The organism is Halalkalibacter sp. APA_J-10(15), from assembly GCF_023017105.1.
Classification (GTDB): Bacteria; Bacillota; Bacilli; order Bacillales; family Bacillaceae_D; genus Halalkalibacter.
The window spans coordinates 1-57,671 of the sequence record NZ_JALKEV010000017.1; the positions used below are offsets into that span (position 1 = coordinate 1).

The 57,671-nt window shown below is 36.3% G+C and carries 57 protein-coding genes (1 of these 57 running past the window's edge); 8 read left to right on the forward strand and 49 right to left on the reverse strand.

What is annotated here, in order from left to right; all coding sequences use genetic code 11:
- Positions 1-112: 112 nt before the first annotated feature.
- The 20 genes from MW695_RS17650 to MW695_RS17745 all read right to left on the reverse strand — a co-directional run bounded on the left by MW695_RS17650 (position 113) and on the right by MW695_RS17745 (position 15,617).
- Positions 113-688, reverse strand: coding sequence for a GNAT family N-acetyltransferase (locus MW695_RS17650; RefSeq protein WP_247106777.1), 576 nt, complete (start codon positions 686-688; stop codon positions 113-115).
- Between the two features lie 77 nt (positions 689-765).
- Entirely contained in the window at positions 766-1,743 is a 978-nt protein-coding gene (locus MW695_RS17655; RefSeq protein ID WP_247106779.1) for an HD domain-containing protein, read from the reverse strand.
- Between the two features lie 160 nt (positions 1,744-1,903).
- Complete coding sequence (locus MW695_RS17660) at positions 1,904-3,379, reverse strand: BCCT family transporter (RefSeq protein ID WP_247106780.1); 1,476 nt, start codon at positions 3,377-3,379, stop codon at positions 1,904-1,906.
- A gap of 224 nt (positions 3,380-3,603) precedes the next feature.
- A complete protein-coding gene (locus tag MW695_RS17665; RefSeq protein WP_247106781.1) occupies positions 3,604-4,035 on the reverse strand; it encodes a GNAT family N-acetyltransferase in 432 nt (143 codons plus the stop codon).
- A gap of 388 nt (positions 4,036-4,423) precedes the next feature.
- On the reverse strand, positions 4,424-4,975 hold the full coding sequence (locus MW695_RS17670; RefSeq protein ID WP_247106782.1) for a hypothetical protein: 552 nt from the start codon (positions 4,973-4,975) through the stop codon (positions 4,424-4,426).
- Positions 4,976-5,220: 245 nt separating this feature from the next.
- Positions 5,221-5,760 (reverse strand): histidine phosphatase family protein, encoded by a 540-nt coding sequence (locus tag MW695_RS17675; protein ID WP_247106783.1) that lies wholly within the window; start codon positions 5,758-5,760, stop codon positions 5,221-5,223.
- Between the two features lie 229 nt (positions 5,761-5,989).
- Entirely contained in the window at positions 5,990-6,550 is a 561-nt protein-coding gene (locus MW695_RS17680) for a histidine phosphatase family protein (protein ID WP_247106784.1), read from the reverse strand.
- Between the two features lie 57 nt (positions 6,551-6,607).
- Positions 6,608-7,060: a GNAT family N-acetyltransferase gene (locus MW695_RS17685; RefSeq protein WP_247106785.1), complete on the reverse strand. Its 453-nt coding sequence runs from the start codon at positions 7,058-7,060 to the stop codon at positions 6,608-6,610.
- 155 nt (positions 7,061-7,215) lie between these two features.
- Entirely contained in the window at positions 7,216-7,410 is a 195-nt protein-coding gene (locus MW695_RS17690) for a hypothetical protein (RefSeq protein ID WP_247106786.1), read from the reverse strand.
- A 56-nt stretch (positions 7,411-7,466) separates the two neighbouring features.
- Positions 7,467-7,928 (reverse strand): GNAT family N-acetyltransferase, encoded by a 462-nt coding sequence (locus tag MW695_RS17695; RefSeq protein ID WP_247106788.1) that lies wholly within the window; start codon positions 7,926-7,928, stop codon positions 7,467-7,469.
- A gap of 139 nt (positions 7,929-8,067) precedes the next feature.
- Positions 8,068-8,349, reverse strand: a complete 282-nt coding sequence (locus MW695_RS17700) for a hypothetical protein (RefSeq protein ID WP_247106789.1) — start codon at positions 8,347-8,349, stop codon at positions 8,068-8,070.
- Entirely contained in the window at positions 8,303-8,503 is a 201-nt protein-coding gene (locus tag MW695_RS17705; protein WP_306421225.1) for a GrpB family protein, read from the reverse strand. The genes MW695_RS17700 and MW695_RS17705 overlap by 47 nt, the downstream gene beginning before the upstream one ends.
- 119 nt (positions 8,504-8,622) lie before the next feature.
- Entirely contained in the window at positions 8,623-9,234 is a 612-nt protein-coding gene (locus MW695_RS17710; RefSeq protein ID WP_247106791.1) for a YdcF family protein, read from the reverse strand.
- A 20-nt stretch (positions 9,235-9,254) separates the two neighbouring features.
- Positions 9,255-9,443, reverse strand: a complete 189-nt coding sequence (locus tag MW695_RS17715; RefSeq protein WP_247106792.1) for a hypothetical protein — start codon at positions 9,441-9,443, stop codon at positions 9,255-9,257.
- A 633-nt stretch (positions 9,444-10,076) separates the two neighbouring features.
- Positions 10,077-10,367 carry a DUF6407 family protein gene (locus MW695_RS17720; protein WP_247106794.1) on the reverse strand — a complete coding sequence of 97 codons (291 nt, stop codon included), beginning with the start codon at positions 10,365-10,367 and terminating at the stop codon, positions 10,077-10,079.
- 183 nt (positions 10,368-10,550) lie between these two features.
- Entirely contained in the window at positions 10,551-12,221 is a 1,671-nt protein-coding gene (gene ilvD / locus MW695_RS17725) for a dihydroxy-acid dehydratase (RefSeq protein WP_247106795.1), read from the reverse strand.
- A gap of 403 nt (positions 12,222-12,624) precedes the next feature.
- The gene (locus MW695_RS17730; protein WP_247106796.1) at positions 12,625-12,975 is read right to left on the reverse strand and encodes a Na-translocating system protein MpsC family protein; all 351 of its coding nucleotides are present in this window, start codon (positions 12,973-12,975) and stop codon (positions 12,625-12,627) included.
- 29 nt (positions 12,976-13,004) lie between these two features.
- Positions 13,005-13,190, reverse strand: coding sequence for a hypothetical protein (locus MW695_RS17735; protein WP_247106797.1), 186 nt, complete (start codon positions 13,188-13,190; stop codon positions 13,005-13,007).
- 446 nt (positions 13,191-13,636) lie between these two features.
- Positions 13,637-14,512, reverse strand: a complete 876-nt coding sequence (locus MW695_RS17740; protein WP_247106798.1) for a formylglycine-generating enzyme family protein — start codon at positions 14,510-14,512, stop codon at positions 13,637-13,639.
- 472 nt (positions 14,513-14,984) lie between these two features.
- Complete coding sequence (locus MW695_RS17745) at positions 14,985-15,617, reverse strand: glycoside hydrolase family 11 protein (RefSeq protein WP_308446102.1); 633 nt, start codon at positions 15,615-15,617, stop codon at positions 14,985-14,987.
- A 423-nt stretch (positions 15,618-16,040) separates the two neighbouring features.
- Between MW695_RS17745 and MW695_RS17750 the strand changes: the two genes are divergently transcribed.
- Both MW695_RS17750 and MW695_RS17755 read left to right on the forward strand, forming a co-directional pair.
- Positions 16,041-16,520, forward strand: coding sequence for a DinB family protein (locus MW695_RS17750; protein ID WP_247106800.1), 480 nt, complete (start codon positions 16,041-16,043; stop codon positions 16,518-16,520).
- A 210-nt stretch (positions 16,521-16,730) separates the two neighbouring features.
- Complete coding sequence (locus MW695_RS17755) at positions 16,731-17,126, forward strand: (deoxy)nucleoside triphosphate pyrophosphohydrolase (protein WP_247106801.1); 396 nt, start codon at positions 16,731-16,733, stop codon at positions 17,124-17,126.
- Here MW695_RS17755 and MW695_RS17760 read toward each other — a convergent pair.
- From MW695_RS17760 to MW695_RS17830, 15 genes are all read right to left on the reverse strand, one after another.
- The gene (locus tag MW695_RS17760) at positions 17,123-17,878 is read right to left on the reverse strand and encodes an alpha/beta fold hydrolase (protein ID WP_247106802.1); all 756 of its coding nucleotides are present in this window, start codon (positions 17,876-17,878) and stop codon (positions 17,123-17,125) included. The two genes, MW695_RS17755 and MW695_RS17760, sit on opposite strands and share 4 nt — an antisense overlap.
- Positions 17,879-17,914: 36 nt before the next feature.
- A complete protein-coding gene (locus tag MW695_RS17765) occupies positions 17,915-18,379 on the reverse strand; it encodes a UPF0158 family protein (protein ID WP_247106803.1) in 465 nt (154 codons plus the stop codon).
- Between the two features lie 82 nt (positions 18,380-18,461).
- Positions 18,462-19,451: an HNH endonuclease domain-containing protein gene (locus MW695_RS17770; protein WP_247106804.1), complete on the reverse strand. Its 990-nt coding sequence runs from the start codon at positions 19,449-19,451 to the stop codon at positions 18,462-18,464.
- Between the two features lie 25 nt (positions 19,452-19,476).
- Positions 19,477-19,800 carry a nucleoside triphosphate pyrophosphohydrolase gene (locus MW695_RS17775; protein WP_247106805.1) on the reverse strand — a complete coding sequence of 108 codons (324 nt, stop codon included), beginning with the start codon at positions 19,798-19,800 and terminating at the stop codon, positions 19,477-19,479.
- 452 nt (positions 19,801-20,252) lie between these two features.
- A complete protein-coding gene (locus MW695_RS17780; protein ID WP_247106806.1) occupies positions 20,253-20,882 on the reverse strand; it encodes a YesL family protein in 630 nt (209 codons plus the stop codon).
- Positions 20,883-20,893: 11 nt separating this feature from the next.
- Positions 20,894-21,784 (reverse strand): carbohydrate ABC transporter permease, encoded by an 891-nt coding sequence (locus tag MW695_RS17785; RefSeq protein WP_247106807.1) that lies wholly within the window; start codon positions 21,782-21,784, stop codon positions 20,894-20,896.
- Positions 21,785-21,797: 13 nt separating this feature from the next.
- On the reverse strand, positions 21,798-22,688 hold the full coding sequence (locus MW695_RS17790) for an ABC transporter permease (RefSeq protein WP_247106809.1): 891 nt from the start codon (positions 22,686-22,688) through the stop codon (positions 21,798-21,800).
- A gap of 73 nt (positions 22,689-22,761) precedes the next feature.
- Positions 22,762-24,468, reverse strand: a complete 1,707-nt coding sequence (locus MW695_RS17795) for an extracellular solute-binding protein (protein ID WP_247106810.1) — start codon at positions 24,466-24,468, stop codon at positions 22,762-22,764.
- Between the two features lie 396 nt (positions 24,469-24,864).
- On the reverse strand, positions 24,865-26,235 hold the full coding sequence (locus tag MW695_RS17800) for a response regulator transcription factor (protein ID WP_247106811.1): 1,371 nt from the start codon (positions 26,233-26,235) through the stop codon (positions 24,865-24,867).
- Complete coding sequence (locus MW695_RS17805; protein ID WP_247106812.1) at positions 26,232-28,013, reverse strand: sensor histidine kinase; 1,782 nt, start codon at positions 28,011-28,013, stop codon at positions 26,232-26,234. The genes MW695_RS17800 and MW695_RS17805 overlap by 4 nt, the downstream gene beginning before the upstream one ends.
- A 361-nt stretch (positions 28,014-28,374) precedes the next feature.
- Complete coding sequence (locus MW695_RS17810) at positions 28,375-30,003, reverse strand: response regulator (RefSeq protein ID WP_247106813.1); 1,629 nt, start codon at positions 30,001-30,003, stop codon at positions 28,375-28,377.
- A 5-nt stretch (positions 30,004-30,008) separates the two neighbouring features.
- Positions 30,009-31,853, reverse strand: coding sequence for a sensor histidine kinase (locus MW695_RS17815; protein ID WP_247106814.1), 1,845 nt, complete (start codon positions 31,851-31,853; stop codon positions 30,009-30,011).
- Between the two features lie 261 nt (positions 31,854-32,114).
- Positions 32,115-33,461, reverse strand: coding sequence for an ABC transporter substrate-binding protein (locus MW695_RS17820; protein ID WP_247106815.1), 1,347 nt, complete (start codon positions 33,459-33,461; stop codon positions 32,115-32,117).
- A 59-nt stretch (positions 33,462-33,520) separates the two neighbouring features.
- Positions 33,521-34,321, reverse strand: a complete 801-nt coding sequence (locus MW695_RS17825; protein WP_252120811.1) for a carbohydrate ABC transporter permease — start codon at positions 34,319-34,321, stop codon at positions 33,521-33,523.
- 49 nt (positions 34,322-34,370) lie between these two features.
- On the reverse strand, positions 34,371-35,339 hold the full coding sequence (locus MW695_RS17830) for a carbohydrate ABC transporter permease (protein ID WP_247106817.1): 969 nt from the start codon (positions 35,337-35,339) through the stop codon (positions 34,371-34,373).
- Between the two features lie 393 nt (positions 35,340-35,732).
- Between MW695_RS17830 and MW695_RS17835 the strand changes: the two genes are divergently transcribed.
- On the forward strand, positions 35,733-36,362 hold the full coding sequence (locus MW695_RS17835) for a YesL family protein (RefSeq protein ID WP_247106819.1): 630 nt from the start codon (positions 35,733-35,735) through the stop codon (positions 36,360-36,362).
- Between the two features lie 330 nt (positions 36,363-36,692).
- On the opposite strand, the gene MW695_RS17840 is transcribed toward MW695_RS17835, so the two are convergent.
- Positions 36,693-37,529 (reverse strand): helix-turn-helix transcriptional regulator, encoded by an 837-nt coding sequence (locus tag MW695_RS17840; protein WP_247106820.1) that lies wholly within the window; start codon positions 37,527-37,529, stop codon positions 36,693-36,695.
- A gap of 163 nt (positions 37,530-37,692) precedes the next feature.
- Here MW695_RS17840 and MW695_RS17845 point away from each other — a divergent pair, with 163 nt between their 5' ends.
- Positions 37,693-39,084: a family 4 glycosyl hydrolase gene (locus tag MW695_RS17845; RefSeq protein WP_247106821.1), complete on the forward strand. Its 1,392-nt coding sequence runs from the start codon at positions 37,693-37,695 to the stop codon at positions 39,082-39,084.
- A 364-nt stretch (positions 39,085-39,448) separates the two neighbouring features.
- On the opposite strand, the gene MW695_RS17850 is transcribed toward MW695_RS17845, so the two are convergent.
- From MW695_RS17850 to MW695_RS22920, 9 genes are all read right to left on the reverse strand, one after another.
- Positions 39,449-39,979 carry a carbonic anhydrase gene (locus tag MW695_RS17850; protein ID WP_247106823.1) on the reverse strand — a complete coding sequence of 177 codons (531 nt, stop codon included), beginning with the start codon at positions 39,977-39,979 and terminating at the stop codon, positions 39,449-39,451.
- A 32-nt stretch (positions 39,980-40,011) separates the two neighbouring features.
- A complete protein-coding gene (locus tag MW695_RS17855) occupies positions 40,012-40,362 on the reverse strand; it encodes a Na-translocating system protein MpsC family protein (protein WP_247106825.1) in 351 nt (116 codons plus the stop codon).
- 55 nt (positions 40,363-40,417) lie between these two features.
- Positions 40,418-43,036 carry a DUF2309 domain-containing protein gene (locus tag MW695_RS17860; RefSeq protein ID WP_247106827.1) on the reverse strand — a complete coding sequence of 873 codons (2,619 nt, stop codon included), beginning with the start codon at positions 43,034-43,036 and terminating at the stop codon, positions 40,418-40,420.
- Positions 43,036-44,568: an NADH dehydrogenase subunit 5 gene (locus MW695_RS17865; protein WP_247106828.1), complete on the reverse strand. Its 1,533-nt coding sequence runs from the start codon at positions 44,566-44,568 to the stop codon at positions 43,036-43,038. Before MW695_RS17865 ends, MW695_RS17860 begins: the two co-directional genes overlap by 1 nt.
- A gap of 620 nt (positions 44,569-45,188) precedes the next feature.
- On the reverse strand, positions 45,189-46,142 hold the full coding sequence (gene uvsE / locus MW695_RS17870; RefSeq protein WP_247106829.1) for a UV DNA damage repair endonuclease UvsE: 954 nt from the start codon (positions 46,140-46,142) through the stop codon (positions 45,189-45,191).
- A gap of 245 nt (positions 46,143-46,387) precedes the next feature.
- The gene (locus MW695_RS17875) at positions 46,388-47,083 is read right to left on the reverse strand and encodes a hypothetical protein (protein ID WP_247106830.1); all 696 of its coding nucleotides are present in this window, start codon (positions 47,081-47,083) and stop codon (positions 46,388-46,390) included.
- A 536-nt stretch (positions 47,084-47,619) separates the two neighbouring features.
- Positions 47,620-48,126 (reverse strand): DUF3231 family protein, encoded by a 507-nt coding sequence (locus MW695_RS17880; RefSeq protein ID WP_247106832.1) that lies wholly within the window; start codon positions 48,124-48,126, stop codon positions 47,620-47,622.
- Between the two features lie 182 nt (positions 48,127-48,308).
- Entirely contained in the window at positions 48,309-49,319 is a 1,011-nt protein-coding gene (locus MW695_RS17885) for a DUF3231 family protein (RefSeq protein WP_252120809.1), read from the reverse strand.
- Between the two features lie 298 nt (positions 49,320-49,617).
- Complete coding sequence (locus tag MW695_RS22920) at positions 49,618-49,839, reverse strand: hypothetical protein (protein ID WP_306421228.1); 222 nt, start codon at positions 49,837-49,839, stop codon at positions 49,618-49,620.
- 342 nt (positions 49,840-50,181) lie between these two features.
- On the opposite strand from MW695_RS22920, the gene MW695_RS17895 reads away from it, so the two are divergent.
- Positions 50,182-51,078 (forward strand): DUF2268 domain-containing putative Zn-dependent protease, encoded by an 897-nt coding sequence (locus tag MW695_RS17895; protein WP_247106834.1) that lies wholly within the window; start codon positions 50,182-50,184, stop codon positions 51,076-51,078.
- 339 nt (positions 51,079-51,417) lie between these two features.
- Here MW695_RS17895 and MW695_RS17900 read toward each other — a convergent pair whose 3' ends face one another.
- Positions 51,418-51,885 (reverse strand): hypothetical protein, encoded by a 468-nt coding sequence (locus tag MW695_RS17900; protein ID WP_247106835.1) that lies wholly within the window; start codon positions 51,883-51,885, stop codon positions 51,418-51,420.
- A 269-nt stretch (positions 51,886-52,154) separates the two neighbouring features.
- Here MW695_RS17900 and MW695_RS17905 point away from each other — a divergent pair, with 269 nt between their 5' ends.
- On the forward strand, positions 52,155-53,159 hold the full coding sequence (locus tag MW695_RS17905; protein ID WP_247106836.1) for a DUF3231 family protein: 1,005 nt from the start codon (positions 52,155-52,157) through the stop codon (positions 53,157-53,159).
- 189 nt (positions 53,160-53,348) lie between these two features.
- Positions 53,349-53,825 carry a CarD family transcriptional regulator gene (locus MW695_RS17910; protein WP_247106837.1) on the forward strand — a complete coding sequence of 159 codons (477 nt, stop codon included), beginning with the start codon at positions 53,349-53,351 and terminating at the stop codon, positions 53,823-53,825.
- 530 nt (positions 53,826-54,355) lie between these two features.
- Here MW695_RS17910 and MW695_RS17915 read toward each other — a convergent pair.
- Entirely contained in the window at positions 54,356-55,459 is a 1,104-nt protein-coding gene (locus MW695_RS17915; protein ID WP_247106838.1) for a 5-methyltetrahydropteroyltriglutamate--homocysteine S-methyltransferase, read from the reverse strand.
- A gap of 114 nt (positions 55,460-55,573) precedes the next feature.
- Positions 55,574-56,491, reverse strand: coding sequence for a LysR family transcriptional regulator (locus MW695_RS17920; RefSeq protein WP_247106839.1), 918 nt, complete (start codon positions 56,489-56,491; stop codon positions 55,574-55,576).
- Between the two features lie 350 nt (positions 56,492-56,841).
- Here MW695_RS17920 and MW695_RS17925 point away from each other — a divergent pair, with 350 nt between their 5' ends.
- On the forward strand, positions 56,842-57,270 hold the full coding sequence (locus tag MW695_RS17925) for an SRPBCC family protein (protein ID WP_247106840.1): 429 nt from the start codon (positions 56,842-56,844) through the stop codon (positions 57,268-57,270).
- A 204-nt stretch (positions 57,271-57,474) separates the two neighbouring features.
- On the opposite strand, the gene MW695_RS17930 is transcribed toward MW695_RS17925, so the two are convergent.
- On the reverse strand, positions 57,475-57,671 hold the final stretch of the coding sequence (locus tag MW695_RS17930) for an alpha/beta hydrolase family protein (RefSeq protein WP_247106841.1). Its footprint extends 556 nt past the window's final position; 197 of the gene's 753 nt are visible here — the last part of the coding sequence; its start codon lies off the right edge, out of view — the gene reads right to left on this strand; the stop codon is at positions 57,475-57,477.

Sequence of the window (57,671 nt, forward strand, 5' to 3'; positions counted from 1 at the left end):
CTTCCATACGTGTTTTCCAACGTTCATACTTGTCTTTTCGGTTCATGACAACACCCTTTTCTATTTGATAGAAAGAGTATCTCATAGCTTGGGTATTAGTAGAATGTGTGCGTTATTTGACGCTTACGTATTTATTAAATGAATCGTTATCCTCAATATAATTTGATTTAAACATACAATAATATAGAGTTGTAACATCCTTATTACCTAACAACTTTAACTTTTCTTTTTTTTGAAATCTGTATGTAAACCCACATTTTTCGCTTACTCTTTTTGAGTTATGATTAAAGTTAAAATGACCACACCAAATTAATTCTAAATTTAGTTTATTAAAGCCATATGTAATTACACGATTTGCAGATTCTGGAATAATTCCTCTTCCCCAATATTTCGGGTGTAGCACATATCCTATTTCCTTTTGCTTTAATGCGACAAGACTATCATCTGGCTTTCTATCATGAAGCCCTATACTACCAATCACTTTATTTTCTTCCTTTAAAACAACCGCATATGTATCACTACTTCTTATAAACATTTTAATAATTTCTTTGCTTTCTTCTTCATTTTGATGCGGTTTCCACCCAGCATTAGGACCTACTAATTCACTTTTAGCATATTCATATAAGTCTTTGCTGTCAGTTTCTTTCCATTCTCTTAAAATTAACCTTTCAATTTTTAATGCTTCCATATAGCCCCTCCTACAAATTGAAATAAAAAACTGCAAAATGATTAGGAAAGGAGAATAGAGAATACTTCTGTACTAACTTAGTTATCTACTATTTTTACATACATCCCTCTTGTTGCTTTCTCATATGCTGTATGCCCCATCATTCTTATAGGTTCTGATAATTCCGATGCTCGTATTAATTTTCCATCCTTAACTATAGATGGATCAATGAGGCGAAGTTTGTTTTTGCGATGTAAATCGTAATCTACTCTATCTTCTTTTACTTGCACATTCGGATTAAGTTTTTTTAACAGACAAAGCAATTCCTGATCTTCTGATGATTTTATTTTAGCTATCAATTCATCATCTCTAACTAGGAAATCATTGAGGTTTAGTATATTTTTATCTAATGATCGCTTCAGAAGCGTAGCCAGCCTATCATAGCCATATATGTTTAATGGATCCATAAAAAAGTCAATGACTTCTTTATAATACGTTCTGACAAACCACTCAGCTATCTCAATGTTTTGCAAGTACATGTTCCCTTCGTAAACGATTAGATTATGTAAAAAGCGATTTACTTCTTCTAACGAAATATGTCCATATACATACATATCCCGAAGTGTATAGTCTACCCGATCCGCACATAATTCAGGTGCAGGCTGTTCTAACAATGTCCACTTTGAGTCATCAAATAGAATATCCTCATAGCTGTAGCCATATGTAGCTAAAATGGCTGGAATTCCCGAGTTTTTCACAACAGAGCTATAAATCTTTTCATGATAATCCTCCTCTTTATTTTCAAAAACGAAATCAACGACATGAGAAAAAGCGGTGTGGGAAACATCATGCAAGAGCCCAGCAATTTGCTCTTCTAATGAGCCACCAAGCTTGCGAATGAGTAGCATGACACCAATCGAATGATCAAAGCGTGTTACATTCCATTTCTCATTCACTAAATAACTTGCTCCCCCTTGGTGAATTCCTTTTAACCTTTGAACAGGCTCACTTAAAATTAACTCTTCTAGCACTTTATCTACCACAAACTCACCGTAAATTTCGTCAAAGACAATCATGAATATTCTCCTTTGTTAAGTCCTTACCATTTGCAAAATACGATTCATTGCGAGGCTGGGACAAAAGTATTTTAATAAATGAGAAACCGCAGAGCGGAGCACATGAACCGCTCGTTAAATATACATCGCTACGTTTTCTAAATGTTCGGATTCTCAGCCCCTATTTTGCCCTTAGTTCCTTTAAAAGCGCCATACACATAAGCACCATAATGACCGAAAAAGGTAATGCGGCCACTAGTGATGCCGTTTGAAGCGCCTCAAGACCGCCAGCAACTAAGAGAATAGTCGCGATTGCTGCAATTAACACGCCCCAAACGATGTTTTTCCAACGACTTGGGTGTAACGAATCATTCGAAGTCATCATTCCTAATACATACGTGGCCGAAGCCGCAGAAGTGATGAGAAACAAGAAAATAAGACCGATGGAGAGGACGGTAAGGATTCCTCCAAATGGTATGTGATCAAGCAATGCAAACAATCCATACGTTACATCTTCCCTCACCTCTTCCGCGATAGGCTGCCCTTCCTCTGTTTCAAAGAAGAGCGCACCTCCACCGAATACGGCAATCCATGCAACCGCAACAAGTGGTGGCACGAGCATGACACCGATCACGAACTCTCTAATCGTCCTTCCCTTTGAAACTCTCGCGATAAAGCTTCCGACGAACGGCGACCAAGCCATTGCCCACGCCCAATAAAAAATCGTCCATTCATCTAGCCAACTACTATCTTCCGTTGGGGAAACATCTAAACTCATACTGGCAAAATGGTGCACGTAATCTCCCATTCCCGCGATGAACGTGTGGAATAAATAGATCGTTGGCCCTCCAAAAAAAATAAAAAACATGAGGAAAAAGGCTAGTGTTAAATTAATAAAACTAATAACCTGAATCCCTTTATTTAAGCCAATGATGGTTGCTCCTAAATAACAAACAAGTAAGAGAGCAATGATCACTAATTCTGTTCCTATACCATCAGGGGTGTTATACGTATAATGTAATCCGCCACTTACTTGAATCACGCCAAGACCTAGTGTCGTGGCAACTCCAGTTGCTGTTGCTAGAACAGCTAAGCTATCAACTGCTTGACGCCAGCCTCTCATATGAGAAAGAAGTGGTTCAAGAGAGGCACTAATCCTCCCTTTTTTTCCTTTTCTGAACTGTACGTATGCAATCGACAAACCGATGACCGCAAAGATGGCCCATTGATGAATCCCCCAATGAAACATCGAGTATTGGATGGCAACTCTAACCGTTTCAAGTGACTGATCCTCATAGCCTGGTGGTGGGTCCATATAATGACTAACTGGCTCAGAGACGCCCCAAAAGACGAGGGCCACCCCAAAACCTGCTGAAAATAACATCCCAATCCAACTATAATAGGAGTATTCCGGCTGGTCTTCCTCTTTACCAAGCTTTATCTTTCCATATGTACTAAACGCTAAAAATAAACAGAAGCAAATAAAAAACAACGCTACTAGTAAATAAAAGCCTGAAAAATGGGTCGTTGTCCATGCAAATGCACTCTCTGCCATAGAGTCTAGCCGCTCTGGATAAAAAACCCCGATGCTGAGAAACAGCAAAATTCCAAAAAGTGTGACTAGAAAAACTGGGTTTAATTTTTTCAAAACATTCATCGGTCGTTATCCTCCTTACCTACTCATTAACCTTAAGTAAGGCGAGGAAAACGTCCAATCTTGTATCTTTTGCTAATACTTGAAAATGAATATGTACTATGTAGGATGACTAAGAGGCTTATCATTTTCAATCATTTATCTCCCTCATTATTAAATGCTCTCCCTCGTTTGTAAGTACATACTCTTCAAAACTAATTAGGAAACAACCAGATTTAAAGTTTGAATTAGATTAGACTTTTTACAAAGCCTATGCTTTTTTCTACGTAACCGATATTTTTATAAAATTTATGTGCATGTTCTCTTTCTGGTCGGCTTCCGCTATTTAATCCGATACGAGTTGCTCCAATTATTCTTTCCCAACTTTCAGCTTCCACTACAAGTTTTTTCCCTATCCCTTTATTACGAAAAATAGCATCTACTACTAGGGCTACAATACGAACATAGACACCATTCAACTCATAATAATACCCCTTAGCCACCCCTACCATTCCAACTATTTTTCCATCATACGAAGCTACTAAAGTATGATAATCAGGACTTGATTCAATAGTATGAAATCGCGTTCTCATAGCTTCAATTGTAGTAGGATAACCAAGTTGCTCCATCAATGACGTTAATGCCTCAATATCATTTTCTACCGCTTCTCTTATTTCCATTTATCAATTCTCCTATGGGATGTACCATCATTTTTCTTCAACTAACTTTCCCTAAAATAATATAATTTAGCCATGTATTAAATTCTAAGCTTAAATTGATATCCTTACCCAAAGTAAGAAAATTGACAGAGATAAAATACGTTATCAATACAAAAGACATAACCCCCACCCACTCAAGACCTTTTGTGTCGTTATGCCGTAACCCTAAATAGATAAAAGGTTCTCTTCTTTCAATTTTTTCAACTATGATCATAACGGGAATAATCCAAATACTTATTTTAATACAAGCGGATGCCTACCGTTTAACTTTAACAATAATTCCCTTAAGTGAAAAAAGAACAATCTTCTATTAATGAATCGCATAAGCCATACCGCATCCGAAGGCAATTCACCCCCCATTTAAAAGCAAAGGTTCATCATCCCATACCTGAACTTCAATATATCTCTCAGGCCCATATTTTCCATCCTTATTCCACTCTTGAGGAAGCCCATATAGTTTTATTATTTTTGAAATTTCTTCAAGTGTATATACTTGACCTCTATATGGCTTCCCATCCTGAAATCTCATTGCAGGAAACGAGTCACCATAAGTAAAACTTATTGTTTTTGGATCAAACTTTTTTAGTGGAATTTTCACTTCCATTCCGTCCTGAAACCATTCCTTCACCCAAGGACATTCTCCAAAAATAAAATAATGCGGAAATCCTTTCTTCGGTTCGCCGCCTTTGTTTATAAATAGTTCTCTTATTTTTTCTTCTAGCTCCCTACGGATTATTAAATAATTGGCTGGACGTTTAGCAGCGAATGTAGTATTTTCCTTTTGAAGCTTTTTAAAAATTCTTTCAGCATCGTTACTATCTAGTTCGGATAGATTTTTTAAGGGACCAGTATTGCGTTCATAATAATGATAAAGATAAGGTACTTCCTCATTTAAATCCATAATTTCACTCCTTGCATAAAACCCGCCATATTTTTGAAAAGGATAAGCTAGTTTCGTTTTAAATAATAAGATATTTTGGAGAACGATTTTCTAACCACCTTGAGTTATTATTCATTCTGTTTGATGTGAACATCAGCCATTTCCCTTAATTACTCATTAAAAAAATTTTCATTTAAACACTTTCTAGTTTGATATGTACTTGATGATAGCGATTATGCTTAGTGAGATAGTTCTCATGGACAGTGTTATCTCCATACTCGTTCAAAAGTTACCTTTTTGTTTTCTGATTTTAAAAGATATACATCAGGGTTGCTAAGATTTGACCAATCGTTAAATCCAAAATCTTTATTATAGGAGTTTAATAGCAAGGATATTAGATTCCCATGTGATACAATAATTGTATTTTCAAATGCACCTTTAAAAACATCCTCTACCACTTCTGTGATTCGTTTTGCAGCCTCTTGACTGGACTCTCCACCATCAAATTTCAATTCAAAATCCTCAAATGTGTTTCTTAATTTTTCAGGCCAATCCGAAAGGTAATTAGTGCTTAGTACACGCTCTTTTAATTGTCTATTAACTTCTATCTCGACATTTACCTGCTTTGCAAGTGGTTGTATCGTTTGAATAGCACGCTTATAAGGACTTGAAATGATACGTTCAACTTTACTATTTTCAAAAAAAGCAGCTAACTCAATGGCTTGTTTTAATCCTCTATTCGTGAGCGGCGATACAGGTGGTTGCCCCTCAGCCTCACAATGTCTGATAACATAAACCTTCTTCAATTAAACCACTCCATTATGAATTCGTTTGTTTTAAGAGTAAACGTTTATAAGTTTGATTATATTATCATTGCACACTTATGATCTTCTTTTAGATAAAGGGTGCATGTGGCTACTTGGTCTCATCTGAATTAAACTCTAACATTTTCATAATGACTTCCATATTAGCCTTTCTCTCTCAATATTATAGTGATTATTTTTTATGTGTAGCACCCTTAACTGACTACCCCCACTATGCCCTATGCCAAATCCTCTCAACTTCTCTAAGATTCTTTTTATCAAATGTTAATTTATAAATATCTGGCATATCAAGGCCTTCCCAAAAATGAAAACCATATTGTTCATCAAAGTAATTCATCATTAGGACCATTATATTACCGTGTGTTCCTACTACAATGTTTTTACCTTCATATGTTTCTAATACCTTCAACATTGCCTTAACACCCCGTTTTTGGGCGACAATATTAGATTCTCCACCTTCCCAAGAAAAAGTAGGTTCCTCCCATACTTTTGTAATAGCTACATGAAAGTCCTCAACAGGTTGTGCAGATAAGTTCCTTTCCTTAAAACCATCCTCAATGACAATTTCTTTACCTATACATTGTGCGATTCCCTCGACCGTTTGCACAGCCCTTTTGTATGGGCTAGACATGATAATATCTATGTTTTCTTTCTCAAGAATGCTACTAATACTTTTTGCATCAGCCAGACCTTTAGAAGATAAGGGTCTTGTTAATTCTTCAGGCGTATATGTAGAATGTGCGTGTCGTACAAAATACAAATGTGTGAGCACAATTGTCCCCTCCTATATAATTCAACATCAATGACCAATTACCTCGCTAACCTTAACCTATAAATCTTGAGATAAACGGACCATATCCCTACACTGAATACCATTTTCAAAAATGTCATCTTCGTAATGCTTAACAAAAAAGTCTATATCAACACCAACTATTCTAAAGCCACATTTTTGATAAAGAGCCAGCTGCCCTATGCCTGAATTCCCAGTTCCTATTTCAACGGTTTTGTAGCCTTTTGACTTAGCTACCTTAATGGCATCCATGACCAGGCGTTTGCCTATACCTCGACCATGTTGCTCTTCTACGACTGCAACATTCACAAGCTCAACTGTTTCTGGCCTCGTCGGAAGTAACACATAAACGCCCATTATGTGCTGATCGATTTCAGCTATAAAACATTCGCCCCTCTTACTATAGTCCTCCACAATCTCTCTTGAAGGATCAGCCAGTAACAACAATTCCATTGGCGGTTTTTCACCTTTATTAAGTTTTCTAATATTCATGTAATCTCCTTAATTAGCATTGATTTTTTAATTTATCTCTTTATTTATTACATCCAACTACTTCTTCATTTTAACATTCATTTCCTTTTTATTGATATACAAAAAAGCGCTTCATATTTCAGAAACGCTACCATTTGTTCAATAGGACAACAACATCATCGGATATCATTACTTTTATTTTTATTCCAATCGTAAGGTGTATTTGACCAATCCCATAATGAATACAATAAAAATGTGACAGCAAAAAATATAAAATTCTCACCCCATTGGATTTTTTCAGCAAAAAATAAATCCTTTATTGTAAGGACAGCTAAAAGCATCAAAGCGAATTTTATGTTCTTCTTAAACACATTACGCCTCCTTTATTCTTACACTTCCTGCCACATGATTTCAATAAAAAAAGTGATTATCGTTTTAGCTTTAGCCCCTCATGCGTTGCTTTAAAGCCTAACCGTTCATAAAACCTTAATGCATCTGGCCTTTTCTTATCCGTAGTCAATTGTACTAAATGACAACCACGTTCTTCCGCACGTTGAATGGCCCACTTTATAAGCTCAGTACCAATACCCTTTCCTCTTACCGAAGCTGACGTTCTTACCCCTTCGATAGTCGCTCTCCATCCACCTTGATGTGTGATATAAGGGGTAAACGTAATTTGTTGGACTCCAACGACTACATTTCCAGCACAAGCCACTATTAACTCGTTATTAGGGTCAGATGTAATAGCCTCAAATGCTTTCATGTAACTGTGAGGAAGTGGATTCTCATAACGCTCACGCTTACTTCCTAAAGCATCATCAGCAAGCATGGCAACAATACTATCTAAATCATTTTCGTTAGCTAGCCTAAACTTAATTTCGGTCTCCAATTAAATCCCTCCCACGTATGTTAACAAGAGTACTGATAAAGTTGATTATCCTTTTTCAATGGCAACAGGTTAACTGATGTATACGATCAACCTCCAATCGTGTTGAACAAGCGACAACATTTTCTTCTCCTAATCCTATTCACCATGTATATCCAACTGAGTTCGCAACTTTTTTCTGATAGATACTCCGTAACGAAAAATAGTAAATCGACCAAACTGTTAAATAGAAAACTAAATAAATGGATGAAAATAGCATGACCTCTCCAGTGTTTGCAATCGAAAAAGCAGAAAATCCAAATGGCAAACATAAAAGGAATATCATCATTCTTCCCATCGTTCTAACTATCATCAATCTTTTTTCATTCAGCTTATTCTTATAATAACCAAAGACGAAAATCGTTCCTATGAAGAGTTTTAGCATGTAGGTAAGCAAGTAACATATCTATTATTGGCTTTGCGAAACCTATTGCTGGGATAGAGGTACTTCCAATGTGAAAAATATCAACTAGTTCCTCCTTAAAAACTTCTTTCAATTTTTCTTTTTCGTTTCTATATGACTCTTCCCATAGGATCAATTCTGGTTTTCCTCAATGGAAGCCCTCCTTTAATACTTGCCATCGTCTGAATCATTCACAGGTAATATTCATAACTAGCATCTATATATGCTGCTTGGCACACATTTCAGGTCAGTTATTTACATAGCCACTAATGTTCTAAACGGCCAGCTTATCAAATAGCCGATGTAAAAGAACACTTCCCGAATCCAAAAAGGAATTTTACTATTCAGAGATTGATACATCGAGCTAGGCGTTGGCGAAGAATATGCTTCTAACCCCGTGTTTTCTGCCATTAACATGGCTCGCTTCATATGTAGTGGGTCACTTACTATGATAAAGGAATGTAAATGATTTTCGAAAGCTACTTCACTAGCATATCGAAGGTTTTCTTCTGTAATGCTCGATTCTATTTCAATCAGAATATCCCCTGGGGGTATATGATGTTCAATGGCATAATCTCTGGCAACCTCTGATTCAGCATATTTACTATTATCACCTTTACCACCCGTGAAGATTATTTTATCTACATATTCATTATCATACAGCCAAATGGCATGGTTAATTCTTTCACGAAGGACAGGTGAAGGTTCATCCTCCCAAGCAGCCGCTCCTAGTACAATAGCTGCATCTGCTTTGACTAATTGATTTACTTCACTGTAAGACCAGATACTGTAGGCACATATAGCTATACATATCACTATTAAACTAGCAAACACTACAACGATTTTCGCTATGATTTTCTTTTTCAACTGTCACCAACCCTTTTTATCTACTTCATTAAAAATCCGTAATAGAGTATTCCCCCTATAGCGAATAATAACGTAGCAACAACTACATATTTTTTGAACCCACGGAAATAGGAACGATAACCTTTGCCATTATCCTCATATGTAGCGAACTCCATCGCTAACCATATAATGGTCAATACTCCCAAAGCAATACCGATGACCCATTCCATATGAAAAACCTCCATATTTTACCTTTTTATACATTGTAGCATATGTCTCCACTTATTACAGATGCTTCCGCTTTTCTCTATACAGCGTTGTAGTTAGTACAAGGGATTGTGCGGAGGACTCCTGACTCACAACCTTGCGAACGGATGCTTACATAGAAGGAGCTGACTACGTGACAGAGTATCCAACATGATTGAGGAATAGCGGTTCCTCGTTCCGCTATTTCCTCTAGAATTCTCTTTTTCTCGTCGGAACGGTTCCTTATTCCTCTATGTCAGCTTCTCTTCTTCGTTTCGAGCTCTTTTTACTCGATTAGCGGAACGTAGATTACATTAGACTCTGTAAAGCGTCTATTTTCAGCTTTTAGCGGAATGAGGATTACATTAGGTTCTACTTTTCGAGTTCAATTGCTGACATCGGTTCGATGCCCGGCGGCTTTGTCATTGCCACTCATTACTTTATTAACAGTTAAATATATACAATTCCCTTAAATAAATCTGTCCCCACCTCTTTATGAGACCACTGAAAAAGTACCAATCGACTTTTCAGTTCCTTAGTTTCATTAGCAATGGATTCACTCGTATCAAGCTTCTCAAAATAGACAACGGTATCGCAGACTATTCGACACTTACTATTTAATATTCTCTAACAACATGCCCTTCATATACAGCTTCAATATTTAAATCCTTTTCACGGTTTATTGCGACCTCTACAATTTTTGATAAAATATTTTCTTCCACAATAGAGTGTATATGTAGACATCTAATGGTACCTAAATGGTTTGTTTCCACTTCCTCATAAGATTTCAAATTGTAAAAGTCAATTGCTTTTTGAATCAGATTTTTAATACATTCCAAATTTCGACAATTTTTCTTATTTATTTCACCTAATGTTCTATTTACGAAGTCAGCTATATTCAAACCCATTAAATCTTCTCCTTTAATATAAGTCACTAATTCTCTTGTAAAGTCTACTGGATTTTTTGTTCCTCACGTATGTAAGAATCGTTGAATTTGTATAAAATATATAAAAAAGAAGAGGAACTTTTTTGACGTCCCCCTCCTTTTTATTCAAAACGTAAGCCTGCTATCACCTATGATTGGAAATCATTAATCCGTTATTGCCCCCTTTGAAGCAGATGAAACGGATCGAGCATACTTACCTAGGATCCCCCTTAAATTTTGTTCTGGAGGACTCCAATCCTTTATTCTTTCATTAAACTCTTCTTGAGAAACATGAGCAACAAGTTCTTGCGTCTCACTATCAATAGTTAGCAAATCTCCTTCTTTAATTAATGCAATTGGGCCACCAACTTGTGCTTCAGGGGAGATATGACCTACTACTAATCCATGTGTCCCTCCAGAGAAACGTCCATCTGTAATTAACCCTACTTTTTCTCCAAGACCTTTACCGACTACAATTGCTGTAATCGATAACATCTCAGCCATTCCAGGACCACCTTTTGGTCCAACATACCGTATAACGATCACATCGCCCGAATTAATCTCATTATTTAAAACGGCATTTGTTGCCTCTGTTTCTGAATCAAAAACCCTTGCTGGCCCTGTAATTTTTTTAATTTTCAATCCAGACATTTTGGCTAATGCACCTTCAGGAGCCAAGTTCCCCTTTAAGATGACTAATGGACCTGTTGAACGTTTTGGATTTTCAAAGGAAATAATGTCTTGTCCATTTTTTAAATGTTGAATTTCTGATAGATTCTGCTCTATTGTGCTACCCGTTACTGTCAAGCAATCGCCATGAAGGAATCCTTCATCAAGAAGGAGCTTCATTACAGCAGGTACTCCCCCAATTTTAAACAAATCCTCCATTACATAACGACCACTTGGTTTCAAATCCGCTATATGAGGAACTTTTTTACGGATACGTTCAAAATCATCTAAGCTAAGATCAACATTCACAGTATGAGCTAATGCTAATAAATGAAGAACTGCATTGGTGGACCCTCCAAGCGCCATTACAACAGTAATAGCATTTTCAAAGGCTTTCTTCGTTATAATATCCTTAGGAGTAATTCCTTTATTCATCAAATGTATAACCGCTTTGCCCGCTTTTATACAGTCTTCTAATTTTTCTTCTGTCTCAGCTGGGTTCGATGAACTTCCAGGTAGACTCATCCCCAAAGCTTCGATTGCCGCAGCCATTGTATTAGCAGTATACATGCCACCACACGATCCAGCTCCCGGACATGCATGGCATTCAATTTCGTGAAGTTCCTTACGATCAATATCTCCATTATTGTATTTTCCTACTGCTTCAAAGGCAGAAACAATATCAATGTCCTTGCCATCTACATGTCCCGGTCGAATAGTTCCACCATAAACAAAAACAGCAGGTAAATTCAATCTCCCTATTGCAATCATACATCCTGGCATATTCTTATCGCACCCACCAATTGCTACGACGCCGTCGTAATTCTGAGCACTAACAACGGTTTCAATGGAATCCGCGATTACTTCTCGACTCGGTAAAGAAAAACGCATCCCATCGGTACCCATGGAGATACCATCTGAAACTGTAATCGTATTAAATATGAAAGGAGTTCCCCCATCCTCTAAAGCCCCTTCTTTTGCTTTTCGTGCTAGCTCGTCAATATGCATATTACAAGGAGTAACCTCACTCCAAGTACTTGCAATTCCCACAAATGGCTTCTTAAAGTCTTCATCTGTAATTCCCATTGCCCTTATCATGGCGCGATTTGGGGCACGGTTGATATCATTGAAAACAGAACTACGAACTTTTGATTTATAGTTATTCATTAGACTATACCTCCTCATATTTTTAAATAATCTTTCCTTCATTGTACACTCAATTAAGGATTACACCAATCACAATAAGTGGGAGATAACGCTGTCACACCATCCTGACACGGCTCTTCCTTTCTGAAATCGCAACAAGGGCACCCAAGTACTTCTTTTGCCATTTGTTTTTTCACAAGGTAATCCACGAAAGCCCTTTGCCTTTTGTTCTTACTACAAATATCTCCTCAACATTCTCCTAGTATACAGCATTAATGATCGACCTCATGATATCTTCAAACTTGAATGTTCATCCCTTTTTAGAAGGGTAGTCTCCCATTCAAATTCAATGTCAACCTTTTGAAATTTTTTGTTTTTACGTAAATACATTTAAATCACTCCTTCTTTAGCTAACAATTTTTCATTAGAACTCATTCGCTAATTTAAAGACCATCATCCGTTCACCAGTACGTGTGCTTAGATCAGTATGAAAACTAACGATTTCTTTTCCTGTTATATTAAAAACCGCTTCCTTTAGCTCTTCTACACCTGATTCCACTAATTCAGATCGAGTTCTTTTGATTGTGGTGATTCCTTCTTTATCCTTGCACAATTTATACTCAGCCGGTGTTAATATTCCATTTAATGTGACGATAATCATATCGCGTACAATATCTGATTTCACAGAGATCGGGCCACGTCCAAGATACTCCTTCTCCCATTTTGTTACAGCTTTACTTATTTCAGCTTCAAACGAGCCTTTTGTTTTATTCATATAGTCCTCCCTTAAAAAAGTTTATACATTCAATTATGACACGAATTATAACAAATATCAGTTCTGCCAATCCTCTTCTTAATTGATAGTGGCCAATCAAATCCGGCCATCCCCTTAACAAACGTAAAGGAGATTGAAGCATCCTCTGTAGCTAACTTTAACCTTACTCCTATTCCAACATAATCATTTAAACAATTCCATTGCGAATGGTTCATACGTAGTCATCTCCCCAATAAAAAAGCCGACAATTTCAAGCCTTCAATGATGGGTGAACATCAATGAATCTTGAAAATTGTCGGCTTCCCTTCAACTAACTTCAAAAGTTTTTTGAAGAGCTACCTTTTATAAAGGTTAAAATACATACATGTTTATCCTTTTTTCTTTCAAAAATAAATCAATATATCTAATCCCTAAATGATGAAATAGACCGATTTACGTTACTTTTTCATTCTTTATACCTCTAGGAAACTTTTCCATCCATTTCGATATTATCTATCAAAAGGATGCTAAATATCCTAATAGTAGAAAGTCCAAATAAACATCTATCGCTTATTAAGTTCATTTAAATATATACTTCATCAAAAAAAAATTGTCAAGCAAGCCAAACTTTCACCTGTTGCCCTTAGGTAATATTATATCCTTAATCTGTCTAACCACTTCCTTATTCAATTGGGTCGCGCACGACACGAAAGCCTTGGTCCGGACCACTTCCACTCGCCTCGAACTGACCGCGAAACGATATTTCGCTACTGCTCACATCACCGATCCAACCGCCACCTCTGACTACTCGATAAGAACCACTATCGCTTTCATGATTCACGTCGTCTCCATACCAATCCCAGCACCATTCCCTTACGTTACCTGACATATCGAATAGTCCTAACTCATTAGGATCTTTGCTTCCGGCATCATGTGTTCTAGTATGGTTATTTTCAATAATCGGCCAGTTCCAGTCTCCTGTTAAATATTGGTCTCCGGCGTTTCGCCAATACCAAGCTACCTCATCGACTTCATCACTTCCACTGTATGTGTAACCGTCACTCGACTGACCTCCACTTGCGGCATATTCCCATTCTGCTTCTGTCGGCAATCGGTATCCATTCGCCCCCTCATTAATCGTCACCGTCCATTTGATAGGATCATGTTCACTCTCATTGTTCGGATCTTTATTTTCCTTGTCAATGTTGTAATAAGGCACTAACCCTTCATCCATACTTCTTGCATTGCAGTACTCGATCGCGTCATACCAGCTAACCATTTCTACAGGTAAGTTCTCCCCTTCAAAATAAGAGGGATTACCTCCCATAACCTCAATCCATTCTGCCTGAGTTACCTCATACTTGCCGATATAAAAGTCTTCTATGATGACACCTTCACTATAGAAATTGGAGTCCTCATTCACAAAAGAGCCACCTTCAACGAATACAAAACGATCATCCTGCCCTAGGCTTATATTGGTAGCAGACTCCTCTTGCGAACAAGCACTAGAAGCAACGATCATCGCAAAAAAGATCAGGAACATAAGTAGCTTTCTCATTCATAAATCTCCTTTATTAACAATGGATTACACCCTTGTTTAAATAAGGCACCGAAAAAGTTGAAAATGAAACTTTTTCAGCGCCTTTACTTGAATACCTTCTTACACCTTTTCTAAACGAATAGGGCAAGCTATAGGCCACGCACGCCACAATGACCTATAACTCACCTCTACTATCGTCGAATCTCACCATTCGTCTTGCGAAGCGAATCACACCAAACTGACGGATAAGGAAAGAGATCATCTAATTTAGTATCGATATTAATAAAGTTAGTCATTATTCAGAATACTTGCAATGATTGTTAAAGATCATCCCCCTTGTCGCAAGATAGAATGAAGTAGTAAATAGGTAAGTATCTTTTGGTGAAGTGAAACGGCTGGCTGTTGAACCTATTTGCCATAGCATTCGACGACCAAAAGCTATCTTTCTGTTATGAATCTGTTCCCGCCAGTTTTACTGCTTACACATCAATTACCACACCGTCACATTTGAGCTTCCACTACTTTGATAGCCCTCTGTTGCTAACACTTGGTAAGACCAATTACTTCCAAGGTTCATTCCTGCATTATTCCAAGCGTTAAAGTGGTTGTTAAATGTAATACTAGCGTTGTTCCCCGTCGGTCTCTTCGACTGTCTTACGCTCCAGAACTGTTGGAACGTTTGTGTTCCGTCAATCGAAGGCGCGTTATATCGCATCGTTGTATAGAGATCATATGTCGCTCCATCACTGAAAACAGTACCGCGGTGTGTACCAGTAGGGCGATAAGTTCCCCAGCTGTCCACAACGTAATACTCGATCAAAGAGTTTCTCGTCCATCCATAAAGCGTTAAATATGCATTACCGGACGGCTGCCACACTCCTGCGTTATAATTGATAACCCGATTGTGCGAGCCTATTTCCCAACCTTTACCAACGACGAAATTACCCGTATTTGTCCAATTCACACTATAGTTACCACCAGGCCCATTAGTAGCATTTACCGTTCCACCACCATCGGTCCAATTTTGCCAATACGTGTTCGCACTTACGGGAGATGCGATCATACACAGACTCAATATTGCTACAATAAATACAGTTAAGGTTTTCTTATTCATTTTCATTATACATTTACCCTCCTACTATTTTTATAGCACTACTTACCTACATACTACTTCCAAAATGATGTCCGCTCATTCATAATTTATGACGTGTCATTTATTTGAAGCATCTTACAACCACCTCCTCTATTTGTAAATTATAGAATGTAAACGCATACATTACATTTTAAAAACTATAGATTTACCCTCTCATTCTAAATATTCTTTCTACTAGATACAGGAGCATCGTTCCCATTTCTTTGCTCTGGACATTATTCATCATCTATTTAATGTGCTTATCTCAATCGTGATCTTGTTCATCGTCTTCTTCAATGTCCTCTATCACAGGCTTTGAAGGTGATTGAGAAATTAAATTCAATCGTTCCAGATGCTAAGCTTTGAGTGGAAAAAGCCTATCATGTATACTTGATTAAAAAGGAGTGAATTATCATGTATCGTACAGTTGAAGATTTTATCCAAGATTGGTCTGCCGCTACTGCAGGGACAAACCAAGTGCTTGAAGCAATGACAGATGAGACGTTATCTCAATCAATCGTAGAAGGACATAGCTCTTTAGGCTGGTTAGGCTGGCATTTAGCAAATAGTCCTGTAAGCTTTGCTAGTTTAGTCGGTGTATCGGTTGCTCCCGCTAGTGACAGTCAGGACGTTCCAACGTCCGCTGCTGACATCTTAAATGCTTATAAGCAAGTCGGTGAGCGTGTGAAATCGAGAGTAGAAGAAACATTAACAGATGAAATGATGGTGGAGGAAGTTGAAGCGATGGGCAGGAAGGTTCCACGTGGTGCATTATTACGTCTCCTCATCGACCATCAAACCCACCACCGTGGGCAAATGACGGTTTTATTAAGACAAGCTGGATTACCTGTCCCTGGAATAATGGGACCTACACAAGAAGCACAGAATCAATAATGACGTCACACGGTCGTACTGAGGGCGATTTTCTGAAAAAGGACGCGACGCCACCATTGAATCGACTCTGAGTGCTATGAGGAACAGACAACGTTTTATAACTTTCTAACCCATAAACAAAACGCATTTGAGAAATCATTCTCAAATGCGTTTTCACTACCAATTCAACCAAGAACCAAAACGTATTAATCAAAGAGAGGAGGAATCACCTTGAAGAAAACCATAACCGTTGTCGCCGCTATCATCGAAAACGAAAAAAATGAAATCTTATGCGCCCTCAGATCACCTAGCATGACACTCCCGAACATGTGGGAATTTCCAGGTGGAAAAGTAGAAAACGACGAAGACCTCTTTACCGCGCTCAAAAGAGAAATAGACGAGGAATTACAATGTCAAATCGAAGCGACCGCTATATTTAATAACAACACACATGAATACGAAACATTTACAATAAACCTCATCTCGATTAAGGCGAAGATCATTCGTGGAACACCTGTACCAAATGAGCATTCTACATTGATTTGGTTAAAACGAGAAAATCTATCTTCACTGAAATGGGCGCCAGCAGACATTCCAGCAGTTGAGCAATTGATAGGTGAAAACTAGCCTTTCGATTGCCCCGCACCATTTAACCACTCTTCTATCATCTCATTAAATGCTACGGCGTTTGCAAGCGAAAAGCCATGACCGATTTGCGGAATCATGTGACCTTTGGCATATGGATTGCTTTCATCGAGTGACTTCATAGAGTCTTTCATCACTTTCCGCTCTTTCTCTCCTACCGTCACTAAGATGTTGCTAGTCACATTCTTAAAGCCGTCAGGAATCGTAAATGACATGTTCTCTTGCATCACTCTCACAAACACATCTTTCTTCATTTGCCGGCTTTCTTGATAGTACTTCTCTTGATTGGTTTCATCGATGTACATCGATTTAGCTTGAATCGTAGAAAAGGTTTTATTTCTAACTAATGGGAACGCAGGAACCATTGATTTAATGAGGATATTGGCAAAAGGAATTGGTTTAACGAGCGCACTATTAATCATCGCAAAATCAATTAACTCTGGCTCCTTACTTAACATTGCCACTAACACTTGAGCTCCTAACGAAAAACCGATGACAATCACCGCTTTATCAGATTTCTTCTCCTTGATGAGCTCATTCATTTGCAAAGCAGACGATTCGATTGAAAAGGATTCCTCCTTACTACGACCATGACCAGGTAAATCGGGAACGATAATATGGTAATTAGAGGCGAAATGCTCCACTTGCTTATCCCACATCCAGCCACTCACACCACCACCGTGGATAAGGACTAGGAGGGGCGCTTCATTCGATCCAGTTTCTTTATAGAGCAAGGGGTTTCCTCCTTTGTTGGCATAAATATATCCATTTTATAATTCGAGCTTTATTTGATTCTTCTCTGCCCACTGAAGTGCAATCTTCTGTAACTGTTGCTTTCTATATGCATACCACTCTTCATCAAGGTCATATTTGATCAACTTATTCTTAAACCTCCGAAAAGCACCTTTACCATTAATGGCTTTGAGAAAGTCCTGTCGAATATGAAGTGGTTGAATGACATCCGTACAGAAGTCCTCTATCATTTGATACTCTTCATAGTCCTCTAAAACCGGAAGTTCAATATATTGCTCCTCATGATACCAAATATGTATCGCTTGCTTCCTAGCATCCAGCTGCCAGCCTGACAGTCCCTCTAGTGAATCATCATCCTCCGCAACTCTCAAGTCGTCAAGACTCACAGTAACAATCTCACTAGTAGGCATATAAACAAATACTTTCCATTCTCTAAAAGAGGAATCTATTTCATCAATAATTGTTTCTAATTTAATAGTCATCGTGATACTCCTTTCGATATGTTTCCTGACACATTGGTCGAACGATAACTACATAATCACTTGCTTATATATACACTTAATACTACCTCGGAACCCAAATCGTATCATACCCATTTTTAATCGAATACTCATACAGCATCACCATTTTTCGTTCTTTGTAATTCATCATCATGCTTCTTACTTGCTGATCCTCTTGCTTATTCGTTAATACATGATTACGGTCAATCATAAACTCAAGAAACTCTCGCTTCGGAAGTTTGTCACTTTTTGAACGGTTGCACGTATGACAGGAAAGTACTAGATTCCAAATATGATCGGATTGTACAAACGACCAAGGAATAAAATGATCAACATGCGTTTCTCGTTTGTGACCAGAAAGAGTTTTGTTGCAGTAAAAACAACGCGCTTCAAAGTGATTCAGAAGTAACTTTTCAAAAGGTCTTAACGACGAACGTCTTGCAATACTTTCGACTTTTCCTAGAAGATAATTGATGCTTGGAACTTCATTTAACTGCTCAATCATTGCCGCTAGATGGTAGTTTGTTAAATTTACAATGAGTCGTTGATAATTTAGCATAAATGCATGCACAGGAGGGTTTATTTTAAAATATTCTTTTTTATGATCAAAAGCATAAAACGTACCTTTTGTATCTCCGTAAAGAGCACCAAATACATTCTCTTTCATTGTCGATTGCACTTTACTCACAATCTTAATTTGAATTTCTTCGGAAATCTTATCGAAACTAAATTCATTTGGGACTCCATACAATCTCTGAGCTTCCTTAATAATTGTGACGACTCTAGCATTCTTTCCACGGTTTTGTTTTTCTAAATGATGAGTCACAATTAAATTCCAATAAACCTTTGTGAACGAATAAGCCAATTGATCATAGGTTAATTCAAAGTTCTCATTCACCTGATACAGATTCTCTATCAATGATTTGATTAGAGCATACTTATACGTAGAAGATTTCACCGATTTATTAGAAAGGATAATGGTAAAAGTACGCCAAATATCTTCGTCAGTTAAATACGTTTCTTGTAATTCACCTACTTTTAACTTATGACTCATTCTATATCACGCCTTAGTAATTGACTTATTCCTCTACATCAATTAAAAAAAACCTCTCTTCAAAGCCACCTCGCTCAGTACGCTTCTTCTTTCTAACATGTTCAATCTCGCCCGGTTCAATACCTTCCAGTTTACCGAGTGCATAAACCACTTCTAGCAAATCGGCCATTTCTTCGACTTGCTCTTCTCGCGATTTCGCTCGTAATAGCTCTTCCATTTCTTCCTTTAGCTTCACCTTAAGTTCCTTTTCATATGTAGACTCATCTAATGTCATTGCCCGGAATCGTTTTCCGCTTTTTTCAATTGTGTCTGGGATTCGGTCTCTTACTAGTTTGTTGTATGTTGGCATTTTGGGCATCCTTTCATCGTTTTTTTTAAAAGTACAACACTCATTTTCTATATAAACAAATAGTAAAATGATCTATAACGAAAAGTACCGATCAGAATCATTGAAGTTGTTCAAACTTACATTCATATATTAACAGTTCCAATTAATCAGATCTATCACCACATAAATAGAGATTATTTTATATATTATTATTTAATGAATTCACGGATGCACTTTACAATTTGTCAGCTGCGTAGACATGGAAACATCCTTTCTATTCCGGTAGAAATCTAAAACTTTATACCTATTATACAGAAAAGGTGTGATATTTGTTAGATATTGTATGAATTTACAGCTCTATATTTAGCCAGACGTAATAAAAAGAGCTCATTCAGGGAATGAACTCTTTGAACATATAGTCATCTCTCTTTGCCGACACTTCCATTCCGTTTCACAAAGCTGAAGGTTTGCTTCTAATTCACCACTTTATTTTCTTCCTTCTGCATATGATCAACTCTTTCAAATGTTCTCAAGCTAAACCACATAATAATCATAGCAAATCCGCTAATCCCAATGATTGGAAAGAAACCTGGTATGATTCTAATGAATAGAAAAAATAAAACAGTAGCTGCTAGCATAAATAAAGTATTTAATGGATGCACGAATAATAAGAAGAATGCATTCCTAATTGTTGCGAAAATCGATACACGATAATAAACATATATTGGCATTACAAACAAGCAGAGACAAATAAGAATACTGAAAACGATTACTATCGGGTAATAACTATATTGAACGATTGAATGACCGATGACTTCCGCAATACTCATATTAATATACAGGAATAAACCAATTAAGGTTAATAACCAACCTAATAAATTACTTCGTATCAGTTCTTTCTTGAAAATTTTCCAAAAATGCTTTGTTATGTGTATGTCGCTAAAACCAGTCAACCACTTTTTGATGATAAAAAAGGTTGCGACAATTGCAGGAAAAAAACCGAATACAACTAATCCTAATAAACTGAATAAAATAGCAAGTAAATTGACATAGACTAATCGTATGATAGAATCAGCAAAATAATAAATTCTCTCCATTGCCATATAATGGCCCCCTACTCTTTTACAGACCCTAATGTAATACCATGTATGAAATATCTTTGCAAGAACGGATAAACCACTAACACTGGAATCATAGCAATAAATATTTTGGCTGCATCTAATGTTCGATTCGATAATTCACTCATACGTTTATATTGATCCTCAGTCATCGTAGACGGATCAACAGAAACAACTAATTGTTGAATATATGTTTGCAAAGGATAAAATTCTTCTCTAGTCATAAAAATTAAGCCGTATAAAAACTCATTCCAATGATAGACTATGCCAAACAATGAAATCGTCGCTAAAACTGGTACCGATAAGGGCATATATACTTTGAATAAGATATACCACGGTCCAGCACCATCCACTAATGCTGCTTCCTCCAATGAAGGAGGTAAATTCCTAAAAAAGTTAATCGTTAATATAATATAGAAAACAATAATTTGAGCTCCTCCAACAAGCACTAGCGCCCAAATACTATTCATTAAACCGTACGATTGGATCGTAATATATAGTGGAATCAACCCACCATTAAATAGCATTGTAAATATCAATGTCCACATAATGAGATTTCGACCTTTGAAATCTTTTACCGTTTTAGAAAGGGGATACGCCATAAGTGGCACTATAATTAAATTCAATCCCGCTCCAAGTATGACCCTTTGAATCGATACCCAAAAAGACTTAAAAAACTGTCCATCTTGTAATAGTTGTTTATAAGAATTGAAGTTAAAATCTACCGGCCATAAAGTAACAGCACCTGCAGATGCAGCAGAACTAGAACTAAATGATAGAGCTAATGTATACCATAACGGAAGTATACATGTTATGGCAACCGCTACTAGAATGATAATAAGAATAACATCCGCAATTTTTGAAGATAATTGATTTCCTTTAACCATAACAGCACCTCCATTAGAAAATTCGATATTTTGTAAATCGATAGGCCAAGTAATAAGAAATCGTAATTAATAAAAATCCAACGACCGATTTCAATAGTCCAACAGCTGTTGCTAATTCGAATTGTAAATTAAGTAAACCAGCACGATACACCCACGTATCAATAATGTCACCCGTTGAATACACTAATGGATTGTACAGGTTGAAGATTTGATCAAAACCGGCATTTAATACATTTCCTAGGCTCAGTACAGCCAATAATACGGCTGTCGTTCGAATTCCTGGCAACGTTACATGCCATAACTTTCTCCATCTTGACGCACCATCAATACCTGCAGCTTCATACAATGCTGGATTAATGCCAGTTAACGCAGCTAAGTAAATAATCGTATTAAACCCAAACTCTTTCCAGACATCACTACCTACTACTAAATATGGAAATAAGTCAGCTCTTCCAAAGAAGAGAATCGGTTCCTGCCCAAACAATGCTAATAATTGATTAACTGGTCCCGCAAATGCAAAGATGTCTAACAAAACACCACCTAAAATAACCCAAGATAAAAAATGTGGAAGATAGACAATGGTTTGTATCGTTCTTTTTAATCCCATATAACGAATTTCATTCAACATTAAGGCAAATACTAATGGTACGATCAAGTTCCCTATTATTTTCATAACAGCTATATAAATGGTATTAAAAAAAATTCTCATTGTATCATTTAATTGGAACATATAACGAAATACGTCTAAACCAACAAACTCAGAACCTAATACACCTTGTACAGGATTATAATTTTGAAAGGCAATAAAAATACCGAACATAGGAACAATACTAAAAAACACAATCCATATAACCCCAGGCAAAAGCATAATATAGTAATCTTTTGCAAAGCTTTTATTTCTCATGACTTTATACTCCTTCCATTGAGTATCTATGGAATATAAAGGCGTCGACCATATCCCGACGCCTTTATCATCATTATTCAGTCAATTCTACAACTTCTTCTACTTCACTCGTAATTTGTTCACCACCTTGGTTCAACCAATCTTCAACAAATGTATCGAAATCATCTAATGGAGCGTTCCCCATAATAATTCTCAAAAAGGTCTCATCTTCCATAGCTTTTAAGTTCACCCATCTTTGTTCCATCGTATCTGTTTGAGAATAAGCTAAACTATGAACGCCATTGACTTCATTATCTACTAATGGGGAACCACCTACCATTAGAGCATAAGCTCTTGTCCAAGCTCCACGATCTGAGTCTATATCCCAATGCTCAATATTATAATCATCATAGGGTTCTGTTTTAACATCTGTAATCGATTCCGCATCGGAAACTAATAGTTTATATTCAGGTTTATCCTCAAAGTCAGCTGGAGTTTTCGTTCCATTTAGTACTTCCCTTAATGCTTCTACGCTATATTCTGTCTCATCAGCTGGTGCAAATACTAAACGCAATGGGTAATAGCCTGGTCCACCTAAGCTTGGGTCAAAGGTTGCTTCATTGTCTAATAAATTATTTAATATTTTCATGGCAGCTTCTGGGTGTTCGTAACCTTTTCTTACAACGACAAAGTTGGCAGATGGTGAGCTTAGACTTGGTCGGTATTCTCCATCAGCATTCAATGGAGTTGTGTATGCTTGCCAGTTAGCATTTGGATCTTCTGTAACAGCATCCGTTATCGGACCATATGGCATCCACCACGGTGCAAAAAACATCCCCGTTTCACCACTAATAACGGATTCACCTGGATCTTCCCTAACCCCTATTTCTCGATCAATTAAACCGTCTGCATACATGTCACGTAAAAATGATAAAGCTTCTTTCGTTTGATTTTGAGTGGCTCCATATGCAACATCGCCATTATCATCTTCAATCCAAAAGCCTGGATAAGCACCAAATGCTGCAAAAACACCGTCAAAACCATACAGATTATTCGTTGATTCTAAAAAATTAGCATATAATTTATTATTATTTCCTGGACCTGCAAGGCCAATTGTGTCATTTGCACCTGTTCCATTCGGATCATCTTCAGTAAAGGCCCTTGCCACTTCTTTTAATTCCTCTACTGTTTGCGGAACGTCTAACCCTAAGTGATCAAGCCAATCTTGACGTATCCACAACAAGTGGATACCATCCGCTTGTAATTGGACATTAGGGATAGCCATCATTCGACCATCGAATGTTACTGTTTCTTTAGCAATCCCATCTGTACTGTCTACAATTCTTTTGATAGCTGGCGAAGCATAATTCTCATAAATATCTGTCATCTCCGCGATTTGGTCTGTTTCTACTAGTTGGCGTAATTCTACTGGTCCGACAATCATAGCATCTGGTAAATCATTACTTGCAATCGCAAGACTAATTCGTTGGTTATAGTTCGATGGCGAAGCAGTGAAATCATGCTCCACTTGAATATTAAGATTCTCTTTCACGCTACGTGTGTATTGGTTGTCAAGTGGTGTATCATCTTCTGGCAATGATGTATCACTTGGGTCTACCTCTTGTGCAATTGAGATAGTGATCGTCTCATCATACGCACCAAACGGATCTCCTGGTTCTGAGGAAGTAGTATTCTCTGTCTCATTACTAGATTGTCCTTCAGAAGAATCGTCATTAGAACAAGCAACCATACTGAATACGAATACGAATAAGAACAGTGACAATAAAATTAATTTTTTCAATGTTATTTCCCCCTTGTTCTCAATAGTTTTTTTACAACTTCATCATATCCGCAAATGAAAGCGCATACAACGGGATGGTTGTTTTTAAAATACGGAGAGATTTGTGTTGCATTTATATTTGATAAGGAAGATTTTAACTATCACAACACTTTAGTCATACAAATAGTATTCATTTGTCTACCTTATCCGCAAATGTATACGTGTAACTGTCGCTTAGATTACAACATCGATGTAAACGTCACTTCGAAAGTCATCCTCTGTGCATTTTAAAAAGCATCAACCAACCTAAACTAATAAATAGTTAAAGGTCGTTGATACTTATTTTAGTTTATATGTTCACCTAATAATAACCACTTTCGCAGTATGGACAGTATAAAGTGCATGTTTAAATGACATTTAAGACCCTTGTTTTATTTTTCGATAATCGCTAGGCAAAAGACCTGTCTCTAAACGGAAGATTTTACTGAAATACTTCACATCAATATAGCCAACTTTTTCTGAAATGATACCTATTCTATCATTCGTATTTTGTAAGTAATGCTTTGCTTTGTGAATCCTTACGAATCGGACATATTCATTAAATGTCTTGCCAACAATATCTTTAAAGCATTTAGAAAAATAACTTCTACTCATATTCACCTGTTCCGATATGTCATTCGCAGTAATTGGTGAACTTATATTATTTTCGATCATAGATAGTGCCTGGATAATACACTTATTCGCTTCAGGTGAATAATGAGAGCAATAGGCTTCTAAATATATTTTCTGCTTCACTTCATAGAACCACTTCTCCACTTCTTTCCAGTGAGCAAATTCATCAGGCATCTGAATCTCAAATGATAATTGTTCATAAAACATACGAGTGCACTTATTAATCGTCCATAATAAAACATCTTCTAATTGGCTCTTATTAAGACGCGCATTTTTGACCAGCTGCAAAAGATTCGTTAATTCTAATTCATTCGTAATCCATTCTAATGAATGAATTTGCTTTTTCCATTTACCAAGTTGCTCTTTTGAAATTCTTTCAGGTAAAAGGATTTGGTCTATATTTTTTATTGCTACTTTATAATCTGATTCTAATTCATAAAAGATTAGTTGTTCATAATGGTCTATTAATTTGTTTATTTCGATCTTATCTTTGTTTCCATTTGAGGTGATGCATAATAATGGACCAATATTTTGATGGTATTTTATTAAAGTGTCCACTAACAACTCAACCGAAAAACGATTAGTCTTTATGATCAAACAGTTTTCATTAGCTACATTCATATGTTGAGAGTCTAGTACACCTTTTAAAATATTATGACAATCAAATGCATGATCAGTAAGCAATACATATCCATTGTCAATACTTTCTTCAACATAGTATTTAGAAGTATGACTCTTGCTTTTAATTCGGTTTCTAATTCGATTTAGACTCTCATCCATATTTTCTTCATCTAACTCAACTTTTGCTATATAATCAATTGCCCCTAATCTCATAGCCTCTTGAATATATTCAAAATCTCGATGTAATGATAAAACGACAATAGCAATACGCGGATATTTTTTTGTTACGACTCTTATTAGTTCTATTCCAGACATAATGGGCATAGCTAAATCTGTAATGATTAAATCTACTGATTCTTGTTCTAATACTTCTAATGCTTTTTCACCATTTTTTGCATCATTAACAATGTGCATATCATATTTTTCCCAATTAAAGGTCGAAATAAGGCTACTGCGAACTAACTTGTCATCTTCCACAATCAGTACATTTATCATGGGTTTTCCCCCTTAATGAATGGTATTGACAATCGAATGGTAGTTCCCTTGCCTAAAGTACTTTGAATCTCAAGCATGCCATATTCGCCATAGGTTCTATCCATAACCCTTTTTACATAGTTTAAACCAATTCCCATCCCACTCTTCGTTTGTTTGTGAGTTTCTTTATAAAGAATCTCTTTCATTTTCTCTTTCTCCATACCTCTACCATCATCTGTAATTTCAATGATAATTCTACTATCTTTACGATTTACGTTAATACGAATAGTCCCTTCATCAACTAGCCCATGGTAGATTGAATTTTCAACGATCGGCTGCAAAATGAATCTTGGAATGACTGTACGGAGTACTTCACTTGAAACCTGAATATTAGTTTCATAAGAAAAATCATAACGAATTTGTTGTAGCTTCAAATATTGCTCCATTGAATCTAACTCATCTTCTAGCGTCGATAAAATTCCTAATTTGCCCATATTGTAATATAACAATTTATTTAGAGACGTCAACAAGTGCGTTAATTCTTTTCTTTCTCCAGAAATGGCTAACCATTTTGCGGTGTCTAACGTATTCATTAAAAAGTGAGGACTAATTTGGTGCTTCAATTTTTCTACTTCTAAATCAGCTCTTTTTCTTTCTTTTTTTTCAATCTCTTTGATCAATTCTGCAATTTTCGTTCGCATCGCTCTAAATCGTGTGACAAGATCTGAAAACTCTGGTATTTTCGTATCAACGATATCAGTATGAAAATTATTATTTCCCACAAGCTTAATTTCTCTTCTAAATTCATTGATTGGTTTATAAATCGTCTTCCATAGGATTAAAGATACAAGAAAACTGATCACGACAAATAAGATCATAATGTAAATCATTAAAAGAACCCATTGATTCATTTCTTGGTTATATTCTGATATAGGTATAAGTGCAATAATACTCCAGCCTTCATCCGTTTGCTCTTGAAACCAATAGTAGCCGTTTTTCTTACCATAAGTACTATGTTCACGATTAAAGTATTGATTTTTCGGAAACAAGTCACTATCGCTATAAATGATTTGATCAGAATCATCTAAAATCATATATTCGGCATCATTCATAACGTGATCTATTGCTAATAAATCATTCGTTAGATCGAGGTTTGATTCTAAATAAACATAGACATTTCGATCAATCCCCATGTTAAGCTCTCTAATTGTCGACAGAACATACGAATCTTTATACCGTTCCATACTCACATGCGGGCCAAACATATACATACTAGAACCTTCACTTATAATTGTATCGCTATCAATGACAAATGGGTCTTTTACACCATAGTTATTAAAAAAATAATCATCATCTCCCTCTATATAAATGAAAACCAGACCAATACTCGGATTACTAAATGTGACTAAATTCAATTCACTTTTTATTTCGTCATACAGTGTGACACGCTCGTATGATTGAGGAAGATGTAAATAGTCATAAAAGTTATACGTAATGTTATCAGAGAATACAATTTGCTGAGCGACATAATTCAAATCATCTATTTTATTTTCTATTGATAATCTAATTTGTTGCACATTACTATTAAAAGTAGAATGTAGCTTACTAGTTAAAATAGAAGACATGGAGAAATATGCGAATAAAATTGTAAAAGCTAGCAATAAAAAAGTACCTGTACCTAAGAGAATTGAAATTCTACTTTTCAAGCTCATTGATACAAAAAAATTTCGCAATCGATCAAAAGCTTTCATACATCCATTCACTCCACGAATTGTAATGACGATCCTAAATTTCGACATAAGAAAAACGCGACAGCGTCTTTTCTTTAAAGCCGCGTACGGAGCCGTCGCTCTCCTTTGAGTTTGCAACACCCTCTATGCTTTTCCCACAAGTTTTCCTCTAATTTTATAAATTTTTATTATTTCAAATAAAAGAAAACGCTTTCTTTTATTATAATAGCATATATTAAAACATTTTGAGATAGTAACTGCCATACTCAAAAAATTTCCAGCCTTTCTAGTTCACAAAAAATGACTACGCAACTCATTCGTTACGCAGTCATTTTTACATTTATACGTGCGGCCAACCATTCTCATCCAACACAAAAACCTTATTTGTAATGTTGCCTGTATCTCCATTGCCTTAGTCAATTAATTTGAGTTATTCATTAATAGGTTGATAGTCTTTTTTGTATTTATATGTTTTCGGTGAAATCCCTACAAACTTTTTAAACGTTTTTACGAAGTAACTCTTACTATCAAAACCTAACTCTAATGAAATTTGTTCGACGGTTTTCGTACTATTATCTAATAACCCCATCGCTTTTTCCATTTTTATCCTTGTAACAAATTCAATAAATGTTTCCCCTGTTTCTTGTTTAAAAAGTCTGCTAAAATAACTTGGGTTTAAATGCAAATGAGACGACATATCTTTTAACGTAATTTTATTATTAAAGTGAGAATAAACATACTTTTTGGCTTTGATGATTTCTTCATTTCCAGAGATGGACTCAAGTATTTTTGCTTGTTCGATATATTCGTGGAAAATATCCGTTAGCAATAATTGCAACTCTTGATAATTCTCTGTTTCTTGCAATCGTTGACTTGTTATTGTATAAATAGATTGGTTTTCAAAATGTTGTAGTGCATTTAAACTAACCTTAATATCTAACGTTAGCAACATTACCCAGTCATTTATAGCTTTGGGTGTATGCTGTTCCATTTTCTTTTCTTCTAATTTGTTTGCAAGCCATTCGTTCAATTTTTCTTTATCTTTCATCAAAATCGCTGTTTTTACTTGATCCACCTCAGTAGCGTATTTTTCAAATATGGAGACCTTTTGATAGTCTATCTTTCGAAAGGGTTGAATGGTTCCGTATGGATAATAAAAACGTTGTTCTTCATTATTTATTAACTCTTGCATAGATACTTTAATTTCATCTCGCTCTTGACAACCAGGATGAATAACACATGTAATCGATAGTCTTAAATAACTCCTTAGCTTACTTTGTATTTCACCTAATGCCCGTTCCAATGTACGATGAATAATTAATAACTTAGCTGAACTCGCTGGATACAGGATAAAAATTTTCTTGTGAAGATAGAATAGCTGCACACCATGTTCATATTTCGTTAATGATTCTTCCATTACATTATTGATACTAAATTGAAGCAATGTTTCATTTTTGTATCGGGTAATCGCTTCTTTAAACTGGTCAATATAACAAAGAATCACGGAGTAGCTTTCATGCGAAAAATCTATACCTAACAGCTCTTCCTGCTCTTTCCACCATTCATCCTGCTTAACATGGGGTTCATGTATAATCTTCTCAAGAAAATTAGTCTTTAAAGACATTTGATTATTTCTTAGAAAACTCTTAATTTTATCTCTTTGATAGACATCTTGTTTTGTTTGATCCAATGATTGTTTCAGCCTACGTAGCAGTTCAATGATATCTTTTTCTTCCATTGTTTCTTTTAGAAGGTAATCAAAAGTTTTTAATTTAATTGCTTGTTGTGCAAAATGAAATTCATCATGACACGATAATATAACATTGTATGATGAGCTATTATGCTCTTTAATTTTTGATATTAATTCAACACCATTCATATGCGGCATCCCGATATCTGTAATTAATACATCATATGGATGCGATAACAAATACTCATAAGCTTCCAAACTTCCTTGAAAAGAAGCAACAACCTTGAATCCATGATCTTCCCAAGAAATCATTTTTTCTAAAAATTTTGTAACGAGTTTATCATCATCAACTAAAACTACCTGATACATTTTGATCATCCCTTTTCAATAGGAATATAGAATGTGTAACTTGTACCTATGTTTTCTTTGCTATCTAGTTCCATAATAAACTGATCGCCATATATCAATTTCATTCTTTGGTATACATTTTGTATGCCAATTCCGTTAAAAGAATGTTGTTTTTTTGATTGGGTGCTCAACTGTGAATGATAAATCTTATCCTTTAATTTCAACAGCGTTTCTTCTGACATACCAATTCCATCATCAGTAAGTTCAAGCTTCAACACTTTGTGACCTACGATAGAAGCATGGATGACAATTGAACCTTTTTTTTCATTATAGCCACGTATAATAGCGTTTTCAACAATAGGCTGTAAGAAAAAACGGGGAACTTCAATTTCTCTCGCGTTTAGCTCAATATCAATCGTTAATCCTATATCGTGTTGGTGTCGAAAGTTCATGAGTTTCGTATAATTTTCGATTATCTCTAATTCCTCTTCAATTCGAATAAATGGATTATTACGATTGACTGTCATTCTCAGCAAAGACGACAATGCATGTATTAATTGTGCACTTTTGGGATCTCCATTTAATTTGATCTGTAACCTAATCGCATTCAACGTATTAAATAAAAAATGGGGATTAATTTGAGCTTGTAGCATTTCTAATTCTGCCGTCCGTTTTTCTTGTTCACGTAAACGAACCTGATCAACCATGTCTTCTACCGTATCTAACATCTCATTGAAGGAAAAACCTAACTTTGAGATATCATTATCGCCTGATAATTTAGCTCTCCTGCTCAAATCACCTTGTTCAACGTACTTCGTGACTTCATATAATTCTATTAGAGGTTTTGTTAATTCACGGACAAGTACAATGAGACCAATTAAAAATAATAATAGCAGAGCCCCTTGAGTAGTAATCGTAATTCTGGTCATGCTGTTAATATTTCCGATTGTTTCTTGATAAGGCACTAGACTAACTAATCGCCAATCTGAATAGGAGACAGGGTGGCTGACTAAGAAATAGTTTTTTCCATTTCGCTCTACAATGTCATATTCCTTGCTATTAACATCATAAGGTAATGTTTGAGTAATCATGGTTTCATCCGCACTAGAGTAAACCTTTCCATGATGATCCGTTAAATAAAATTCAGAACTGAGATCTTGTTGATGATTTTCTAATAGTGATCTTATTTGTTTTTCACGAACACTTATAATTAAATACGCATCATATCGAGTTGCTTGCCTTAAATAGTTACCAAAACTAATCAAATAAGGATTAGAGTCTTGATCTGATTGGATATAAGTAGGGTGAACCCCAATCCATAATGTCTGATAATAACTTAACGATTTTAATTCATCAAACCATGGTTCCTTGTAAAAATCTAATGGGTGAAATTCACTTAAAGAGTAATTCATATAATAAAGATCATTGTTATACAAAATGGTCAGAAAGGTTGGTGACATTATGTCAGTTATCGTTGATAAATGATTAGATATTTCTATAAAGTTTAGGACAATCTCTTGTTGAGCTTGAGGTGAACTAGGATCTATCGTCTGATGTTGTCTCATTACTTGATTAAAGCTTGAATCAAATTTGATATAATTTGACGTATACATAACTTCATCTAGCACATGTTTTAAGTTCATTTCAATCAAACTTAATGACCTTATTGCTTGGTTAACAGCCAGCTCCTCTAATGGGTCTTTCGTTAAATAATTTGAAACAAAATAGGTAATAATCCAAGGAAATAAGATACAAAAGATAACAGCAATCATTAGCCGACTACGTAAGGATAATTGTTTTAACTTTTTGAACAATTTCATTGTACGTTCACCACCAAATGTATAAGGCGTATCATCGAAATGACCTTTCATTAACTTTTCATGATTATAAAACAATAGAGTTAAGATCCTTCGCTCACCTTTGAGTTTGCCAACATGATCTAAATTTTCCCCACACTTTCTTCCTCAAATGTACCTTCTTATCTTTTAAAAAAGCCTGATACGAGTGTTTAATCGTATCAGGCGAGCAACGTGTGAAGTCATTGCTAGTCTAATGTAAAGTACTGAAAAAGTGATTAATCATTTTCAGTGACCTCAGCGAAAAGACATTCTCTTTTGTATAGTAACACATAATTATTGATTAGATTCGACAATATTCTGAACACGAGCTTGCACATTTTCAATGGCTGTGTCTATATCTTGGTTTCCGAGTAAATATCTTTCCACCTCTGTAGCAAAATCCGTATGAACCTCTGTTATATACGAAGCAGGAGCATAGATTTCAATGGGCTCCGACGATTGAAGTGTATGAACGATTGATTCAATGTGTAGCGCTTCAGGGTTACTCGTATTCGATGCTATATTTTCAACAGCTGTAGTGAGATCGGCATTTCGCCATGACGGCACCCATATTTTTTGTTCCATAATACCTTCTGTTGTTAACCATCGAATAAAATCATACGCCTCTTGTTTATGCTCAGACGATTTAGCAATACTTAAAGCATCACCACCAACTCCAGTATAATTTTTATCAGTTTCTCCATTCTGAGGCCAAGGTGCCCATGCAATTTCGAACTCAGGTGTAAATTGCCCCCACTCTGACAGCATAAACGAACCAATTGGAAGCATACTTACAGCCTCTGTGAAAAACTGTTGGCGATAGTCCATTTGCTGAGAAAGAATGGATGATAACGGGACGGAGGTTTCATCTTCATTTTCTAACGCATAGCGTAATTCCAAAGACTCTCGTACTAATGGATCATCGGCATTTGACGTTCCATCTGACTTTAGAAGTCTGTTAGCCCCTTCAGGTTTGCCCGGAAATTTCAATAGAGAGTGCATATCATGCCATATATGCAAATATGATCCATGCCGATCATCTGTTGTTAATTGTTTTGCAAATTCACGATACTCATCCCATGTCCATTGCTCCGGAATTTCCAACCCTGCTTCATCTAAATGATTTTTATTCATTAAAATCATATTCGTTACTTGTTTCATTGGAACTCCATAATAGTCCCCATCAATTTCTGCATAACTATTTACATACTCTTCATTAATATCAATCCCTTCAGCATCTAAGAATGGGGTAAGCGGTTCCAATAATCCGGCATTGATACGAGCTACATAATCATTTAGATTACTAAACATAATAATATCTAAATATTCACCTGCTGCTGCCATTAAATCTAATTGTTGATAATAATCTTGTGAATTCATATTTTCTACTAATGGCATAGATTCAATAGTAACTCCAGGATTTTGTTCTTCATATTGTGAAATTAAAGGCTCCCATTTACCACTATCTTCATTGATCCAATGAACAAAACGTAAAGTAATTTCTTCAACGCTATCTGTACCTCCATCGCCATTATCTTCTGCAGGTTCACTAGAACTATTATTCCCCCCACTTGAACAACCGACTACAATTAAAAGCAAGACTACCATGATAGATGATAATAACCCCCAACGTTTTCTCATTTTCCTCTCTCCTTCATAGTCATTTATTATAGTAAACCATATGAATGGTTACTAACTACTTAACCCTTGACACCGCCAAGTTGAATCCCTTCAATAACTTGTTTTTGGCCTATTATGAAAACAATTAATAGTGGAATAATTGCCGATACAGATGCGGCCATCATTAATGAATAAATACTTCCATGGTCATCAGCAAAGCTTGAAACCCCGAGTTGAATCGTATACAACTCCCTACTTCTTAAAAAAATCAAAGGATATTGAAAGTCATTCCACGTCCAAATAAAGCGTAAAATTGCATATGTTGCTAGGGCTGGTTTCACTAATGGTAATGCGATTGATGTGAAAATTCGAAAATGGCCAGCACCATCCATTCTTGCAGATTCAATAATTTCATTGCTAACACTTAGAAAGAATTGTCGAAGCATAAAAGTTCCAAATACACTAAAACTATTTAAAAGTATGAGTCCAGTGTGTGTGTCGTACAAACCAAACCACCGATACAGTATAAATTGGGTAACTAATAAAGTTTGTGGTGGTATCATATAGGTAGCTAATACAATTAGAAATACCGCATCTCTACCTTTAAAATTAATCTTTGAAAAACCATACGCTGCAATAGCTGAAATAAAAACGGATGTTAATGTTGTTAATACTGATACTTTGATCGAGTTCCAATATAGCAATAGAAATGGTAATGATCCTGTCCAAACTTCACGATAGTTTTCTACAGCATTCCAAGTATTTGGTATCCATTGAATCGGGAATGTTAGAACTTCTTCTTCAACTTTTAAAGAAGCTGATATCATCCAAAGAAACGGCGTCATAAAAAATACACCTAAAAGAACCATAATAATCGTCATGGTTAATTTTCTATAATCAATTTGTTGTTTCACTTTGTCTCCCCCCTGATCAATAGTTCACCCATTTTTTCTGTCCTAAAAATTGAATGTACGTAATGATTAGTACAATTACAAAAATAACTAACGCTACAGATGAGGCATATCCTGCCTTTAATTCCAAAAAGGCCTTTTGGTATAAATAAACAACAGGAACATTTGTTGAATTCGCCGGTCCACCGTTAGTTAAGACAATAATCAAATCAAAAATTTTAAAGCTTGAAATGATACCGGTTACAAATAAAAGGAAAGTAGTTGGTGAAACAAGTGGTATCGTTATTTTCGTAAATTGGTACCAAGCAGAAGCACCATCTATTTGTGCTGCTTCATATAATTGTTTTGGTATATTTTGTAATCCAGCTAAATAAATTATTAAGTTAAAACCAATGCCTGTCCATATCATAATGATCATAACCGATGGTAAAGCAAACGATATGTCTGCAATCCACCCAGGGGGATTATTAACTCCGATTGCCATGAGAAACTGATTAATCGGTCCATTTGTAGGATGAAATAACACTCGGAAAACGACTGCCACTGCAACAATACTGGAGATAAATGGCATGAAAAAAATGACTTTAAATACATCTTTAAAATAGATATATTTATTAATAATGGTAGCGATCGCTAATGAGACGATTAAGGTGATTGGGATGGATATCAAAATGATAAAGTTGTTTCCTAATGACTTTAAGAAAACATCATTTTTAAATAAATCAATAAAGTTAGCGAACCCTACAAACCTTGCATTCGCGTATCCCGCTACAATATTCCAATCACTAAAACTAAGAGCTAACGATGCAAGAATGGGAAAGATTACTAAAATAGATGTCCCAATTAGCATTGGTCCAATAAATAGCCAACCTGCTAAGTTCTCACGCCAACCACCAAAATGGTCTCCGTTCTTTTTCTTTCTTTTGAATGTTGATTTGGAGGGGAGTCCTTCTTGTACAATTGGTTCAGCCTTCACTCTACTACTCATGTTGCTCACCTCTTTTTCAAAATAAATATAGCTTCAGCTTAATATTTAAAAGCGCTTACATCAATGAACTATATTTACGCAAATGAAAAAAATTTTACCTCCTGCTTTACTACCCCACTCCTACAGAAATAGTGTAATACCTATGAATTCAAATTATCTGAACGTATTGGTATTCTCACTATTTCTAGATATTTGCCTTTCTTATATTAATCGATTATTCGATTACTAAATGCTTATAGAGTTGCTTTGAATGATTTTATATCCAACTTCAGTATGAACAATTTTTACTTTTTAGAAAATTTATTTACTTTTCTCTTATTAAGTACACAACTATTCCTTAACCATGATATATTTTTAAAAAATGAGAAAAACAAGGTATAGGGAGGAAAGACGATGCAATTAGGGGCTTTTTCCGGGGCTATCTTCGCATTTTGTACATGGTTTTATCGATTAGCTTTTATCAACATCTTGTGGATTTTGTTTACCGTTTTAGGACTCGGGATTTTGGGGTTCTTTCCTGCTACAATAGCGTTGTTGTCTACTTTAAGACAATATATCAATCAACAAGAAGTAGCTATATTTTCAACTTTTTGGAGCTACTACAAACAAGAATTTATCAAAAGTAATAAGATTGGTGCTTTCATTATAATAATTGCCTTAATTCTTTTTAGTCATATACAGTTTTTCAGAACAACTGATATTGCTGTTTCAGAATTATTGTATATCTCATCAATCATTGTAAGTTGCTTTTACTTTTTAGTTATTTGTTATTTTCTTTACTCCTATGTCGAATTTGAAATACATGTAAAAACACATATTAAAAATTCTCTATTAATCGCCATTTACAGTCCATTAGCTAGTTTGTATATTATTTTTGGATTTTGCGCTGTTTATTTTGCGAATGCATTTATTCCTAGTCTTAGTATCTTTTTTAGTGTTAGTATTTTAGGATTAGTCATCTTGTCCTCTGCTAAACTAGCGTACCGCAAAATTGAAAAGAACCAATCAATTCCTCAAGCCTGATACACTTCTCTTTGTACAATAAAGTCTACTATTATGAAATTTTTATTTTGTAAATATTAAAAGAATGAGGCGGATAGGGCAAATTCAGCTTGCCCTATCCGCCAACTCGGTTCGACCATCTTCCTTTTATAATTTTTTACAAGTAATTTTACCAAACTAATTGTTTTTCTATAAAGACTCTAATATTCCATTTTAATTCTTGACCATTCTTATTTAGATTTCAAATTAGAAAAAGAATAATCTAAAAACTAACTTTAAAGACCCTTCATCTTTACGAATAAAACAGTAAAATAATAACGCATCCAACAATAAAAAGCCGTTCCTCTTTTACTACCTAAAAAACTGAGAAGGCGGTACTTTATAATGCTTCTTAAATGCTTTTGAAAAACTATAAGGGTCTGGATATCCAAGCTTGCTGGCAATTTGTTGAATCGTATAATGTTTACTAAATAACAGCTCACGAGCTCGGTTCATTTTAAGCTGGTATACATACCTTCCTGGCGTCATGCCAAGTGCTTGCTTAAAATAGTGGATAAAATACTTCTCAGACATTCCTGCAAGAGTAGCTAAATCCTTAATGCGAAGTGGTGTATGTAGATGCTCGTTCACATAGTCAAAGACCAATTTTAAGTGGTCCAAATGCCCTGTTTGATTGTGAGAAGGTGCTAGGTTTGTAAAGGTTCCTCGATATTGCCCTGTTCCGTACTTTTCAATAATTTTGGCAATCAAAATGGTTAGACATCCTTTTAAGCGAATTCCTGACATCGGGGCGTTCTGTTTGTATTGGTTATATGTGTCAAGAAACAGTTCAACTTCCTCTTTCACAAGTCTATGTTTGATCACACCTGACAATTGAAAATGGTTTAAAAAGTCAAGGCGATCTCCTAAAATGAAGTCAAAATGGGTAAAAATAAACTGACAAGGTCCATCTACTGTTGTTGCGGTGTAAGCAACCATTGGGCTAAATAGAACAAGATCGCCTACTGATGCCTCGTAAACCTCCTCATTAATGTGAATCTCTACTTTCCCTTTTTGAATGTACCATAGATCATAATCGAGATGATTTTTACTTTCGATCCAATGACCAGGATGAGTAATTTCTTGACTACCATATATACGTAGCATCGCATGCTCGGAAAGCTCGTTAAAAAGAGTTACGTTATCCATGATTCATCAACCTCATACTTTTAGACATAGTCATTCCTTTTAATTATAACAATAGGAACTAATCAAATGAAATAATCTTACTTAATGACATCTTATGCTTACCTACGTACATTTTTATTTCTAGTCATTGTTTTATAATTGGAACAAATAACATTTGGAGGGGATGACAATCGCTAATTATCCGAAGGTAGTTGTGTTAGGCGCAGGAAGTTTATTCTTTGGTCGTCAAGCTATTTGGCAAATGGTTCATTCAGAACACTTGAATAAAGGTACGTTAGCATTAGTTGATACGAATGAAGATCGGTTAAACAAGTTAGTTAAGCTCGCTAAGATGGTTGTAGAAGCAAATAACGTAGAGTTGAAAATTGAAGGCTCCACTGATCGAACGAAGGTGCTCAAAGATGCTGACTTTGTCGTCCTTAGCTTTGCTGTTGATACAGTGAAGTATAGAGGAATTGATTGTACCGTTTCTGAGAAATATGGCATTCGAATGTGTTCAGGCGATACGATTGGTCCTGGTGGAATTTTTCGAGCGATGCGAGAGTTACCGACTATTATGGAATGCGCAAAAGACATAGAGACTATTTGCCCAAATGCGTGGGTGATCAATTATATTAACCCATCGACCGTCCATGGAATGGCCTTGAAACGATATGCACCAAATTTGAAAAGCTTTGCTTTGTGCGATTCCCATCATATGCCACATAAGAAAATATTATATGCACAGCGAGCAGGGATCATTAACGATGCAAAAGAGTATACAGCATATGTTGACAGTCAGTTTGATATACACATTACCGGCGTCAATCATTTCACTTGGTTGATCAAAGCGGAGTACAAAGGGAAAAATGTTCTTCCTATTATTGCACAATCGCTGAAACGTTCAGCCGAAACAGAAACGGTAGGCGGGGATACAGGTGCAAAGGCATTATTTAATGATAAAATTAGCTATCAATTATATGACATTTTCGGAAGTGTTCCAACATGTACAGCCCATACAAAAGAATATGTACCGTACTGGCAAGGACTCGGAAAATTAAAAGAATACATCCCTCCCCTTTCTATTTGGGAAACAGATGAGCGATATAAACGACATGAGGAAATGTGGGAACAGGTGGATCGTTTTCTAAATGGTGAAACTCCGATTGAAGAATATATGACTTCATTCGGTCCAGATCACGCCACAGATATTATTGAAAATATGGTAGGTGGATTAGGTAAGCCATTTTACATTAATACATGGAACGAAGGTGCTGTTCCGAATATGAGTGATGATGCCTTTCTAGAACTGTTATGCGAAGTGACAATGGAAGGTGTGAAGCCGTTACCTGTAGTGGAAATGCCTCGAGGTATTAGAGGAATGCAGGAGGTCGTCTTAGATACTCATGAACTTACTGTTGAAGCTGTCTTAGAAGAAAGCTATGAGAAATTGCGAAGAGCGATGTTAACAGATCCATTAGTTCATTCAATTGCTGATGCTGATCAGATCATTCATGAGCTGTTGCAATTAGAAAAGGATGTCATTCCACAGCATTGGTATGATACTTCGGAATAAGAAATACACGGTAGGTTTCGTCGAGCTGTGTCGTCCGATGTCCTAATTTCCTAAAAGTGGGACATGTAACAAGCGAAGCAGACGCCACCCGTGAAGCTCTGTCGTTCTCTTATGTAATCGTCATTCCTCTATTTGCGTCATAAAGCCTTTATTGAGGCTGTTGTAGGATCCTCATTCCGCTATTTCCCCATGTCCCCTCCTTTTCCTTCCGACTTTATCAAAATAACGGAATGAGGAACCGCCTTTGCATCATGAACCACATTTCTCTCATTTAGCGGAATAAGGATCCTTTTGGTCACCCATTCCAAAGCTATAGAGTAGATTGCCATTCACCTTCTCTCACCAAAGGATCTATTTCAATTCGTTAAGATTTTAATAAGGGTTCTCTTGTAACCCCATCAATAATAGAGAACTCTCCACTCCTATTATTGATGATTAAACCACGAACTTTCACATAAGATGGTATGAAAGGATGATTTCGAATAATTTCAACACTCTTCTCAATACTTTCGGTTATATTCTTTTTTCCTTCTAACCAATCTATTACCTTGCCACCTGAAAATTCAGGTCGACAATTTTGAAAAAGATAGTCCAACCTTTCTACTTTATCCTTCATGCCTTTACTCTCAGAATAAAGTAGGCTTTCTAGATCGACTGGATCAGTTTCCTTGTCTTTTATTCCTACTACAAAAATCTCTTCAACATTCTCTTGATAAACTGCAATGATGATCGATCTCATTATATCACCATAAGGATGAGAGATTTCGGGACCGTAGCTTTGCAAAGTTAACATATTTTCCGGCTGAACGTTAACTACACCTTGTAGGCGGGTCTCCAATTCAGGATCAATGTCAATTAAACATAACGATTTTTTGTTAATTTTATCTACACTCATTTCATTCACTCCTTCCATGGTTACCTTTTTCATCAAAACTCACTTGATAATTTAAAGACCATCATCCGTTCGCCCGTACGTGTGCTTAGATCAGTATGGAAACTAACAACTTTCTTCCCTGTTATCGTAAAAATGACTTCCTTTAACTCTTCTACTCCTGATTCCACTAATTCAGTTCGAGTTCTTTTGATTGTTGTTATTCCTTCTTTATCCTTACACAATTTATACTCAGCTGGGGTTAATATTCCATTTAATGTGACGATTATCATATCGCGTAAAATATTAGATTTCACAGAAATCGGCCCACGCCCGAGATAATCTTTTTCCCATTTTGTTACAGATTTACTGATTTCAGATTCAACCGAGCCTTTCGTCTTATTCATATAATCCTCCCTTTAAACATTTATATAAGCTCTATTCATTCACTTAGTATACCGCTTACCAATTCTCCCAATATCCTTCTTGATTGACCGTAGCCAATCGAATCCAGCCATTCCCAACTTTTTGAGAGAACGTTGGATCATGATTTAATAGTCTTTCGACATACTCCCGTGGTGCTTGGATGACTACTAACAAACGTAAAGGAGAATGATAAGCCTCATTATCTGATTTCATGACAGATTGCCAAGGAAACCCAGTTAATAAGTCACTTGCGTTCCCCTGCATCACACCAAGACTTGATGTAACCGTTTGTGTTGCCTTATTTCCACTCCCATAGTAATGAGGGGCCACAGTGGAAGCATAATACTGTAAGTTAATCCATTGAGCCACCGTCCCTGGTCCAGCAATGATATTGGCGAGAAGATCACCATTGTGATCCTGTCTCCAATCATAGCTATGAAGAAAAGCTCTCCCCTCCAAATTGCAGTCCTCAGTCAAATCTCGTTGACCGATAATAAAAGCAGCATTACGAGCCAGCCCCCATTCTGGACGTATTTCACTCCAATCTTCAGCAAATCGGTGTGCCTCTGTCTTCGGATTTTTAAAATGTGAGTGATAATTAGGCAATTGTGATAAGCGCTCTGCGTTTGCATCATTACTTACTTTCGGTAATACAGCATTAATACGATCAAACGCTTCTTGAGCTGATTGCGAAAGCTTAGGAACATAGAGCCAATGTAAATCATCCACCGTTGTTTTATGTTCAGCAGCCACGAAAACCGTGTCCTCTGGGATTTCTATTCCTTCCGTATATAGGCTTTCTCTTACTACATGAAGGTTACATAAAACGGCTAAAACTCTTGCATTGAATCCACCTGCCGCACCACCACATGCACCACAGTCTAGAGCAGCAGCATACGGATTATTCGTACTTTGACTTCCATGTCCGCAAATCACAACTAATGGTGCGAAATTCTTTGTCAGCCCCATCATTGACAAAGCTTGTCGTGCATAATTAACCTTCTCTTCCTCAGAAAAACCAACAGGTATATCTGCTTCTGTGTCATGAACATGCTGAAGTGAAATCTTTGTATTAGGCTTGCGTAGCCATGCTTCTCGAAGGTTACGTATGACACCATTTGCACTTCTAGGGACAAAACTCCGCGCTACCATTTGTAAACTAAGCCAAGGTCCACTAATTTCTGGTAAAAGTAAGCTCGCAAATACATTCTGTTTCATTCTATGAAATGTATAGCCTAGTGAATTGGCCACCTGCTTACGCTGTTGATATTGTTTGAGTTCATTTGCACCTGCAGACTCTTTTATTGTATGCTGCGGTTTGAGTATAACTGGCAAAGAGGAATGGCAGTGTGTACTACCAAGCTCGCTAGTTGCAATTGGTAACCCGAAGAAGCCTGCAATACCAATGGTTTCAAATGGCCCTTCTTTTTCCAGCTTGCGACGAAAGGGCTCTGAACGTACATCTATACAAAATGCAAATTGAGCTAATGTTTTTTTATCATTCTTCACACTTTGTTTCGAATGAATCTTCTCACTTAATTGTTCTGTATACGTCTGTTCCCATGCTTCCAACCATAGCTTTCTTCGCATCGTCTCATCAAATCGGTAAGCAAAGGTCAAATATTCGTTTTGTTCGATATTAGACATCTGGGTCCATTCCTCGATTGTAAGATTCCCCCAGTGAATCCAAGATGCTAAAAGCGGAGCAACCGAAACTTCGTTATCAGACTGTTGATTTGATATAGGTAAGTAAGGTTTTATAAATACCCACTCCATCGATATTCGAACGGCTAAATATTCCGTTAGAAGCGAACGTTCATGGGACGACTGTTGCGACCGCCAAAGCATCATCCCTGCCCACCCAGGTAAAGAAAGCAAATGACCTTCTAAATAGCTTTTCCTCTCTGACTCAGGGATTTCTAGTGCAGATAATGCCTGAGTTAAAGCCACATGAGTCTCTTGTGGCCAATCTTTTAAGAGCTTACGCTGACCTTTACTAAGGGCAGGATCATGCGAAATAAGCTGTTGCCATGCATGATAAAATCCTTTCTCACGATTGGGCATTGTCCAACCAGCCTGTGAATCATCAAGGTAAAATTTGCACCACTTGATCATATGATGATCGAGAATATTTACGATTTTTTCACTATTTTGATTCTTAACATACGAACTTAAAGGTTTCATCGAAGGGTTACGTTCCGGATTCAAGACACTTAGTCCATCTACCAATGTATGTAACTCAGGTGAAGACATAAGATTAGTAGGTAACGGATCCAACTTTATGGAAGCACGACAGAAGCGCTCTGCCATCTCCCGTGGTATATTCATAGAATGTGAGGAAAGCCAACGCTGTAATCCCAATTCTAGAAAGGTTTCATCAATTTCCCCTCGATCCTTTGCCGATTGAATCATCGAAACACTAGGATAAATATCCACATCTCGCGTATTTTTCAACCACCTTGCGACCTGTTCAAAAGATTGTGTTTCAAGGCCCATCCATGGATGACGTGCCGCAAACGTTGCAATAGGCCAAAGCGGTGCAATAACTCGGCTAGCTGATTTTACTAACACGTTTATATCCGTTTTTTGAGAATCAGTATTTAGATCCTTTCCTTGTTCATTTGTTTCTTTAACCAATACAGATGTCATGCCCATCAGCGATTACCTCCTTGTGAAAAATATTGTTTAAGATAGGTTGGATGACTATCTACCGCCTTCGACTTTGCTTCACCTAAACGTACTAACCAAAGGTAGAGTACAGCAAAGAACAGAGAAGAACGGTTACGAGCAGCCCAAGTACCTACAGCACTACCAAACAGTAAAAGACTTATGACAAAGATAACTACTGACATTGGAGGCTGGACACTTTGATAACCAGTCGTATGCAACCACCCAAAGAACAGGCTATGAGTGATGAAGTAAACAATGGCAAAGCCTCCCAACAAGAAAACGCCTGCAAGTCGTCCCATTCTTCCCTTTCCAAATGCAACGAGCTGTGTCCAAGAAACGGATAATGCCCACCCTAAGATTAGTGCGCTAACTAATTGATACCCTTCTCCAGAAGCGAGGAGCCAAAAGGCAACCCCAGCAAGTAAGCCTAATGCACGTCCAGCTATGACCCATAAATAAGAAGAACGTTCATTAACACGAGTTACTGCTTCATAATGTCGTACTGCCGAGCCAGCCTGTAGAAACAGCGTCGCTTTGAACAAGCCGTGTAATACAAGATGAATAATAGCTGCTAAATATGCACCTAGCGCACATTGAATGAGCATAAACCCCATTTGTGTAATCGTTGAGCCAACTAACTGGCGTTTATAATCGACTTGAACCAAACTAACACCTGATCCGATTAAGACGGAAACACTCGCGAAAACAAGTAAAACAATCTGAGCTACATCGCCATTAAAAAGGGGTGAAAACCGAGTTAGAATCACTCCTCCCGCATTGACTAAGCCTGCGTGCATAATAGCGGAAACAGGAGTAGGAGCGACAACAGATTCTATTAACCACCGTTGGAAAGGCCATTGGGCAGCAGGGATAATAACCGCTAATACAATCAATAAATTAATGCCCGTTACCTCCCACGCTTCAAGTAGAACTAAACGTTCATTCGTTAGAGCTAGCGATAACTGCCATTGCCCAGTGGCTTGCGAAAGCCATATGATAGCGATTAACAAAGCGAACCAACTTAATGCAAATAAACGACCAGAAACCTTAGCAGCTTCATTCGTTACTTTCCATCTACTATTTAACCTTATCAATACGGTTAATCCTATAAGAGTGAGCCCCCAACAAATGATCAATAAGCGAAGATCACCACTTAACCATGCAATAGAAGCAGCCCCTGTAGTGAATGTAAACAGCATGAAATATTTTCGATAAGAGCGATCTCCCATTAAATAACGTACGGAAAAACGCTGGATGATTAAACCAATTGAAAGGACAAAGAAAGCCAACAACCATGCTAACGAATCTACATACCAAAGACCAACTACACCATTCACACTAGTATTAACAAGAGCTAATAAGGAAACCAATGGTGGCAGGGTTACAATACTAATATGAATCCGTACAAACCGTAAGGAAATCCTTGGGTGTAAAAACAATAGTCCGCTTAGACAAGAAATGATAAGCACGATAAAAAATAAGGTTAAAAATGATGATGAACTCATGAAAGCTAACATTTAGCATTCCTCCTTTAAGTGACGTAAACGTATGATGAGACAGATTCAGATAACATACGTACTTTTCCCCTGCATGATGTGTTTTTCCCCAAAAAAAAGCCGACAATTTCAAATCTTCAATGATAAAGAAAATCATTGAATCTTGAAAATTGTCGGCTTCACTTCAACTAACTTACGTTTTTTGAAGAGCTACCTTCATAAAAGATATAATCCATACATGTTTATCATTTTCCGCCAAAAATAATCGGTATATTTCATAATCTAATCACTAGATTATAAATATACCGATTTATGTCACTTTCTCGTTCTTTATACTTAAGGAAGCTTTTTCATCCACTTCAATATTATATATTAAAAGAATGCTAAAGACCTTATTAATTATGAAACTAAAAATAAACATCTATCGATTATTAAGTTATGTAAAAATATATACCTTATTATAGGAATTGTCAACAATAATTTCTCTTCAGCAGACAAATATATAAAGATTAACTTTCACTTCATTTCAAGTGTTGTCCTCATATCGTCTGACATTCAGATGTGACGGGAGGAGATTCTTTGCCGATCTTCTGTTTTGATAGATACTTGATCCCTGTCTTGAAAAGGATTCAGAGCTTTCCTTATATCTCAATCGCCCCTCCACTAATACGTTTAAACCCACGTATCTGACTTAATTCCTCAACAAGCTTCAGAGCAGCTTGATCCTTCGACTTCGCTTCAATCATAATATCGGCTGATTGTCCGTAGGCTTTGAGAGCTTTGATAAAAGGAAGAGCAAAATCAATGTCAACGTAATCAGCATGAGCTCGTATCGCTTTATTTGATTTCGGCGAAGACAAATGAAATTTCGGTGGCATTCCCGTATGTTCCCACGTTACAAAGACTCTTGGTATGATCACATCCAATGAACCTTCTATCGAATTCGCCCAGTGATGATGATAATCAAATACACAAGGAAGTCCTTGCTCCTCACAAACATTTAACGTTTCAAGAGCGGTGTATGTCTTATCGTCGTTCTCTATCGTAGTTTGCTTGCGAATCTTCTTATCCAATTTTGAAAAATTATCCTTAAATCGCGCGAGTGCCTCTATTTTATTTCCATATGCACCACCTACATGAATATTGATTCTAGCATCCTTATGTAAACCCATCGCTTCCAACATATCATAGTGATACGTCATATCACGAATCGCATTAATCGTCACATGCTCCTCAGGACTCGTAAAGAGCGTAAATTGATTTGGATGAAAGCTCACTCGCAAATAGTAGCGCTGGACAAGTTCACCGATCTCTTGAAATAAATCTTGAAAAGGAGTAACATAATCCCACTTCACCTCCGGATGAGTTGCGAGTGGCACGAGTGATGAAGACATGCGATACAGCTCAATACCGTGAGCAATATTATAATGCAGCATTCGAATCGTTGTCTGCAAATTATGCCTTGTCACATGAAGTAGCTTCTCCCTCCGCTGATCTCGTCCCATCTTAGACCACTTTGTAAAGGTTAACGTTCGAGAGGGAGATGCCTCCCACAGAGATAGTGCTGTTGACACATAGCCGAATCTAAGTCTCATTTCATCAATCCACCTTATTCTTGTCGATAATCATAGTATTTGTATGGGGAGAGACAATCATGTGTGATCTTTCATATCCAAAAAGGCCTGTCTACTGTAACGTAATTCCTATTATACTCACTAACGAAAACATGACCATTCCCATGAACACGAATACTTACACACCTAACCCAAAAAAGAGGCACTAAAAAAGTTGACGTTTCAACTTTTTCAGTGCCCTCTTTCATCCACAACATAGCCTTGAATTAACGATCCTCTTCCCCCTCAGGATCTTCCTTATATCCAACGGTCACAACAACTTCTCTAAACAGCTCCTTTTGCGAACCAGAAGCATAGGTGGCTTGCACGGAAAAGCCGCCTGGCTCCTCCAATTCAAAGATGTGATCACGAAAAACATCGGCAATATAGTTACTTTCATAATAATATTCAACGCCATGTCCATTTGGAAGTTCATAAAAGTCGATCTCCTCGGCATCTGTTGGAATGAAGGCAGCGATTTCTTCCATTGTCTCCTCAAGAGTTCGCGCCGGATAATCTGTTTTCTCAAAAATCAAGTGAACACCTACAACTTGCATCACATCATTTACCTCATTCACAAGCAATGGCATGTAACTATTTAAAAATAAGTAATAGATACCAGCCCCCTCATCCGGCTCACCGAAGAAATCGACAAAGGCTTCATATGTATCTCCAACCCCAACTAGTGGACTTTGCGTTTCAAATGATGTGTCTCCATTTTCTATAATCTGTTGAATCTCCTCAACAGTGATCACCATTTCACTATTTTGTTCATCTCGTACTGATTGTTCAGTTCCATCATTTCCCCCGTCCGAAGACTGCGCTTGATGTTCTTCTTCAACTGTAGGTTGCTCCGGCGGTGAACTTTGGCATCCTATGAGCATAATCAATAGTATAGTAGATAGCAAATAACTTTTTTTCAACGTTTTCCCCTTTCTTTACACAATCTCCATTTATGATAACACTAAAATGGGATAGTTTTTAGTCGTTGTACAAATTTTTCCTAGTATTCATTCGAATAGGTATTTAACTGGATGTCACATCCAGTTAGCGATACTTCGAGGCCACTGAAAAAGGGCTCGTTCACTTCGGACTTGAAAGAGAGCTTTGCCCTCGCTCCCGGGATGGGGGGTACGCTTTCCGCAGGCGGGCGTTGAACTAAAAATGGTCAACCAGAAATATTTTCTTATCTGGTTAACTTTATAATACGAACCGGCTGCGCCGTTGGATTTCAACCTGCCCTTCCCACCTGCAGGAGTCGTTCCTCCCATCCCGTCCGCTTTGTTGAGAGGCAAAATAAACATTCCCTACTCTTCAACTATAAAAAGGAAATAAGAGAAATAAGCTGCTACCACGATATTTGCGGTGAATCTCAAGAGAATAAAATCCGGTGAGATTTTACTTGTCGTAAAATCTCACCGGATTTCATTTCAGAGGAGGGTTTCGTCCCAGCATTCATCTATTCAGTTTGACTTAAATGTAATGGTGGTGGTACTAACCAGCCCTTTTCTTTTGTCAAGCGTAATAGCTTTCCACCAAGTGTTGCTTTTTGTGTGTGAAACTGACCAAACATCATAATGATATCTTCTCTTATTCCCTGTGCCATATTTTTACTACAAGAAATAAGACCCGCTCCAATATCGGCAGTTAACATAGCAGCAATTTCAGGATCATTGAATTTCGCTCCTACCGGTATTGATTCTAAATCGGCTTTCGGACGTTCTGGTGCAGTAGGTGGTAGTGCGACTTCGTTCTCTTTTAATAGCTTTTCTAATTGCTCAATTTCTTGGTTCGCATTTTCCATCATACTTATTAGAAGCTTTTTTAAATCCTCGTCACCTGCATGATTTAATAATGTTTGGTGAGAGATTAATGCCGTTTTAGCGCCATGTAAAAAGGTCCATGTGCCAAATACCTCACCGTAATGCATCGGTTCTTCTTGCGGATTTCCACTTAAAATTCCCATTGTTGATATCCTCCTAACGAAATTTAAATTCAAATTTAGATCACTCCAATTCAGTACAATGATAGGATATCCCAGTCTTCAAGAATTATTAATCAATCGCATATTTTTTTACAATATATATGTTTTTCCAACCTAATCTTTTATCCATGCTCAGAAATTCTTATTAAATACATACTCCAATTTTATTTATTTTTTATTAACTCTTCTCTATTTAGTGCCATCGGAGGTTGTTCTAACCATTTATTTTTTATCATAATATTAGCCCCATCCTCAGAGTATAATTGAATTTCTAAAGATAATCGGTTATACATAACACCTAAATCTACTCTTGGACTTTGAGAAATACCTGTACCATAGTAACCAACACTTAAAGCTATCAAAGTAGATGTATAAAACATCATAAGTTTATCCGAAAATGTATAAGTCGTACTGTTTGTTATTTCTGCTGCCCATGAAGTAGGAACGGGGAGATTACTTTCCTCCAATTTCCCCCCGAATAATTTAGTGTGCTTTTTTCCAATTTCTATTCCTCTTATAAAGAATTTCTTGACATCTTTCCCCTGTGACACCTGAGAAAATCCAATAAGGGTAGCTACTCCCAATGCATTTCTCTGGAAATTAGCAAATACATTTGCTACCTCTGATGCGACTAATGATCTTTTGTCACCAAATACATCCCATAAAAATCCTTGCTTGCTAACAAATTTACTTTCTTCTAGATTAGGTAAGTAAGGTGATCTTATGAATAGACCTTTTGACAATAATACATTCTTTGTCATTTTATTTAATTGCATGGTCTCTGAAAGACATTTGCTGTAGTAGTCTGTTATATCTGCTCTTACAGATGATGATAAACTTCCCGAATAAGTAGTAAGTCCAATCATGGACATCTGATGAATAAAATTTAATACATAGCTATCAGAGTACAATCTTGGAGCATGTACATCCACATCCTCCTCTATCTTAAAACCATGTGGAATTTCGTGTTTCTCCGCAGTGAAAATGGAAGTTATTTTTTTAATATGAGATTGTGACAACTTTAAGGAATAAGCAATGACAGACTTAATATCAGTATCTTCAGCCTTTTCTAAAAAATAAGTGAGCATGCAGATACTTGCACTATCACTCATGTATTGAGCCCAAAGTTGGGCAATCTCTCCTGATGTGAGTCTAATTTGTTTTCCTTGGCTCAATATAACTCCCTCCAAAATGTAGCTTCCTCAGAATAACATTCATTTGCGCATAACCGACAGTCCTGACTTATTTCTTATATTTTTCTTCTAACAAATATTGCACTCCATACAATAAATACGCCTTGTAGTGAATATATAAAAAGAATTGAATGTAATTTATCCGATTTAAACGAAGAATCTTTAATTTTTCAAGTAAAGGAATACCGAAAAATGCAAACATTCCATTCGCAAGAGCATTAACTAATATAAACTTTTTGAAATTCCCATATGAAAGTTTAAGTAACGGGGAAGTAGGGACCTAGATCAAAAGGGAACTCATCCCTAATAAATGATTTTGGCTTTTCATAAAACTCCACCATTTTCGTTGGTGGCCAATAATATGATTTATAACCTCTAATATCCCTATTATAATACTCGCTAATGAATATCTTTTAATCGTACGTTTACCTATAAATAGTAACGATAGCCATGGAAGTATGATTATAATTAGGTTAAATAATTGATGACGTCTTGATGCCATTAGCGATTTCACCTCGATTTGAATTTTTCCACCATTTTTAAGGTGTCCAAATACAAACAAAAAATCCATTCATTTAAGATTTACATATATTTCAAACCCCTTAGCATTAATAAATACTTTACTATTTCCTCTGTCCTTGCTCAATAAACTAAGGAACTCCCGTTACAAAAAAAATCACAACTCACTCCATTGACTTTTACGCTACGTAATACTTTATAGTCATAAATGAAAGGCGAAAAAGATGGATGTGAACGTATTGGAATATGTATATGCTCATGATACGACCATACTTGTGAATTAGACACATTTGCTAAATGAATAAAATTGAAAAAGGTGGTAGTTATGAAATTTATAATAGAAGACACAATTGAACAATATGAAGCATTGTTTTCCATGGAAAGTGATAGGGAATATTTTTATCGCTACTCAATGATGAAGCCCTTTGAAGAAATGTGGAACACGATCAATGTTCCATTAAAGGCAAAGCAACCAAATGGCTATGATGTCATAATGGCTACAAATATGCTTGGTTATCTTCGTGTATCGGATACCGAAATAGGCAAAATAGCATTAAAACATTTAAAGGAGGCTCAAGCGCTTCAAACGGTCGAAAAAACATTGAATGATTGCATTAAGTTCCTTGAAGAAAATAACTTAATGATTCGTTCCGATGAGTTGAGGTTCGGACTGTATATAGCAGATCCGAAAAAACTTAAATTACAAAAAGGTTATTGTGGATTCGGAGGAATTCCAGGGTTTATTCAAGTATCAATCTATCCGAATTCCTATAACATACCAAGACTTCCTGCCGTAATTGCACATGAATTTCATCATAATATTCGGTTTTCTTATTTTGATTGGGATCATGGAAATGTAACGGTTGGTGATTACTTAGTTATAGAAGGGTTAGCTGAATCTTTTGCGAAAGAACTCTATGGAGAAACTCTTTTAGGGCCTTGGGTTACTTCTTTTGATCAAGAGGACTTAGAATACTCCATTAAAGTAATCAAGGATTCATTAGAAATCAAAGGATTTGCTGAAGTGAGCAGTTATATGTTTGGTGACACTATTGCTAAGGAACAAGGTTATCAACCTGTTGGCTTATCTACATTTGCTGGCTATGCGGTTGGCTACCAAGCTGTCCAATCCTTTATGAAAACCAATAATATAGGAATAAGAGAAGCTACCTTGCTTCGTACAGATGAAATACTAAATAACTGTGAACTGTTTTTGAAATAACGAGTAACTGGGCACTCTACAATGATTAGAAAAATGAACGTCACTGTGCCCAGTTGTACCAATATTTTAATATATTTGCTGCATTCAATGGTACCCCTCTGTTCCCGATGATTCTATGTAGTTTTAAGGTATCCTCTTTAGTCTCTGTCGAAGCAAAAATAAAAACAGTACGAAACGAAATAAATGTACAAACCTGCTTAAATCAGCTTCTGGAAGTTCATTAAGAAATTGATGTATCACAAGGATTGCTGTAGCCATTGAGGAAATTGAAGCATTCTGACTTTTCTTCCCACGTATTATATCCTAGCTCGTCATAACATATTTTCTGCTGTGCCCCCATTAAATCAATGTGTCACATTGTCCTATATAAAGCTCAAAGTGTTTATCTTTCGTCAGAAGTTCTATAATAAATCCTGAAGACTTGCTTGCTATTATTAAATCACCATTCTCAGATGCTTCCCAAAGTTCTGTCATTGCTTTAGAAAAATCCAATACTTTAACATTAGCCCAAACACATACTGGCCATGAAGAGTTAGGTACTAATATCAACCATTCACGCTCTTCTTTTAGGAAGTTAACTTCATTTTCTAACCAAGAAATAGTACTATTATGTTCATCCATCATTTTAATAAAAGCTGATTTTGGCCCAATACGACGAAATTGCTTTAATGGAGCAGCTATTACATCTAACCAAATTGAGCCATCCTCTTCTATGTTAATCAGCTCGACATACGATAGATCCTTCATTGTCTTTTTAGCTTTCATCAGTGCGATTCTTTTTTGTATTTTTTCTTTCCTATTAGACATTCTCATCACCCTCATTTGTGACAGGTACCATATCATTTTCTCCGCTCAAAAACATTCTATTTCGTATTTTTTATTATACATTCAATTTTAAAATAATTGTATACATACAATGCGATTGAAAAGAAGAGCTGAGATGACTGATATACACAACCTTCAACAATCTCTTTATTCCCCCCATTTATTCCTTCGAACGCTTACCTATATTTGAATTAAACCCCACGTTATATTTCTATCTGATTTAGGGAAGTGTAATTTATGAGGTGAATGTTATGGAAAAAGATAAGTTAAAACTTACATCTGCTGAAATAGGAACATTGTGGGCGCAATATGTAAACGGAACAGCCGTAGATATTGTAAACAAATATATGCTATCCATCATAAAGGATAAAAAGATAAAACAATTATTTGAAGATGCAACCATGATCTTTGATAAACAAAAAAAGCAGATAGCTACCTTTATTGAAAATGAAGGCTTTCCCCTCCCGATTGGATTTACTGATTCAGATCTTAATAAAGGGACAGAAAGGCTGTTTTCCGATATATTTTGTGTACATTACTTGCACGTTATGACGCTACATGGTTTATTAGGTCACATGACCTCCCTTAGTGCCTCTGTAAGAAAGGATTTAAGGTATTTTTACGATTCTTGCGATAATGATGGAAAAAAAATATACCATCAAACGATTGAATTACTTTTAGACAAGGGACACTTTCAAAGAGATCCCTACTTTTATCCTGAAGCAAACCCTGAATTTGTAATGGGTCAGCAGTTTTTAGATGGTTTTTTTGGTGAACACCGTCCAATAGCTGCAACTGAAATCATCAGCCTTTCCTTTAATATTAAAAAGAAGATATTAGAAAAAACACTTTGTATAGCTTTTAGCCAAGTGACACAATCGAAAGAAGTGAGGAAATTTCTAGGTTCATCGGAAAGAACCTCAGATGAACAAATTCAAACACTAGCTAAAATACTACAATCAGATCAGTTACCTGTACCAATGTCATGGGAAACAGAGGTTACAACTTCTCGCGATTCTCCCTTTTCAGATAAGTTAATGTTGTACCACATTGGATTTCTATTGCAAACGGCACAAGCCTATCATGGAACTGGAATTGCTTCAGCCATGCGAACAGACCTTGTATTAACTTATGAAAAAATTATATTAAAAAACTTGATGGTTACTAAAGAATGGTTCAACATTATGACACGACATAACTGGTTAGAACAACCACCTCTTGCACCTAATCGGAAAAAGATTGCAAAAGATACATAGTCATTAAATTACACCTCCCGTTTAGTGGAGGTGTAATGGGCTTTGAATCGTTTTGTTCACTCATTTTTTTATCATTCTTGCTTTTTCTGATTTTTAAGCAAAAATAGTTGACACCAAAAATAAACTTATGATATTATTAAAAATTTGATAAAAAATAATATATATGTTAAAATTAAGAGGTTATCATATATGGAGGTGGATTATTTGTTTCAAATTGGCGATACTATCGTTTATCCAATGCACGGAGCAGGTATAATTAAAGCCATAGAGGAAAAGGAAATCTCAGGGGAAAAACAACAGTATTATGTCATAAACATGTCAATCAGTAATATGCAAGTCATGATCCCAACGGGTAAAGTATTGAATTCATGTATACGCCCTATTACGGACATCATTGCATTAAAACACATCATACACATTTTTCAGCATGGAGAATCAGATAGATTACTGCCTTGGAAGCAAAGGTATAAAGTGAATACAGACAAAATAAGAACCGGAAATATAAAAGATTGTGCTGAAGTTGTACGTGATTTAATGCGCATGAAGAAAGAAAAAGCACTTAATACAAGCGAAAAAAAAATGCTAGATAACGCACATGAATTTTTGATTAGTGAACTTGGATTAATTAAAGGGATTACTGAAAATCAAATAAAAAGCTTCTATTAATGATCATGTATGACATCCCTCGAATATTAAAAGTAACTCTCTTCAAAAACATTCTACTTCTTCAACTCACCTATAGAGCACTAACCTCTTTTGTTGTTTCTACAATCTAATCCATTTTTATTTTATGAACGTTTACGTTTCATTAAATAACCCAATAAAATAGTCACTTGATTTTTGCAATCCTGATTCACACTGGCACGGACAAGGAGCCGTAAGGATGGAAGAGAGGTAGGGCTTTCATTGTTTTAGGTATACAATATTATTTAAGTCATTATTTCTAGATTTTTTTACATCCGCTAAGAAAGGGAAGCTTTGCGTAAAAGAGAAAATCATTGGTAAAACCATATGATCAACGACAAAAATGGTTCCCAGACGAGGAAACCATTTTTATTTACATATCAACAGAAGAGATCACGGGTAATCGTTTAAAATCCTTGGGATGGCCAACAAAAAAACATACGCTGAAAATTAGTTCACTTGTTGAACGGTCCATAATTTGTAACCTAATCCCATCCTTACTATAGCCAAATTCATCCCCAAATTTCTTTTGACATATCAATGATATATTTCAACTTTGCCCATTGCTCATCTTCCGTTAAAATATTTCCATGATGAGTAGAAGCAAAGCCACATTGCGGACTAATACACAATTGCTCTAGTGGCACAAATTGTGTCGCCTCTTTTACACGAGCTTTTACCGTTTCTTTATCCTCTAATTTCCCATGCTTTGATGTGAACAGCCCTAATACAACATATGCCCCTCCATTAGGAATATAGTCCAACGGTTCAAAATTACCTGAACGGTCATCATCATATTCTAGGAAAAATGCATCTACTTTTTCCTTAGCAAATAAAGTTGGGGCAATTTTGGCATAGCTTCCTTCAAAAGCCCATTTCGAACGATAGTTTCCACGACAAAGATGAGTCGTGACAATTAAATCCTCTGGTTTATCTTCTAACACACCGTTGGACACTCGTAAAGCTAAATCAATTAATTCCTCCCTTGAAAAGCCACTGTCGTTAAAAGGGATCCCTTCTGAATTAAGTCCAGCAATATAAACATCATCTAATTGAATATAACGACAGCCCGCATCATAAAACGCTCTTAAAGCATCACGATACGTCTGAATAATATCTGTGGCATAGTCTTCAATATCTGGATAAATATCTAGATTACGGATCCCGGCATTAAATAATTGATTTGGACTTGGAATCGTTTGTTTGGCAACAGCACGGTCTCCAACGATTTCTTTAAATTGGATAAATTCTTTAATATGCGGATGATCAACGTTAAACGATATCTTGCCGTTTACTCGTATATTGTATCTCTCCGTTTCCTCTCCTTTGAATTGATAACCTTGTTCAGGAACATAACCTTCCACCCCATTTAAATGCTCGAGAAAATCTGTATGCCAAAACCTACGGCGAAACTCACCATCTGTCACAGCCTCAAGACCAACCTCAATTTGTTTATCAACGACCTTCTTAATTTCTTCTGTTTCAATTTCATGTAATTGTTGAGCTGTAAGAGCCCCTTCTTGGAAATCCTTTCTAGCCTTATGAATTCTTTCTGGTCGTAGTAAGCTTCCTACGTGATCTGCTCTAAATGGAACGTTCACTTTTGTTAGTGTCATAACAAATCTCCCTCTCTCTTTTGCAAGCTTTCTTTCTCTGACTTACGGTAAGTGTAGCACGTGGAAATGGTTATACGGTAACGCGTAAAATCTATCTCTCATTATAGCTTTCACCTATAACTGATTCAGTTCTTCTTGAATCGATTCTTTTAAATATTGAATATAAATGTTAGCTAACGTACTATGTGTCACATGTCTATGGGTGATGTAACCAACATTAATCCGTTCATCTACCTTCAAAGGAACAGAAATGATATCCTTGCTATTTAATTTATGGCTAATGACACCCGTTGAAATCGTATAGCCATCTAAGCCAATTAATAAGTTAAATAACGTCGCTCGATCCGTAACGCGAATATTCTTCGGTCTAGAAAGAGTGCTAAGAATCTCTTCTGAAAAATAAAACGAGTTGTAATCTCCCTGCTCATAAGAAAGATACGGATAGGGTTTCATGTCCGCTAAAGTCACATACTCCTTTTTCGCAAGCGGATTCGTTGAGCTAATAAAAACATGGGGTTCGGCAGTAAACAGCTCATGGAACTGTAAATTACCTTCTCTTAGAAACTTCTTAATAACCTTCTGATTAAATTCATTTACATATAAAACACCAATTTCACTTCGCAAGTTTTTCACATCATCTATGATTTCAAAGGTCTTCGTTTCTCGTAAAGTAAAGTCGAATTCGTCACGATCATATTCCTTTAACAATCGAACAAAAGCACTGACTGCAAAGGCATAATGCTGAGTTGACACAGAAAAATGCTGCTGAGTTGATCGTGTTTTCATATAGCGTTTCTCTAACAGCTCACTCTGCTCCACAACCTGTCTAGCATAACCTAGAAACTCAGACCCTTCTGGGGTAATTGTAATCCCTTTATTCGACCGAAAAAAAATCGAGATCCCAACCTCAGCCTCTAGCTCACTCAATGCGTTTGAAAGACTAGGCTGACTAATAAATAACGTTTGAGCTGCTTTATTAATCGACCGACTTCTTGCTACTTCGATCACATATTTTAATTGTTGTAATGTCATCTAAACCCTCCGTTTTATGTTTAACATTATAGGAGCATACATTTATTTTATCGTTTGTCATTCTATCGAGATTTAGACAATTAGCCTTCTAATTCAATTAGACATTTCCCACTCTCCCATAACAAATTTAAGTAGCTTCTTCATAGGGAAGTTACCACTTCTTACAAAGATTATCAACATTTCAGAGTAACTATAAATGAGTATTCAATCTTTTTAACAGATAACGGTTATTCCTCATTTCTAAGTGCTTTCGCTAAAAACTCTACATAAAAGTCAACAAGCGCAATTGAAAAGAAATATTTGTACTCAGTTATTGCTATAATCAAAGAAAGTAGAGGAGGAGGATATTTATGGAAAATATTGAACAACTACAAATCGTACATGCACCTGCAGCATTAGTGTATAAAGCTTTAACGACAGCAAAGGGGTTATCTGAAGTGTGGACCCGCGATCTTACAGTCCATGATCAGATTGGAAAAGTCAATGAGTTTCATTTCGGGGACAACGATTTAACAAAGATGCAAATTGTAGAGCTAACTCCATTTAAAAGAATAGAATGGCTATGTACAGAATCAGATCCAGAGTGGGTCGGTACTACGATATCATTTGAATTAAACGAGAAAGGTAGTAAAACAGAAATTATTTTGCGTCATATGAATTGGAAGGAAGTTACCGACTTCTATCGTTTCTGCAATTACAATTGGGCGATGTTTTTATATAGCCTAAAAAATTATTGCGAGGAGGATACTGGACTCCCCTATCAAGATCGGAAATTCTGATGCAAACTCCATTAACAGTTTATAAAATTAAATAGTAGTTAACACTATGATCATTCAGCCCATAACTTTGTTGTTATGGGCTGCATTTTTACGTTTTCTCAGCTCACATGTTGTATGTCCATTAAAATGAAATGACGTCCTATTTATCTATAAAAGCTTGTATTTCTAAAATTAAGTGTCATGTCTCAAGCCAAAAGACTTTCTTCAACAGTTTTTTACAAATTCGTATGTCATCTCAGCCACCTTACGATTTCCTGCTTCTGAAAAACCATGGCCTTCTCCTGGAAATACTACCATTCTAGCATGAGGATACAGCTTTGCTGCTCTTTCCCCATATTCAAGTTCCACAATCTCATCTTGATCCCCATGTAAAATCAATACATTTTTATCGTATTCTCCAA

Bases quoted from the DNA above. Each gene is read 5' to 3' on its own strand.
- MW695_RS17650 (WP_247106777.1), bottom strand. From the start codon at position 688: ATGGAAGCATTAAAAATTGAAAGGTTAATTTTAAGAGAATGGAAAGAA.
- MW695_RS17655 (WP_247106779.1), bottom strand. From the start codon at position 1,743: ATGATTGTCTTTGACGAAATTTACGGTGAGTTTGTGGTAGATAAAGTG.
- MW695_RS17660 (WP_247106780.1), bottom strand. From the start codon at position 3,379: ATGAATGTTTTGAAAAAATTAAACCCAGTTTTTCTAGTCACACTTTTT.
- MW695_RS17665 (WP_247106781.1), bottom strand. From the start codon at position 4,035: ATGGAAATAAGAGAAGCGGTAGAAAATGATATTGAGGCATTAACGTCA.
- MW695_RS17670 (WP_247106782.1), bottom strand. From the start codon at position 4,975: ATGGATTTAAATGAGGAAGTACCTTATCTTTATCATTATTATGAACGC.
- MW695_RS17685 (WP_247106785.1), bottom strand. From the start codon at position 7,060: ATGAATATTAGAAAACTTAATAAAGGTGAAAAACCGCCAATGGAATTG.
- MW695_RS17700 (WP_247106789.1), bottom strand. From the start codon at position 8,349: ATGCTAAAACTCTTCATAGGAACGATTTTCGTCTTTGGTTATTATAAG.
- MW695_RS17715 (WP_247106792.1), bottom strand. From the start codon at position 9,443: ATGGAATGGGTCATCGGTATTGCTTTGGGAGTATTGACCATTATATGG.
- MW695_RS17720 (WP_247106794.1), bottom strand. From the start codon at position 10,367: ATGGGTTTGAATATAGCTGACTTCGTAAATAGAACATTAGGTGAAATA.
- ilvD (WP_247106795.1), bottom strand. From the start codon at position 12,221: ATGAATAACTATAAATCAAAAGTTCGTAGTTCTGTTTTCAATGATATC.
- MW695_RS17730 (WP_247106796.1), bottom strand. From the start codon at position 12,975: ATGAATAAAACAAAAGGCTCGTTTGAAGCTGAAATAAGTAAAGCTGTA.
- MW695_RS17735 (WP_247106797.1), bottom strand. From the start codon at position 13,190: ATGAACCATTCGCAATGGAATTGTTTAAATGATTATGTTGGAATAGGA.
- MW695_RS17740 (WP_247106798.1), bottom strand. From the start codon at position 14,512: ATGAGAAAGCTACTTATGTTCCTGATCTTTTTTGCGATGATCGTTGCT.
- MW695_RS17750 (WP_247106800.1), top strand. From the start codon at position 16,041: ATGTATCGTACAGTTGAAGATTTTATCCAAGATTGGTCTGCCGCTACT.
- MW695_RS17765 (WP_247106803.1), bottom strand. From the start codon at position 18,379: ATGACTATTAAATTAGAAACAATTATTGATGAAATAGATTCCTCTTTT.
- MW695_RS17770 (WP_247106804.1), bottom strand. From the start codon at position 19,451: ATGAGTCATAAGTTAAAAGTAGGTGAATTACAAGAAACGTATTTAACT.
- MW695_RS17775 (WP_247106805.1), bottom strand. From the start codon at position 19,800: ATGCCAACATACAACAAACTAGTAAGAGACCGAATCCCAGACACAATT.
- MW695_RS17780 (WP_247106806.1), bottom strand. From the start codon at position 20,882: ATGGCAATGGAGAGAATTTATTATTTTGCTGATTCTATCATACGATTA.
- MW695_RS17785 (WP_247106807.1), bottom strand. From the start codon at position 21,784: ATGGTTAAAGGAAATCAATTATCTTCAAAAATTGCGGATGTTATTCTT.
- MW695_RS17790 (WP_247106809.1), bottom strand. From the start codon at position 22,688: ATGAGAAATAAAAGCTTTGCAAAAGATTACTATATTATGCTTTTGCCT.
- MW695_RS17800 (WP_247106811.1), bottom strand. From the start codon at position 26,235: ATGATAAATGTACTGATTGTGGAAGATGACAAGTTAGTTCGCAGTAGC.
- MW695_RS17805 (WP_247106812.1), bottom strand. From the start codon at position 28,013: ATGTCGAAATTTAGGATCGTCATTACAATTCGTGGAGTGAATGGATGT.
- MW695_RS17810 (WP_247106813.1), bottom strand. From the start codon at position 30,003: ATGTATCAGGTAGTTTTAGTTGATGATGATAAACTCGTTACAAAATTT.
- MW695_RS17815 (WP_247106814.1), bottom strand. From the start codon at position 31,853: ATGAAAGGTCATTTCGATGATACGCCTTATACATTTGGTGGTGAACGT.
- MW695_RS17820 (WP_247106815.1), bottom strand. From the start codon at position 33,461: ATGAGAAAACGTTGGGGGTTATTATCATCTATCATGGTAGTCTTGCTT.
- MW695_RS17825 (WP_252120811.1), bottom strand. From the start codon at position 34,321: ATGACGATTATTATGGTTCTTTTAGGTGTATTTTTTATGACGCCGTTT.
- MW695_RS17830 (WP_247106817.1), bottom strand. From the start codon at position 35,339: ATGAGTAGTAGAGTGAAGGCTGAACCAATTGTACAAGAAGGACTCCCC.
- MW695_RS17835 (WP_247106819.1), top strand. From the start codon at position 35,733: ATGCAATTAGGGGCTTTTTCCGGGGCTATCTTCGCATTTTGTACATGG.
- MW695_RS17840 (WP_247106820.1), bottom strand. From the start codon at position 37,529: ATGGATAACGTAACTCTTTTTAACGAGCTTTCCGAGCATGCGATGCTA.
- MW695_RS17845 (WP_247106821.1), top strand. From the start codon at position 37,693: ATGACAATCGCTAATTATCCGAAGGTAGTTGTGTTAGGCGCAGGAAGT.
- MW695_RS17850 (WP_247106823.1), bottom strand. From the start codon at position 39,979: ATGAGTGTAGATAAAATTAACAAAAAATCGTTATGTTTAATTGACATT.
- MW695_RS17855 (WP_247106825.1), bottom strand. From the start codon at position 40,362: ATGAATAAGACGAAAGGCTCGGTTGAATCTGAAATCAGTAAATCTGTA.
- MW695_RS17860 (WP_247106827.1), bottom strand. From the start codon at position 43,036: ATGGGCATGACATCTGTATTGGTTAAAGAAACAAATGAACAAGGAAAG.
- MW695_RS17865 (WP_247106828.1), bottom strand. From the start codon at position 44,568: ATGTTAGCTTTCATGAGTTCATCATCATTTTTAACCTTATTTTTTATC.
- uvsE (WP_247106829.1), bottom strand. From the start codon at position 46,142: ATGAGACTTAGATTCGGCTATGTGTCAACAGCACTATCTCTGTGGGAG.
- MW695_RS17880 (WP_247106832.1), bottom strand. From the start codon at position 48,126: ATGGGAATTTTAAGTGGAAATCCGCAAGAAGAACCGATGCATTACGGT.
- MW695_RS22920 (WP_306421228.1), bottom strand. From the start codon at position 49,839: ATGGCATCAAGACGTCATCAATTATTTAACCTAATTATAATCATACTT.
- MW695_RS17895 (WP_247106834.1), top strand. From the start codon at position 50,182: ATGAAATTTATAATAGAAGACACAATTGAACAATATGAAGCATTGTTT.
- MW695_RS17900 (WP_247106835.1), bottom strand. From the start codon at position 51,885: ATGTCTAATAGGAAAGAAAAAATACAAAAAAGAATCGCACTGATGAAA.
- MW695_RS17905 (WP_247106836.1), top strand. From the start codon at position 52,155: ATGGAAAAAGATAAGTTAAAACTTACATCTGCTGAAATAGGAACATTG.
- MW695_RS17910 (WP_247106837.1), top strand. From the start codon at position 53,349: ATGGAGGTGGATTATTTGTTTCAAATTGGCGATACTATCGTTTATCCA.
- MW695_RS17915 (WP_247106838.1), bottom strand. From the start codon at position 55,459: ATGACACTAACAAAAGTGAACGTTCCATTTAGAGCAGATCACGTAGGA.
- MW695_RS17920 (WP_247106839.1), bottom strand. From the start codon at position 56,491: ATGACATTACAACAATTAAAATATGTGATCGAAGTAGCAAGAAGTCGG.
- MW695_RS17925 (WP_247106840.1), top strand. From the start codon at position 56,842: ATGGAAAATATTGAACAACTACAAATCGTACATGCACCTGCAGCATTA.